Source organism: Leeuwenhoekiella sp. LLG6367-2.1 (assembly GCF_045055775.1).
In the GTDB taxonomy this organism is placed as follows: domain Bacteria; phylum Bacteroidota; class Bacteroidia; order Flavobacteriales; family Flavobacteriaceae; genus Leeuwenhoekiella; species Leeuwenhoekiella aequorea.
The window spans coordinates 1-57,671 of sequence record NZ_CP159331.1 but is presented as its reverse complement, the minus strand read 5'-3'; the positions used below and the strand labels follow the sequence as shown (position 1 = coordinate 57,671).

58 protein-coding genes and 1 pseudogene (1 of these 59 running past the window's edge) are annotated in these 57,671 nt (G+C 33.1%); 7 read left to right on the top strand and 52 right to left on the bottom strand.

Annotated elements, in window-relative coordinates:
* Nucleotides 1–102 carry the end of a molecular chaperone DnaK gene (dnaK, locus tag ABVM53_RS00295; protein WP_128758552.1) on the top strand. The gene continues 1,809 nt to the left of window position 1, outside the view, so the window shows 102 of its 1,911 coding nt (coding positions 1,810–1,911); its start codon lies off the left edge, out of view; the stop codon is at nt 100–102.
* A gap of 165 nt (nt 103–267) precedes the next feature.
* Here dnaK and ABVM53_RS00290 read toward each other — a convergent pair whose 3' ends face one another.
* The 27 genes from ABVM53_RS00290 to ABVM53_RS00160 form a co-directional block, all read right to left on the bottom strand.
* Nucleotides 268–1,140, bottom strand: a complete 873-nt coding sequence (locus ABVM53_RS00290; RefSeq protein ID WP_405328117.1) for an XAC2610-related protein — start codon at nt 1,138–1,140, stop codon at nt 268–270.
* A 60-nt stretch (nt 1,141–1,200) separates the two neighbouring features.
* Nucleotides 1,201–1,935 carry an SDR family oxidoreductase gene (locus tag ABVM53_RS00285; RefSeq protein ID WP_405328114.1) on the bottom strand — a complete coding sequence of 245 codons (735 nt, stop codon included), beginning with the start codon at nt 1,933–1,935 and terminating at the stop codon, nt 1,201–1,203.
* A 74-nt stretch (nt 1,936–2,009) separates the two neighbouring features.
* The gene (locus ABVM53_RS00280; protein ID WP_405328111.1) at nt 2,010–2,684 is read right to left on the bottom strand and encodes a DUF2243 domain-containing protein; all 675 of its coding nucleotides are present in this window, start codon (nt 2,682–2,684) and stop codon (nt 2,010–2,012) included.
* Between the two features lie 194 nt (nt 2,685–2,878).
* The gene (locus ABVM53_RS00275; protein WP_405328109.1) at nt 2,879–3,358 is read right to left on the bottom strand and encodes a hypothetical protein; all 480 of its coding nucleotides are present in this window, start codon (nt 3,356–3,358) and stop codon (nt 2,879–2,881) included.
* A gap of 157 nt (nt 3,359–3,515) precedes the next feature.
* Nucleotides 3,516–3,944 (bottom strand): hypothetical protein, encoded by a 429-nt coding sequence (locus tag ABVM53_RS00270; RefSeq protein ID WP_405328107.1) that lies wholly within the window; start codon nt 3,942–3,944, stop codon nt 3,516–3,518.
* Between the two features lie 120 nt (nt 3,945–4,064).
* A complete protein-coding gene (locus tag ABVM53_RS00265; RefSeq protein ID WP_405328104.1) occupies nt 4,065–4,997 on the bottom strand; it encodes a hypothetical protein in 933 nt (310 codons plus the stop codon).
* A 118-nt stretch (nt 4,998–5,115) separates the two neighbouring features.
* Nucleotides 5,116–5,847: a phospholipase D family protein gene (locus tag ABVM53_RS00260; protein WP_405328101.1), complete on the bottom strand. Its 732-nt coding sequence runs from the start codon at nt 5,845–5,847 to the stop codon at nt 5,116–5,118.
* Nucleotides 5,848–6,014: 167 nt separating this feature from the next.
* Nucleotides 6,015–6,311: a hypothetical protein gene (locus ABVM53_RS00255; RefSeq protein ID WP_013994000.1), complete on the bottom strand. Its 297-nt coding sequence runs from the start codon at nt 6,309–6,311 to the stop codon at nt 6,015–6,017.
* A complete protein-coding gene (locus ABVM53_RS00250; RefSeq protein ID WP_405328097.1) occupies nt 6,292–8,304 on the bottom strand; it encodes a histidinol-phosphatase in 2,013 nt (670 codons plus the stop codon). The genes ABVM53_RS00255 and ABVM53_RS00250 overlap by 20 nt, the downstream gene beginning before the upstream one ends.
* A gap of 599 nt (nt 8,305–8,903) precedes the next feature.
* Complete coding sequence (locus ABVM53_RS00245) at nt 8,904–9,506, bottom strand: short chain dehydrogenase (protein ID WP_405328095.1); 603 nt, start codon at nt 9,504–9,506, stop codon at nt 8,904–8,906.
* Nucleotides 9,507–9,831: 325 nt separating this feature from the next.
* Nucleotides 9,832–10,134, bottom strand: coding sequence for an ArsR/SmtB family transcription factor (locus ABVM53_RS00240; protein WP_405328092.1), 303 nt, complete (start codon nt 10,132–10,134; stop codon nt 9,832–9,834).
* A gap of 301 nt (nt 10,135–10,435) precedes the next feature.
* A complete protein-coding gene (locus ABVM53_RS00235) occupies nt 10,436–11,008 on the bottom strand; it encodes a hypothetical protein (protein ID WP_405328089.1) in 573 nt (190 codons plus the stop codon).
* A gap of 153 nt (nt 11,009–11,161) precedes the next feature.
* Nucleotides 11,162–11,746, bottom strand: coding sequence for a hypothetical protein (locus ABVM53_RS00230; protein ID WP_405328087.1), 585 nt, complete (start codon nt 11,744–11,746; stop codon nt 11,162–11,164).
* Nucleotides 11,747–11,765: 19 nt separating this feature from the next.
* Nucleotides 11,766–13,295, bottom strand: coding sequence for an ADP-ribosylglycohydrolase family protein (locus ABVM53_RS00225; protein ID WP_405328084.1), 1,530 nt, complete (start codon nt 13,293–13,295; stop codon nt 11,766–11,768).
* Nucleotides 13,292–13,975, bottom strand: a complete 684-nt coding sequence (locus ABVM53_RS00220) for a DarT ssDNA thymidine ADP-ribosyltransferase family protein (RefSeq protein WP_405328081.1) — start codon at nt 13,973–13,975, stop codon at nt 13,292–13,294. The genes ABVM53_RS00225 and ABVM53_RS00220 overlap by 4 nt, the downstream gene beginning before the upstream one ends.
* Before the next feature lie 9 nt (nt 13,976–13,984).
* Nucleotides 13,985–15,496 carry a 3'-5' exonuclease gene (locus ABVM53_RS00215; protein ID WP_405328079.1) on the bottom strand — a complete coding sequence of 504 codons (1,512 nt, stop codon included), beginning with the start codon at nt 15,494–15,496 and terminating at the stop codon, nt 13,985–13,987.
* A gap of 365 nt (nt 15,497–15,861) precedes the next feature.
* A complete protein-coding gene (locus tag ABVM53_RS00210; RefSeq protein ID WP_405328076.1) occupies nt 15,862–16,815 on the bottom strand; it encodes a hypothetical protein in 954 nt (317 codons plus the stop codon).
* Nucleotides 16,816–17,086: 271 nt separating this feature from the next.
* The gene (locus tag ABVM53_RS00205) at nt 17,087–17,512 is read right to left on the bottom strand and encodes a hypothetical protein (RefSeq protein ID WP_405328073.1); all 426 of its coding nucleotides are present in this window, start codon (nt 17,510–17,512) and stop codon (nt 17,087–17,089) included.
* 32 nt (nt 17,513–17,544) lie between these two features.
* On the bottom strand, nt 17,545–18,021 hold the full coding sequence (locus tag ABVM53_RS00200) for a cupin domain-containing protein (protein ID WP_405328071.1): 477 nt from the start codon (nt 18,019–18,021) through the stop codon (nt 17,545–17,547).
* A 144-nt stretch (nt 18,022–18,165) separates the two neighbouring features.
* A complete protein-coding gene (locus tag ABVM53_RS00195; protein ID WP_405328068.1) occupies nt 18,166–18,843 on the bottom strand; it encodes an SCO family protein in 678 nt (225 codons plus the stop codon).
* Complete coding sequence (locus tag ABVM53_RS00190; RefSeq protein ID WP_405328065.1) at nt 18,830–19,453, bottom strand: toxin-antitoxin system YwqK family antitoxin; 624 nt, start codon at nt 19,451–19,453, stop codon at nt 18,830–18,832. Before ABVM53_RS00190 ends, ABVM53_RS00195 begins: the two co-directional genes overlap by 14 nt.
* Nucleotides 19,454–19,461: 8 nt before the next feature.
* A complete protein-coding gene (locus ABVM53_RS00185; protein WP_405328062.1) occupies nt 19,462–20,232 on the bottom strand; it encodes a YHYH protein in 771 nt (256 codons plus the stop codon).
* A gap of 411 nt (nt 20,233–20,643) precedes the next feature.
* A complete protein-coding gene (locus ABVM53_RS00180; RefSeq protein ID WP_405328060.1) occupies nt 20,644–21,309 on the bottom strand; it encodes a hypothetical protein in 666 nt (221 codons plus the stop codon).
* 124 nt (nt 21,310–21,433) lie between these two features.
* Entirely contained in the window at nt 21,434–22,198 is a 765-nt protein-coding gene (gene map, locus ABVM53_RS00175) for a type I methionyl aminopeptidase (protein WP_405328057.1), read from the bottom strand.
* 268 nt (nt 22,199–22,466) lie between these two features.
* Nucleotides 22,467–23,447, bottom strand: a complete 981-nt coding sequence (locus ABVM53_RS00170) for an alpha/beta hydrolase (RefSeq protein ID WP_405328055.1) — start codon at nt 23,445–23,447, stop codon at nt 22,467–22,469.
* A 322-nt stretch (nt 23,448–23,769) separates the two neighbouring features.
* The gene (locus ABVM53_RS00165) at nt 23,770–24,399 is read right to left on the bottom strand and encodes a hypothetical protein (RefSeq protein ID WP_405328053.1); all 630 of its coding nucleotides are present in this window, start codon (nt 24,397–24,399) and stop codon (nt 23,770–23,772) included.
* 141 nt (nt 24,400–24,540) lie between these two features.
* Nucleotides 24,541–26,679: a hypothetical protein gene (locus tag ABVM53_RS00160; RefSeq protein ID WP_405328050.1), complete on the bottom strand. Its 2,139-nt coding sequence runs from the start codon at nt 26,677–26,679 to the stop codon at nt 24,541–24,543.
* A gap of 328 nt (nt 26,680–27,007) precedes the next feature.
* On the opposite strand from ABVM53_RS00160, the pseudogene ABVM53_RS00155 reads away from it, so the two are divergent.
* Nucleotides 27,008–27,274, top strand: a pseudogene (locus ABVM53_RS00155) (hypothetical protein); the annotation flags it as partial.
* 122 nt (nt 27,275–27,396) lie between these two features.
* On the opposite strand, the gene ABVM53_RS00150 reads toward ABVM53_RS00155, so the two are convergent.
* From ABVM53_RS00150 to ABVM53_RS00090, 13 genes are all read right to left on the bottom strand, one after another.
* The gene (locus ABVM53_RS00150; RefSeq protein WP_405328047.1) at nt 27,397–28,068 is read right to left on the bottom strand and encodes a hypothetical protein; all 672 of its coding nucleotides are present in this window, start codon (nt 28,066–28,068) and stop codon (nt 27,397–27,399) included.
* 52 nt (nt 28,069–28,120) lie between these two features.
* Nucleotides 28,121–28,984, bottom strand: coding sequence for an IS3 family transposase (locus ABVM53_RS00145; RefSeq protein ID WP_405328044.1), 864 nt, complete (start codon nt 28,982–28,984; stop codon nt 28,121–28,123).
* Nucleotides 28,981–29,361, bottom strand: coding sequence for a transposase (locus ABVM53_RS00140; RefSeq protein WP_371455994.1), 381 nt, complete (start codon nt 29,359–29,361; stop codon nt 28,981–28,983). Before ABVM53_RS00140 ends, ABVM53_RS00145 begins: the two co-directional genes overlap by 4 nt.
* Before the next feature lie 210 nt (nt 29,362–29,571).
* The gene (locus ABVM53_RS00135) at nt 29,572–30,078 is read right to left on the bottom strand and encodes a hypothetical protein (RefSeq protein ID WP_405328040.1); all 507 of its coding nucleotides are present in this window, start codon (nt 30,076–30,078) and stop codon (nt 29,572–29,574) included.
* Nucleotides 30,079–30,234: 156 nt separating this feature from the next.
* Entirely contained in the window at nt 30,235–31,119 is an 885-nt protein-coding gene (locus ABVM53_RS00130; protein ID WP_405328037.1) for a hypothetical protein, read from the bottom strand.
* 305 nt (nt 31,120–31,424) lie between these two features.
* Nucleotides 31,425–31,883, bottom strand: a complete 459-nt coding sequence (locus ABVM53_RS00125; protein WP_405328034.1) for a hypothetical protein — start codon at nt 31,881–31,883, stop codon at nt 31,425–31,427.
* A 157-nt stretch (nt 31,884–32,040) separates the two neighbouring features.
* A complete protein-coding gene (locus ABVM53_RS00120) occupies nt 32,041–32,778 on the bottom strand; it encodes a hypothetical protein (RefSeq protein ID WP_405328031.1) in 738 nt (245 codons plus the stop codon).
* 152 nt (nt 32,779–32,930) lie between these two features.
* The gene (locus ABVM53_RS00115; protein ID WP_405328028.1) at nt 32,931–33,551 is read right to left on the bottom strand and encodes a hypothetical protein; all 621 of its coding nucleotides are present in this window, start codon (nt 33,549–33,551) and stop codon (nt 32,931–32,933) included.
* 146 nt (nt 33,552–33,697) lie between these two features.
* Nucleotides 33,698–34,732, bottom strand: a complete 1,035-nt coding sequence (locus ABVM53_RS00110; protein ID WP_405328025.1) for a S41 family peptidase — start codon at nt 34,730–34,732, stop codon at nt 33,698–33,700.
* A gap of 389 nt (nt 34,733–35,121) precedes the next feature.
* Nucleotides 35,122–36,945 (bottom strand): ABC transporter ATP-binding protein, encoded by a 1,824-nt coding sequence (locus ABVM53_RS00105; protein WP_405328023.1) that lies wholly within the window; start codon nt 36,943–36,945, stop codon nt 35,122–35,124.
* A 108-nt stretch (nt 36,946–37,053) separates the two neighbouring features.
* On the bottom strand, nt 37,054–38,772 hold the full coding sequence (locus ABVM53_RS00100) for a phospho-sugar mutase (RefSeq protein WP_405328020.1): 1,719 nt from the start codon (nt 38,770–38,772) through the stop codon (nt 37,054–37,056).
* A 59-nt stretch (nt 38,773–38,831) separates the two neighbouring features.
* The gene (locus tag ABVM53_RS00095) at nt 38,832–39,779 is read right to left on the bottom strand and encodes a glycosyltransferase family 2 protein (RefSeq protein WP_405328017.1); all 948 of its coding nucleotides are present in this window, start codon (nt 39,777–39,779) and stop codon (nt 38,832–38,834) included.
* A 6-nt stretch (nt 39,780–39,785) separates the two neighbouring features.
* Nucleotides 39,786–40,316 carry a DUF4199 domain-containing protein gene (locus ABVM53_RS00090; protein ID WP_371456795.1) on the bottom strand — a complete coding sequence of 177 codons (531 nt, stop codon included), beginning with the start codon at nt 40,314–40,316 and terminating at the stop codon, nt 39,786–39,788.
* A gap of 209 nt (nt 40,317–40,525) precedes the next feature.
* On the opposite strand from ABVM53_RS00090, the gene ABVM53_RS00085 reads away from it, so the two are divergent.
* A complete protein-coding gene (locus ABVM53_RS00085) occupies nt 40,526–40,777 on the top strand; it encodes a type B 50S ribosomal protein L31 (protein ID WP_028375723.1) in 252 nt (83 codons plus the stop codon).
* Nucleotides 40,778–40,859: 82 nt separating this feature from the next.
* Here ABVM53_RS00085 and ABVM53_RS00080 read toward each other — a convergent pair whose 3' ends face one another.
* The 9 genes from ABVM53_RS00080 to ABVM53_RS00040 form a co-directional block, all read right to left on the bottom strand.
* Nucleotides 40,860–41,084: a DUF6095 family protein gene (locus ABVM53_RS00080; RefSeq protein ID WP_405328013.1), complete on the bottom strand. Its 225-nt coding sequence runs from the start codon at nt 41,082–41,084 to the stop codon at nt 40,860–40,862.
* Nucleotide 41,085: 1 nt separating this feature from the next.
* Entirely contained in the window at nt 41,086–41,898 is an 813-nt protein-coding gene (gene murQ, locus ABVM53_RS00075) for an N-acetylmuramic acid 6-phosphate etherase (protein ID WP_405328010.1), read from the bottom strand.
* A 51-nt stretch (nt 41,899–41,949) separates the two neighbouring features.
* Nucleotides 41,950–42,759, bottom strand: coding sequence for a DUF4249 family protein (locus tag ABVM53_RS00070; protein ID WP_405328008.1), 810 nt, complete (start codon nt 42,757–42,759; stop codon nt 41,950–41,952).
* A complete protein-coding gene (locus ABVM53_RS00065) occupies nt 42,759–45,125 on the bottom strand; it encodes a TonB-dependent receptor (RefSeq protein WP_405328006.1) in 2,367 nt (788 codons plus the stop codon). The genes ABVM53_RS00070 and ABVM53_RS00065 overlap by 1 nt, the downstream gene beginning before the upstream one ends.
* Nucleotides 45,126–45,262: 137 nt before the next feature.
* Nucleotides 45,263–47,488 carry an NADP-dependent isocitrate dehydrogenase gene (locus tag ABVM53_RS00060; protein ID WP_405328003.1) on the bottom strand — a complete coding sequence of 742 codons (2,226 nt, stop codon included), beginning with the start codon at nt 47,486–47,488 and terminating at the stop codon, nt 45,263–45,265.
* Nucleotides 47,489–48,106: 618 nt separating this feature from the next.
* A complete protein-coding gene (rplS, locus tag ABVM53_RS00055) occupies nt 48,107–48,457 on the bottom strand; it encodes a 50S ribosomal protein L19 (protein ID WP_128756750.1) in 351 nt (116 codons plus the stop codon).
* Between the two features lie 132 nt (nt 48,458–48,589).
* Nucleotides 48,590–49,267, bottom strand: coding sequence for a tRNA (guanosine(37)-N1)-methyltransferase TrmD (gene trmD, locus ABVM53_RS00050; protein WP_405327996.1), 678 nt, complete (start codon nt 49,265–49,267; stop codon nt 48,590–48,592).
* A gap of 51 nt (nt 49,268–49,318) precedes the next feature.
* Nucleotides 49,319–49,930, bottom strand: a complete 612-nt coding sequence (locus ABVM53_RS00045) for a hypothetical protein (protein WP_405327993.1) — start codon at nt 49,928–49,930, stop codon at nt 49,319–49,321.
* A gap of 235 nt (nt 49,931–50,165) precedes the next feature.
* A complete protein-coding gene (locus ABVM53_RS00040) occupies nt 50,166–51,563 on the bottom strand; it encodes a trypsin-like peptidase domain-containing protein (protein WP_128756753.1) in 1,398 nt (465 codons plus the stop codon).
* Nucleotides 51,564–51,695: 132 nt separating this feature from the next.
* Here ABVM53_RS00040 and dapF point away from each other — a divergent pair, with 132 nt between their 5' ends.
* The 4 genes from dapF (at nt 51,696) to ABVM53_RS00020 (ending at nt 54,930) form a co-directional block, all read left to right on the top strand.
* The gene (gene dapF, locus ABVM53_RS00035; protein ID WP_405327990.1) at nt 51,696–52,472 is read left to right on the top strand and encodes a diaminopimelate epimerase; all 777 of its coding nucleotides are present in this window, start codon (nt 51,696–51,698) and stop codon (nt 52,470–52,472) included.
* Nucleotides 52,460–52,990 carry a GNAT family N-acetyltransferase gene (locus ABVM53_RS00030; RefSeq protein ID WP_405327987.1) on the top strand — a complete coding sequence of 177 codons (531 nt, stop codon included), beginning with the start codon at nt 52,460–52,462 and terminating at the stop codon, nt 52,988–52,990. Before dapF ends, ABVM53_RS00030 begins: the two co-directional genes overlap by 13 nt.
* Nucleotides 52,991–52,992: 2 nt before the next feature.
* Nucleotides 52,993–54,036, top strand: a complete 1,044-nt coding sequence (mltG, locus tag ABVM53_RS00025; protein ID WP_405327984.1) for an endolytic transglycosylase MltG — start codon at nt 52,993–52,995, stop codon at nt 54,034–54,036.
* A gap of 231 nt (nt 54,037–54,267) precedes the next feature.
* Nucleotides 54,268–54,930 carry a peptidoglycan-binding protein LysM gene (locus ABVM53_RS00020; protein ID WP_128756757.1) on the top strand — a complete coding sequence of 221 codons (663 nt, stop codon included), beginning with the start codon at nt 54,268–54,270 and terminating at the stop codon, nt 54,928–54,930.
* A 48-nt stretch (nt 54,931–54,978) separates the two neighbouring features.
* Here the strand turns inward: ABVM53_RS00020 and ABVM53_RS00015 are convergent, their stop codons facing one another.
* The 3 genes from ABVM53_RS00015 to dnaA form a co-directional block, all read right to left on the bottom strand.
* On the bottom strand, nt 54,979–55,698 hold the full coding sequence (locus tag ABVM53_RS00015; protein ID WP_371456785.1) for an SAM-dependent methyltransferase: 720 nt from the start codon (nt 55,696–55,698) through the stop codon (nt 54,979–54,981).
* A 9-nt stretch (nt 55,699–55,707) separates the two neighbouring features.
* Nucleotides 55,708–56,169 (bottom strand): low molecular weight protein-tyrosine-phosphatase, encoded by a 462-nt coding sequence (locus tag ABVM53_RS00010; RefSeq protein WP_405327980.1) that lies wholly within the window; start codon nt 56,167–56,169, stop codon nt 55,708–55,710.
* Nucleotides 56,170–56,240: 71 nt separating this feature from the next.
* Nucleotides 56,241–57,671 carry a chromosomal replication initiator protein DnaA gene (gene dnaA / locus ABVM53_RS00005; RefSeq protein WP_128756760.1) on the bottom strand — a complete coding sequence of 477 codons (1,431 nt, stop codon included), beginning with the start codon at nt 57,669–57,671 and terminating at the stop codon, nt 56,241–56,243.

Below are 57,671 nucleotides of genomic sequence, written 5' to 3'. Positions count from 1 at the left end.
GGTGCACAACCAGGTCCTGATGCAGGTCAACCAGCTGGAGACAGCGCTGATGGTTCTTCTGCAAGTGATGTAGAAGATGTAGATTTTGAAGAGGTTAAGTAATTTGTAACCTTAAAATTAAATACCTCCAGAGTTTCTCTGGTTATTAATACTCAAAAACCCGATGCATTTGCATCGGGTTTTTTTATGGCTAAAATTTACAATTGAAGTTGTTGAGTTAACTTGTTTGCAGGATGAATTATATACCGAGATTAATGAGGGTAGAACTTACTCACAATCTACCTCGATGTATTCTTCTGTAGTTTCATCATATTGAAGACAATTAGTATCTAGAAGCACCATAACGTTATCTACCACTTTGTAAGTCGAATTAATTATGCTTGTGCCTGCGCAGCATTGATTATGCTCATAGATCCGTTTTAATTCAGGGTCAAATTCTAAGGACGTACCACTAAAGTTGCTGATGCTGTACGTTTCTGAGTTGGGATTTCTAAGAATGAAAATTCTGGAAGTATTCGCTCCGGCATAACTGGCTTCAAATACTGAAAAATCTTGCAACCCGTCAAAATTATAATCTCCAACTTGCAAGTTATCTATTCCGAGTAATTGACAATCCAGACTAAGGGTTTGAATTAATTTATCGGTGCGCTTTTGAAAAACTTTTACTGCTATAATGCGCGCGTAGAATTGGTTTTTCTCTTTCTGCGTAACTAATTTAAAATAATGGTCTGCTGTAGTTATGGGCTGAATTAATTCTCTCGAAGACCATTGAATATCTGCTCCAGGATCTATACTAAAATCTTTTTTCAGAAAAATTTTATAATGTTTAGAATGATCTGCATTGATCCAATCACCAATGAGGTTCTTTCTAGAAGTTTTGTAATTTCTGAAAGTCAATGTAGCTGCTGTAGTACCTAAACTATCGTTTTCAAAAAGTTTTAAATCACCCTTATCTAAATATCCATCGATGTTAATGGGGGTATCATAGTTATCATACGCGTAAAAGGCACGCGAATCTCCATCGGAATATTGATGTAGAACGAGCTTGATAGGTGACTTACCTATTTTCCCCGAATAGGAAATTTGACAATCGACTTGTGAAGCAAAAAGGAGGGAAGCAACTAAGAAAATTGTTTTCATAAAACCCGTTTTTCAAATATGATAAACCTCCTCTAAATTTTCAGAAGAGAAATTTGGCATTTATATCATAGCGCCATTTGCGTAAATAACCTGTCCTGAAATCCATTTAGAATCCTCATTTGCAAGGAAAAGAACAACTTTAGCAATATCTAAAGGTTCGGCAATTCTATTAAAAACACTTTTTGAACTAAGCTGATCAATAGTTTCCTGTGACTTTCCTTTATTAAATAGTTCTGTAGCTGTAGGTCCTGGAGCAATTGCATTTACAGAAATACCTCTTCCAATTTCATTAGAAAATACGCGTGTCATCTGCTCAATAGCCGCTTTGGTACTCGAGTATAAGGCATATTTAGGAAGCATTAATTTTGTGGTGCTCGATGAAAAATTAATAATTATTCCATTATCAGCGAGCTTCGTGTGAGCTTCCTGAAGTGTATTAAAAACGCCGCGTACATTAATTTCAAAAACTTTTGAAAAATCATCTTGTGTATGGTCTTTCAGAAATTTATTATCCATAATCCCGGCATTATTTATCAAAACGTCTAGTTTACCGAATTCTGCTAGGGTCTTATCAAATAGCATGGTCACCTGATCTCTCCGGCTCACATCGGCTTTTACAGCTATGGCGCTGCCTCCATGATTTGTGATATGCGCAACAGTTTTATTTGCTTCCTCTTCACTACTTGAATAATTCACGACAACTTTAGCACCATTTTCACTGAGTAAAATTGCTACTTCGCGACCTATTCCGCGTGATGCTCCTGTGATAAGAATAACTTTATTTTCTAGCGACATACTATCATTTTTAGATGAATGATAAAGCTACCGAAAATAACCAGGAGCTCACTAAACAAAATAAGACAGATTTGTTATTCTTCTAGTCGTGTGGTGTAATAAGAACGATTGTAAATAAACACAAAACCGATTGTTATGCAGAGAACACCGCTAGCTAGAAATCCATAATTCCATAGATCTTGCTGCATTGAAAACTCATTTACATTATGAAATTTAAGGAGGTGGTGATGAATAAGGCCTTCTACCAAGTTGAAGATTCCCCAGCCGGCAAACAATCCGCCCCAGACCAATTTGGGAGATGGGTTGATATTCTTTCTTTTTAGCAATCTTACTAAAGAGGCAATACCAACTACAACTGCTAAAAGCGTTACCACGTGAAAAATTCCGTCCCAAAACATGTTAACCGATTTGCCTACAATAGTATCTATAGGTAGTTTATTTGAAACCATACCGTGCCATTGCAAAATCTGATGCAGGAAAATGCCATCTATAAAACCACCAATCCCAATGCCGAGGATTATTGAAGTAGTGGTTAATGGAACCGGATTTAAAAATAATTTATCTGGATTAAGGCTGGAACGTTTTTTATAGTGTTTAAAGGAAAAGTAGGAAAACACCATTACAATAATTCCCAGTATAAGGAAGCCGCTAATAATTTTAAATAGATTGGGAAGAAACTCTGTGTTATAAAGTGCATCCTGTACGGCTTTGTTACAGTTTATACAACTTAATGTAGTTGTTGAATCCATAGTGCTAACATCAAAATTAAACCTGGTGATATATATCATACTCTGTTTTGCATTACGCAATCACATAACGTTATTGTATATAAGTTGTGCTTTAGTTGGTTAACTAATTTACCAAATAATACAAAAGGCAAATCCTAAAGGTTTACCAAAAGTGGATGTCAATTAACAATTAACCCTGGTTGGGTCTTGTATTTTTATTCCTTTTGTTTACGATGTAATCCAGTTTTCACACCACTTACAGCAAGGAGAATTATTAAAATAAGTTGGGTGCTTATTAAGCTGTACTCAACGGTATGCCACAGATTTCCGGTATTTTCGTCAATTGCGCCAGCTGAAGGTGAATATGAGGTAGTAGAGATCGAACTTATTGAATTAACCCAGGAAATAAGAAATGTGAAGATTATAATTAGCACTATATCTGAAATCATAAAGATGCTGTTTACAGTTGCATTTTTAAAATTATTAAGCAGCATCCGGATTAGGTAAACAACGAAGAAAATAAATGTTACCAGTGCACAAATAAGGTAAATATTAGCAATTACATAATAGGTGTCGTAACTATTAATAGTAGTAACGGCTTCATTTTGTAAACCATCAACTCCAAAAATTGAATATATCAAAATTAGTACACTGCCTAATGTTCCTAGTATCCAGTATATTTCTCTCTTATACATTTTTATAATTTCTTTTCAGTTTTATACTCGGTGGTCTGCGGTATAAATAGCGTTTGGCTTCAAAATTATTATATTTCTGGAGTATGTAAATAATATTTTTTTGACTTCCTTTAAGCGTATCGTATTCTTCAAGAATTTCTGATAATTAGATACAGTCTTATTCTTTACATATTTTCCCCGTCATTTGATGCGTTTCTCCATTGACACTTAATGTGGATTTAAAATAAAAACATTTTCCTACTATTTTTACCAATTCATTTAAAATCCCAATATTGTCATTCAAAAACTTCTGATATTCGGTTAACTCCATTTTTGAATCGTCAAACTTGAGTCGATATGTACAGTCATCTATCCATTCAATAATCTCGTAAGCAATTTTATTAAAATCTGCTCCAAGAATATTTTCTGGGTCTTCAACTATTTCAGTTTGGTGATTTCCATTTCGAATTATTTTATAGGGCAGTAAAGTTTCCTTATCTGCTGGAACATAGAAATTTCCATTTTTAAAATCTGAACACGCTAATTCCTGAGCATTAATTTTAATTCCAATAACTAGAAATAGTGCGATTAGGATTGTTTTTTTCATTCAATATATTGTTTGTCGATACTCTGGATTACATCACGAATAATAATGTGAGTTGCGAGAGTTAGCATTAAATTCATACAGTAGGCGAGAACTAGCAATTACTTATATGGTTTTGAAATATTATTTATTTTCAGATTCTATTTTTATATGATTCAATACTCGTTCATGTATTCTGTGAATTATAAAGTTAGACCAAGTTTTCCAGTAAATTTCTGGTGTAATATCTACTTTGTACCAAGTCGTTCCTTCTAGTTCCGTTTTGTTTTCGCCAATTTTGGTCAGTTTAAATTGTCCTTTATATGACTTGAAATAACCATTTAAATGTGGTGGATGAATATCCCAAAATGGATTAAATTCATTCATTGGAATTGGTTGTTCGTTTACGTCAAATTGTAATAAATTCGGTTCGTTCCAAGTAGTGATTGGCTCTACAAAACTACCAGTTGTAAAATTACAATACCTTATTGCTCCAATTCCAGTTCCTTTGATTGTTGCGTCAGTAGGATATGAAATCCCAGTTTTAAATATCCATTCATTAGGTGCATCTATTTTGTCAAAAGTCACAACGTTTTTCCAAACATTCTCAATATTTGAGTTAACAATAACTTTCGTTTTAACAGGAATTAAATTTTCAGGCTCATTTACATAGTCGAAACTCATTGAACTCAAACAAATGATTAAAAGTCCAATTGTTGTATTTGTCGGATTTATCCACTTTCCAGAGTTTGCTTTAAATCCTAAATAAGAGCCAAGCCAAACTGATAAAGCGATTAATGGTAAAGACATTGCAATACAAATCATTCCTTCAATTGCAAAAATTAAAAGTCCAATTAAAACAATTCCCAGTGTTAGAAAACTTAATTTATAACTATCTCTTTTATTTATTTCCGATAACTTTCCTTTAATAAAAGGTGGAAGAAATCCAATTAAGAATGGAATAATAAGAAATACTGTCCAACCATATTCTTTAAAAACTCCAATTGCTATATATCCTAAAATCGCAGATATAACTAATGTGATTGAAATTGAAAATATTTTTGGGTTTTTCTTCATTTAGAATTTGGTTACATTGATTTCAACGGTCACGGCTATGATTAGTTGCGCGAGTTAGCATTTAACTCTAGTGGTAGATTAGAACTAGCAATTACTCAAAGCCATTTGCATAGTTTTTTTATTCGGTTATATGTTTCGCAATATCTTCTGGCCAAATAACAAATTGCCCATATTGTCCGTTTTTCTCAATTCCACCAGTTTCTTTACCGCGTTTTGTTGTTATCCAATTATCCTCTTTTTTATACATTAGTTCATTGTCTGTAAACAACTTATTAACTTTTCGACTACTTAATCCAGTTAAATTAGATAACTCCTTGGTTGTTAATAACTTAGATTTGGAGTGATCTTTACTTTCCTGAACTTTCTTTATTGTGCTTTCAGTTTTCTTTTCTATTTCCTTATCGACTTTTTTGACAGATACTCTTATTTCCTCGCTAATGGTCAACAATCTTTGAACTTCATCATATATGTCATTATATAATTCAGCGTCTTTTTCTTTTGTAACGTGAATTCCCATTTCGTCATTATTCTGCTGCGAGAATGAATATAAATTCATTGAAGTTACAATTGCTTCGTTCTCATTTAGATAACATTTTGCGTGAAGAGAATTACAAAGACTTGTTCTTATTCCAATTTGACTTTCTAACCAATTACTTTCCTCAACCTGTAATTTATTCTCTCTGTATATAATTCGTATATCTCTTTTTTGAATATTTAGATTTTCCAAATTATCTTTTACTCTTTTATGAAATTGAAGATATGGACTAATCAAAATAAGTCTGTCTTTTGTTGTTTTTATTAGTTCTTCTAAATGATATGAAACACCTGTCGTGTTCAAAAATTTTGCCATTATTATTTCGTTTTCTCGTTTTTGTTAAATTGTTTACAAGGATTTCAGCTAGGTGTAATTATGGTGAATAATACAAAATTTAAAGTTCGTACCAACCGAAAATCCAGGATTTTCAGAAGTAGGCGAGAACTAGCCATTAATTTTATACGGTGTTGGCGGTAGTTTTTTTATTGATATTTTTCCAAAGCTTCTTTATAAATTGCTTCTGTTTCGTCTTTAAAACGGTCTTTATTATTTAAGAACGTATTAAGCTTTTCATAAATACCTTTGTAGATTATTTGATGTGCTTTATTCGCCAAATTATTTTCATCATAAACGTCCATTTCAAAATCTTCTTCAATTGCGAAATCTAGAAGTTTCATTAAATCTTCTTTTTCTATTTTGTCAATTTCAGTCCAATTTTCCGGTTCCGCTTTATCTTTTAGGAAAAAGGCTTGGTTATTATTAATCTTTAAGAATTTCATAATTCGTTATATTTCTTTGGTTATAAGCATCTTCTCCTGCTTCTAAACAGTTTAGAAGTACATCTAAGTTTTTAATTGTTTCTCCACCAACACTTTTTAATATTTTGCTAGTTGGATGACCAAAAAACACTTTGTAATCAACATTTCCTGCATTAACAGTTTTTTGCGTAAATACAAGGTGATTAGGATTTATTGATGCTCCGATAGTACTATTGTGAGTAACAACAATTACTGTAATTTCCTTTGATATTTCTTTAATTAATTCGTTTACCTCGCTTTTAAGAAAAATATTATCAAAAGAAGATTCTGGCTCGTCAATCAATAACAAATCGTGCTTTAATGCATCACTTATTTCGTGAAGTAAATTAAATTCAGAACGTTCTCCACCTGAAACTTCATAGCCGTGTTTATTTAATGTTCTGTAATCGATATCTACAAAATATTTATAGAATTCAGTTTCTTCGATTCCTACGTTTTGAAGAGAAATTAAAAATTTATATGGATTCTCGTAATTATTGAACGCATCACTAAAACGTAAATTGGTTTTACTTTTCTTTTTTAATTGTCCAGCTCCTGTATATTTTTTCGTTTTTGCTAAAACTTTAAAACCTCGTATTTCTTTACTATCAATAATTTTTTCAGATTGGACATTTTTAACCAACTTAATAAACTTTTCAACTTTAATTTTCTCTGATTGAATTTTTGAAAAATCAACTTCCTCAATAGATGTTGTTGTTGAGCGAAATTTCAAACTATCTTTTATAGATTCTATTAAATTATTTGTCCAATCTTTTTTTAGATTTTGCTCATAAAGTTCATTGTACTTTTGAATTAGTTCAATAGCTAAATTCTTTAAACTAATATCTGTTGCGTGCTTATTTACTATATCTTTATACTCGTTGGTTTCAAGTAAAGTTTCTGTAGCAGATATTAACTTTTTAAGATTTTCTAAACTATCAAGTGTGAATTTCGTTTCATTATACAATTTACATTTTGAAAATGTATCTAAATTATTAGCTTCAGAAGCATATTTTTTTAGAGAAATTAAATATTTGTCGAGCGAAATTTCATTAGATTTTAAATCTATTTCATTTACGTCTAAAACAACATCTTTAAATTCTTTGAGATAATTTTCCGTAACTAAACTGTGTCTTGTTGTAACTAATTTTTTGAAATTCTCTTTGTCATTTTGTAGTAAAGAAAATTGTCTTAAATATTTTACGTTATCAAAATTTTCGCAAATCTTGTCGAGTGTATATGTTTTACCAGAAGAACGACCTCCAACGATTACATTTAAACTTGTTGACAACATAATTCCATCATCAGTCGCTTGAAAAAAGTCATTTCCATCTTCTTCTGAAAGAAAGACTTTAGTTTTATCATATAAACAACCTTTTATAGCATTTAATGTTGTCTCTTCAACATCAACATAAGTTTGTCTTGTTGGATATGAAGACATATTTTCAACAAACCTACAATCACTAAAAATTAGAGGTGTAAGTTTATCAGCCTCTTTTATACAAGTTTTAAATTTTCTTAAACTAGTTACTTCTCCTGCAATGATGTTATCTCCTAATTTTTTTAAGGTGATTGGTTTAATATTTGGCTTTTTATCGTAGTGAGGAATTAAAAGGTAATCATTGAGATTAGGAAAAATATCAATTAATTGCTCATAATTTATAGAATCATCTTTGGTAGGAATAAGGTCTTTTACTTTTTGGCATTTTATAGCAAAATCATCAAGAATATCATTTTCAGATATTAATAATAAATGACCTCCTTCTAAATCAATTTCGATTCCAGGAAAAACTTTAATTTCAAGTTTTTTACATATTTCTTGAAATTGGATTTTGTCAAACAAATTATGATTAGTAATAGCTATACAATCAATTTTAAGAAGATTTACATACTCCTGAAGTGATTCTATGTCAAATTCAAAATGTCTGTCGCTTACAGATTGAACGGTGTGAATATGGAAATCAATTTTTTTCAATTATGTATGTTTTTTTAAATTACTGCCTAACAACCAAATATAAGTACAAGCACTTATTTTCATTATCTATTCATTTCTAAGGGCTTGCAACTAGTTACAATTCGTTGAAAGCTGATTTTAAGATAAATGTAATGTATTAAGGGTTATCAAAATTACAGGAATCTGTAATTGAGAAATTTAAAAGTGGGGGAGAGTTACTTAAAAATTATGGACCTCACGGTTTGCTGTATGAGAAGCGCTTTTTTCGAAAAAAATCAATTTTAAATGTGACACGAAGATGTTTTAATTCAAACGCCATTACTCTCATTAAGAATTTCTAATATTAACTTAATATTCATTTTGAATTATCGTATTAGAGTTGATACGAACAGTCGTTAATCTATTTAGAATCTCGTACGTATTTTAAATGAAATCTGCTTCAATATGGAATGCATAGTCAAATCTATTTTTCACGAAGATTTTGGTTGTATTTCTACTAAAGGTAGTGTACAAAAAATAAAGCGGTCCTAAAGGTTGGCTTTTCAGATTGCGCTAAAGGCAAATTTTCAATAAGCCTTAACCTTTTTAGAACCACTCATTAGAACATTGTGCGCAACTTTTTAGTTGTAAATTCTAATTATTTCGCCGTTTCCTTTCCCGTTTACACTTCTAACATATCCATTAATTACTTTATCCATTGGTATTGGGTTATGTCCTGGAAAATAGTCTTTATACTTTTCAAAAGCATCTTCCACCATTCCGGAAGAAACAGCATTTACGCGAATTCCGTTTTCAATTTCAAGCGCAACAGCTTGTACAAAACTATGTATTGCGCCATTTACCATAGACGCACTTGTTGTTTTTACAACTGGGTCGTCTGCCAAAATTCCTGTAGATAGCGTAATTGAGCCATTAGCATTTAAATAATTCTGTCCAATGCGTACAAGGTTCACCTGTCCCATTAATTTACTTTTTAATCCTAGATAATAGTCATCTTCGGTAAGCTCATTAAAATCTGCCCATTTGGCTTCTCCGGCGATACAGATGATAGCATCTACTTTGCCAATTTTCTCAAACATAGATTTTATAGAACTACTGTCTGCAATGTCGACAAGTACATCTCCATTGCTTCGGCCGGCGATTAAAATTTCGTAGTTTTCTTTAAAGTGTCGAACAATAGTTTTTCCTATTGTCCCATTTCCTCCAATTATTAAAATTTTCATGATCTTGAATTTTAAGATAAGCATTGAGCTTTGTTACATTTCTCTTTTTTATTTCGCGACTTGTATATGGTTAAAGTGGCGATGACACTCCAAAGTAAATTAGTTACAAATTGCGGAATTGCATTGTAGTAATAGCAGTTAATAGCTATTAAAAGGCCTCCAAGCAAGTTTAAATATTTACCATAATCTAAATATTTTCTATTTTGAATAAGGGTTAGGGCATAGGCAAGGATTATGAACCCCGAACCAGACCATCCTAAAATGTCGATTAGTGTCCTCATAGTTTGTTATATAGCGAATTATCGATATGTAATTCTAATTTTTTTTACATTAGAAAATCGGTAAACTGTTTAATTGTTTCTTCGTTTCTTTTTAAATAAGACCATTTTCCATGCCTTGTTGATATTAAAAGTCCGCATTTCTCCATATTAGTCAAATATGTTGAAATAGTTGATTGAGATAAACCGGCTTTTTCTTGAATATAAGTCACGCAAACGCCATCATTAAAATGTTTTAAGGTCTCGTGAGGTGGAAAGTTTTTTTCTGGTTCTTTCAGCCATTCCAATATCTGAAACCTGATCTGGTTAGATAGACATTTACCAATTTCTGTTGCTGTTTTTAAATTCATATTACAAACATATCTATAAATTGCGATATATAAAAATGAAAAACGTGCTTATTTTCATCAGGATGCTTTTGTGTTTGTTAGAAATAGGATTGTGTATGGATCTTAGTTTAAAGGGAATTGTCGCAATTATAATTTTTACCGATTATCCAAATAGGCCTTAAGCTTTAGTATTAGCAATAGCATGAGCTATTTTTGTATATGTTGTTGCCCACAGTATTTTATTTTGATCGTTGGTCAAGTATCACATATGTTTCCGCTATAGACTAGAAACTAGTACCAATTAACTACGGATTTAGCAGCTTTATTCTATTTCAAATTCTTTAATTATTGAATTTATCGGAATTGCTTTTACCTTTTTACCCTGCAATAAAAAAATCACATCCTTTGTTTTTCCAATTAGTATTCCATTGATAGTTTCATTGTCGGAATACTTTAGGTTTATAGGTGATTTTCTTTTTGTTTGTTTACTTGTGAATTTCCCATAAACATCAGCAGAAAGATTTATATATAAAATGAAAAGAATAAAAAATAAAGAGTACCTGTATGAGTTGAACCAGCTTTTTTTATCCCAACCAAAGTTCATACTCGAGTAATTCTTCGGAAATTTTCTTTTATAGAGACTATCAAGTTTAAAAAAGAGAAAAACTAATAGTATTGTTATGGTAGAAAATAATACTATTTTAAAATCAGAAAAAGGAGCTACTAAAAAATCAAAAACATCTGCATAATCAAAAATATTAATTCCGAATTCTGAGTACTTTTGATACGTAAAAAGCATTCCAATACCCACAATCAAAATATAGAAAATTGTAATTACAGTTTGAATTTCTTTAAAAATGAGTTCGTAAGTATCTTTAATTAATCCTTCTTTCATATTTAGGTCGTATTGCAACTAATTTGGGTATAAGATTAGTTACGTATTAAACACGGAATTTAGCAAATACAAACCGAATAGAGAATTTGCGAGGATTTTTGTAGGTAGGCGAGAACTAGTAATGGATTTTGTATGGTGTTAGGTTCGGTTATTTTACTCTACGTAAAGTTCAGTCGCTTTTCCTAATTCTCTTCCGTTGACTATAAACTTAATTTCCTTTTTAGATTTCGGAACCTGAACAATTAAAAAAGGTGATAATTCCTTATCATCATTTTCTGTATTTGAATTCACAAGATTATATTCGATAACAAGATATTTTTTATTCTCCATAATTTCGATGAGTTCAATTTTGTCAAATCCTTTTTTGTTTTTGTCAGATTGGAAAATCTCAACCAACATTTTCTTTTTATAAAGGGTTTTATCGTCAAGGTTATATTTTTTTCTAAAATCTGCTGGTAAATAGTCTTTATTAAAATACTTATTAAAACAGACAATTTGTAAGTCAGGAATTGGCGAGTCAGTTCCTTCTACGATAGTTTTATATTCAGTTTTTATCAGATTTTCATCTTGAGAATAAACTTTTACAAATGAGATAAATCCGATTATAATACTTATTAATATTATTTTATTTTTCATTTCGATTGGTTTTCCAATGTATTCAATCAGTTCAAATGTGAGCGTTGGCAAGACATACTCTTTTGCTTTTTTTTGGGTAGTGTTTGCTGGTGCGAATTGCAAATGTCTATGGCTTTTAGCGTTAGACTCTTTTTTCTATTAACTTTATTATTTCCTTAAATTCCTTTTTATCCGTTACGTTTAGAGATTCCATAAACTTTTCAATTCGTTCTTTTGATTTGTAATCTAAATTAAGTCCATTCCATAGGTTTACTTCTTTTTCCAAACTCGCCGTAAATAATTCAGATTTATTTTCTTTTACAATACTCAATAATTTTGCAAATCGACAAAATTGTCCATTGTCAAATTGAACATCTAAAATCAGATTGTATTTTCCTTTTGTTAAAGTCTTTTGTCTGTCAATTGCTTCAATTCTTCCATCTCCTAAAGTTTCAAGAAAGACTCTGTCGTTAATTTCAAAACTGTCATTTTCAATCTCTGAAATAGATTTAGTTTTTTTTGTGATTGTTATCTTATTAAAATCTGCTCGACTTTCGGAAATTTCAAGTAAGTGAATTGAAATTGCATCAATATAATCCAGGTCTTGAACATTTTTCCATTTTGATGGAATAATAGATTGCCCGTGTAAAGCACCAATTAAGCCACCTGCAAATGCAGCAATACTGTCTGTGTCAGTTCCAATTGAATTTACAGCTTGCTCAATTCCTTTTAATGGTTCTTTCGAGTACTTACAAGCTAAAAAAATACCTGCAATTACAGTAGATGTTCCTGAACCTTTCGTCTCGTTTTTATAACAGCCAAGTTTAGATAACGTATCAAAATCAGATGAATTATTAGTAATCAATTTATACGTTGTTCTTAAATATTCTTGTGTTTCATCAAGTATTGATTTGAATAAAATTCTAAAAGGTTCTTTAGAGTTTTTATTCCATTCAGCTTCCCAACTTCTTAATTTTGGATTATCTAAAAAGTCAATAGAGAATTTTTGATGAATATCTTTTCCTAATTCGGTAAGATAGTTTTTGTAGTTAAAATTATCAGGATTAAACCTCAAAATAGTATCAACGGAATAACCATAAAGCATTGCTCCTAAAATTGCTCTTGGATGTCCGTGAGTTATTATGCTATTTCCAAAGATTTCTTCTTTGATTTTTTCTTGCTCTCCGAAATTTGCCAATGCAATTGGCAATATTCTCATTGCTGCACCATTTGCACCACTTTCTCTATAGTCGATTGTAGCTTTACCTACTTTAAATGTGAAAAAGTTGTTATTCCATTTAGCTGATTTTCTTTCTATTTTTCGAGCTGCATTTTTAATAGTTCTTCCTGCTCCTCTTGAATAAAGTAACCAATCTGGCAATTCTTTTTTTGCAAAATACTGTTGGTCGACAAAACCATCTTTGTTGATTGAACGAGCGACTGAAAGTAAGAGTTGAGTATCATCTGAATAGGAACCTGAATTAAGTTTATCTACATAACCGTAAAATCTACCACCAACATTTTTTTCCCAATCGTGAAATGAATTGATGTAATCAGTTCCAAATTTTTTCTTCAAAGTGGTTTGACTTTTTTCAAATTCAGTCATCCAGCCTAAAGCGTCTCCAATAGCTGCCAGTTTTAAGCTACCTTTATATTTTGATTCTGCTTTCATATTGAACGATTTGGTGAAAATATTTCTTTATTAACTATAAATTTACTTGTATCAAAAGATGACATTGCAGCTTTAGCTTCTGCCATTTTTTCTTCTGATTCAAAACAAACAGCTAAAATACTATCTGATGAAATTTTATCTTTTACTAATATTTCTGCTTGGACATCAGTTGGATATTTTGAGTGAGCTGAATTTCTGGAAATAGTGCGAATACCATTGTAAGTATTTATGTTTAATTGTTCTGTGAAAAGCATTTTGAATTTATCCAAATCTCCAGAAATACCGTATTGTCTTTTAGCTCCATTTGAAGCTGCATTTGTGATTGCGAAAAGAGTTTCACTATCATAAATATGTTTGGGGTTTATTTTAATTACACACCAATTTATAGTAAAGTCTTCTTTAGTTTTTTGTCTAAATTTTGAAAATAAAAAGGTATTTGGACCTGATAGAGAAAGGTTAATATAATTTTTATCATCATATCTTACGTCATCTGTAAATTGAACATAATCTAAAATATCAAATTGCTCAATGTCTAAATTTTCCAATTTAGCTCTACTCATTAATTTATTATTTTCTAAAATACTGAATAAATTTATGGTTGGCGTAAAATGAATTAAACACTCGATTTCTCTATGTTTTATTTCTTTCTGAAATTCTATATGGTTTGGTTTTAAACTCATAGTTTATTTTTAAAAAGGTAAGTCATCATCATAAGTTTTTTTAGAAAAACTTTTTGGACTTATATTTTCTAATAAACTAGAGTTTATTTCTTTCAAATATCTTGACGGATTTAACTTGTCACTTGAAAATAGATATAGTTTTTTTCTTGCTCTTGTCATACAAGTATAAAGTAATCTTCGCTCTGTTGAAATATGAAATTCATCATCGGTTTCAATAAAACCTGGTGGATAAGGTATAATATCATCATTTAAGTCTAGGATAATTACATTGTTAAATTCAAGTCCTTTTACTGATGACATTGTACATATTTTAATGCTATCACTTCCATAATTTACTGCAAGATTGGATTTTACTAATTCTGTAGAAAAACCATTTGTATCTAAAAATGCTTTTATTTTCTTTACTCCACTTGTTGACCTATGTAAAACAACCGTACTTTTAAGATTACTATTGTTTTTTAGTATTGTTAGTTGGTCGTCAAGATGATTTAATTGATCGTAAAAGTCTGAATAATAAGCGATTTTCGGTTTTTCTCCACCTGTTAATGCAGTTTCTACTGTTGTAAATTCCGATTGGTCTTTTTCGTTTGAAAGCAGAGAAAGTGCAGCTTTAGCAATATGAACAGTATTTCTGTAATTCTTCTTAAATTCAATTGTTCTACCACCTCTTACATTAATACCAACTTCGCTCCAAACGAAACCACTCTTGAAAATACGTTGTGCTGCATCAGCAATTATTGATAAACTGTTTGTTTCTGTATCTACTAAACTTGAAATAGTTAGAATTTGTGCTTTATTTAAATCTTGTGCTTCATCAATTATTATGTGAGTGTATGGTGGAATAAAACTATTATCATTTTGTATTTTGTTTAATGCAAGAATTGCATAATCATCAAAATCTACTTGACCTCTTTTTTTTAATTCCTGATTATATTTTTCGTAAACTACCCAAATAACTTCTTTATCTACTTTTGTGACACGGTCAGAAGTTCCTCTTCCTGTTCTCGCAGCTTCAAGATATTCTGATTTGTAATTGAACAATTTACCTTTCATCCAAGATATTTCTTCTTGAAAAAACTCTGCACTTTTATCTAAAATGTTGGATGTACTCGAAGACAGTCCGCTGATTATGTCTTCTATATATTCAATTTGAGTCCATTGCATTATGGTTTGGTTGTATTTAATTCCTGCGAAACGAAAGGCCCAACTGTGAAAATTTATTATTTGGACATTTAGTCCATCTGCTGTTTTAGGTTTGAGTTCATCGCTATCTTTTTGATAACCTCCATTTATATATGGTTTGATAGCTGTTATATAAGCTGCAAGTGTTTTATTATATGTAAATATTACGATTTTTGTTTCTTTAAAAAGATTCGCTTGTGTCTCAAGTAAATGTTTTGCTCTATAAAGTGCAACTGTAGTTTTTCCACTTCCAGCAACTCCTTTTATTTGAATTGGGTTTGTTGGTGGTAAGAATAATACTTTTTTTTGTTCTCCTTTCAGAGTAATTTTTTTCAACATTTCATTTTGATTTAGAGCGTTAGAAAAAAGGTGTCATTCTTCTTTTTTCAAACAATTTAATAATTTACCTCATTAGCAGTTTACTTCTTTGCAGTTTCCTATATTGTTATACGTGCGTTGGTAAGAAATAGCTATTTTTTAAGTCTTGGCTCTTCGTGGCGGAAAAAATAAATTTGCTGTTTTTACGGTTGGCTTTTACAGTTCAAATGTTCAATTTTAGCATGATTTTTGGATTATGCACAACGGTCATTTACGGGTTAATATGCGTTAATTTTCGACTTGTCATAGACGTTAGCAATTTCGAGTGGATTCCGATGTAGTTGAATCCGCCGTAATTGCGGTTATATATTGTTACAAAACGTTTTTTATTTTCCACGTAATTCCATTAAATCAGCTGGTTTATATTTTTCGCAATAAACTTCAAGTCCGAATTTCATAATTAAAGCGATTATTGTTGCCGAAATCATTTTTATCCCAATTCCTAGACTAGCTAAACAAGCGATTACTGCACTTCTGATGTAATTTTTGCTTAAAACCATTCCCATTCCGTTTTTAAACCAAACTTGATAAATTTCACTTTTTGGGTCACAAAGAGAATTATACAACACTCTTTTGACTGATTGAAATACAGTTTTACCAACTTCTTTATCTTTAATTTTTTCTTCTGGGCTTGGTAAAGCTAATCTTTCAGCAGAAGGAAGTTGTTTAGTTGAAAACTCGTGTACCTGAAACAGTAAATATTTAGTGTGTTGGGGAACGTTTTTGCCTAACGAAAGATAGATTTCAGATTCAGTTTTTCTTGTAACAAGTTTAACTATTTCTTTTTCTAATTCTTCCTCGGTGAAGTGCTCTTCTTCTTTGTTTTTTAATGAATACAATGCGGTTTCTTCATTAAATCGGTCTATAATTTCCTTTCTAAATTGACTTCTAGTGCGTTCGGATTTTATGACTGAATCATTGTGAAGAACTTCTTTTATTAATGGTTTAGCTTTCTCTATTTCTTCTTTTCGCAGGTAACAAATAGCCAGAAGCGCAGTAGCTTCCAAATATAGTCTTGTTCTATCCGAAACCAGTTTTCTGTTTTCTTCCAAGCCTCTAATCGCAAAGTCTAGCTCATCAAGTTCCAAAGCCAATTCATAAAGTCTATTTTTTGATTGCAGAAGTCTTGTTAAGTGTCCAGTTTTACGAAGAACAGTTTGTAAGTCCACGACCAACCTCTTTGCTGTTTCAAAATCTCTATCCCCAATAGCAATTTTTAATTTCGGTTCTAAAATCCGTAATCTTTCTTTTTGCTTATCTGTAAGTTTCGGTGGTCTCAATGTTTCTCTTAAATGTTTTGTAACCAAATATAAGTACAAGCACTTATATTTCCGTTAACTATTCATTGTTAAATGCTTGCAACTATTAATAATTCGTTGAAAGCTGATTGTAAGATAAATGTAAGGTATTAAGTACTACCAAATTTACAGAGATCTGTAATTGATGAAATTTTGAAGTGGTGGGATTTACTTAAAAGTACAGACCTCACGGTTTACTGTATGAGAAGAGCCTATTCCGAAGAAATCAAATTAAATGCGCAATGAAGATATTTTAATTTAAATCATAACGCTGCAGTTCGTTTTTTAGTTCTGCTAGTGAAATGGGATCTACAATTTGGGTGTTAACTATAAATTCTTGTTTTGAGGTAATAAGCTTTAAATCGCCGGCAAATTCTTTAATCGATTTAAGTTGGGTAAGATGAATATGTTTTGGAAATAACGTGTGCTTAGTCAATACTCCATTTCTAAGTGTGAGGTATTGCTTTTTATATTCAAAATAATATATACCAAGTAGAGTAGTGCCTCCAAAAATTTGTCCACTTCCTATAACAGATAGTGAATTATCCGCTCCGGTGACTAATAGTTCTACCACAAAGAGTAACAAACCCGTACCAAAAAAGAATAACCCCAATCTTAAATTGTTAGTCAATCGTTCTTTAGCGTATCTAATTGTTATCATTTCGCTTTCGTATTCCATTAGAAATTTAAAAGGCTTGTGTAGAGCTATGTTTAGTGATTTGTTAGTTTTTCTGCTACGCTATCATAATATTCCTGCGTAACTACTTCGGTCCAGGTGGTAGGCTGTTCTTCACCATATAGCGCCAGATAGGTCACATCACTTGTTTTTGTTGAAGAGTGCCAATGCTCTGTATCTTTCTCGCATTTAATTATATCCCCTTTTTTTAAAATCACGGGCTGGGTTCCTCGCTCTTGATAATAAGCTTCGCCATCTACGATTATTAAAACTTGTGCCGAGCCGTGTTTGTGCCAGTCTAAGGTAGAATTTGCTTTAAATGTAGCTTTTGTAATCGCATAGCCCAGTTCCTGATCATCGTGTATAATACTATTTAACCAGGCTTCACCTATGTAATGCGTATTTGGTGCTTTTGTTCCCGGCGTTAAATAGGAGGAGACCTTATAATCTGATTTCTGAGAAAAAACTGACGTAGAAATTAAAATTAGCAGGAGTAGTATTAGATTCTTCATAGTAAAAGTCGTCGTATAGAATAGCATTAAGTACAGTTAAAAATTAGGCATCCATAACTTCTTGTGAGGTGCGGTCAAATTCAAAACATAAATTAGTAATTCTAAACCAATTCTCGAATGTTTTTTATGAAGTATCTAAAATAGCTAGTTTTCTTTTTTCAGCGTTTTGATGTCTGTAATTAATTGGGCAATGGAGGCTCTGTTTAAGCCGTTATAAATGCCTCTGATATGTTTATTTTTATCAATAAGTAGAAAGTTTTCGGTATGTAAAAAATCGTCTATGCTTTTAGGTTCACCCAAATCATTTTCTACAAAGTACTGATCTCTGCCTAATGAATAGATTTCATTTTTATCGCCTGTAACCAGGTGCCATTTATTATCAATAACACTATTGGTTTCTGCATACTCTTTTAAAACTTCAACGGTATCTGTACTGGGCATTACCGAATGAGAGAGCAAGAGAACATCTTCATCATTTTTAAATTCCTCCTGAATTTTAAACATGTTATCTGTCATTTGTGGACAAATCCCAGGACAAATTGTAAAGAAAAAATCTGTAACGTAAATTTTCCCTTCAAAGGTCTGCTGGGTTACTGGTTCTCCCAATTGATTGACAAAATTAAAATCAGGTATTTTATGGAATGCTTTTTCATCTGCGCTATTGGGTGTTATCCATCGTGGGGTGAAAGACTCATCATCGTAGTACGGCAAATATGCAACCCGGCTAGTTTCAGCGACCTCGGTTTTTTCCTGTTTTGTTTCGCTCTTACAACTGAGCACTAAAAGAAGTAGGATACCTATTAAAAAATTATATTTTTTCATCTTTAATGATTTGTTCGTTTTCTAACCTGTAACACGAGTTGGCACGACGCATCCCAAAAATGCGACCATTTTTTGCTTCGTAGTTCACGTATAGCGTTCCGTTTTGCAACCAGGCTTGTTGCAAGCCTTCTTCATTTCCGTTAAGCAGTTGGCGCTTTTTAGCAAGCTGCCCGGTGGGATACCATTCTTTTTCTACGCCCTGTTTTTCCCCTTGCTCATAATAGGATTGCGAAGCCAGAACTCCGTTTTCCCACCAGGTAGTGTACGTACTGTCTAATTTGTTTTGCCTGTAGTAAGATTCAATACGCAGAACTCCATTTGCCGACCATTTTCTGGCAATTCCCGTTCTTTTTCCATTCTGAAATCGCAACTTTTCGCCCAGCGTGTCATTAGAATGAAATTTTAAAGAATATCCTGAATAAGGGATATTATTATAATACCACTTTCCTTCATTCTGATTGAGTACCAGATCTTCTTTTAAAACTTCGGTCGTATCTATAACAAGAGCTAGTTCTGAAGCTGATTTGTTTAAAGAGTTGCTTTTAGTGTCTATAGTTTTGGTACAACTACAACCCAGTAATAATGGTATTAGGTAAACTAAAACTTTCATAGCGATTATTAATATCCTTGATACGGTCCTGCAAATGCAATGTAAGATCCCGTGTTTGAGTAGAGTTCGTTAATTATGTGATAATGGTATTCTTCTTCGCCCGCAGTGTATTGCGTGGATGTGATGTGACCTCCCGAAGCATCCAGATCTGTAGGGTAGCTCCCGGTTGAATTACATTTTCTCCCGTAAAGAAAAACGCCGTCCAGCAGAATACCCACTAATGCATCATCATCATCTGTAAAAGCTTTTGGCTCTAGGTGGTAGTGATAAACACCCGGCCCAATATGCGCACCAGTCCAGTCTAAACTCCCTGCTGCCTGATCTAAAGCACCGCCACCTTCCTGATCGTTAAATATAGAGGAGCCGCTCACTGCGATCCCAATAGTGTTAAGCTGTGTAGCTACCGAATTACCGGTGAGATTAGGAGTAGCATCTACCGAAATCGTCACGTCGTTGTTGTTGCTAGACATAATAGACGGAGTTCTATCAACATCTGCCTCTTCTTTGTAAAGTGTGTGCCCTTCGCCCCAGTAAACGGTCTCGTGATTAGGCAGACCGGTGGTTTCAATAACCACTTTAGATCCATCGAGATAAATAGTAGTTGCCTCGGGGTTAAATGCTGAAAATGCAGCGTGTAGTTCAGTTACTGTTTCTTCCTCTTGTTCAGCGGTTACGACACCATCTTCGCTTTTTGAACAGCAAATAAATACGGTAGAGATTATAGCAACACAAACTGCAATAGAGATATTTATTTGATTTTTTGTGATCGATTTTTTCATTTTAACCTGATTTATAAGTTATTATGAAACTAAAGTAACTGTTTTTAGGGTACTAGATAAAACCGATCAGCGAATGCGTTCAACTTTTCAGCGAACTCTTGTTTTAAGCCGTAAATATGATTTACTGCGTAAGAGAAATCGGTGGAATTTTTAGATTTCGGCTAAAATAATATGGTATCCTGTGGAATTAAAAGTAGCGGGAATATCACCCAAGCTGGATCAAAAAAATGGGATAAGAATAAAGCTGTAGCGCTAATGAAACTATTGAATTACTGAGTTGTTTTAGAATTATTCTTTCGCTTAGTCCTCGAGTAAAATAATGCGAGCTCGCGAGAATAATTTGTTAGTTGGCTGTTTAAAGTGAGCACGATGGTTGAATTTGAACCTTCTTTTATAGTTTCAGCAAATATTTTATTCTAGAAATTCCATTTGAATAAGAAAATAATGAGGTATAGCAAATTTTTTCCCGAAGTTCTCTGGATTAATTTCAGAATAAGCAACTTGACAATATTGACCTGCACCGCTTTCTGTGATGTATGGAGTTATGATAGCCAGTAAGTAGAAAGGCTTTTTAATATCTTCTATTAAATAATCCTTTCCTCCAATAAAATCTTTTGTTGCATAGCGGGTTTTATTTTTTTCTTCTAAAGCGAAATAGGATTTTTTACTGCCAAAATTTACACCTCTTATCCAGGTTTTTAAATTTTCATCATCTAATTTAGTCAGTAATTTGAATGACATAGTGGTAGAATCAGTTTTGAAAAATTCACTATCTCTTTCATCGAAAAGAGTTTCTTTTTTCACCAGATCACCTTCCTTAAATTCTTTTAAGGTAATTACAAAAGCTTTGTTTTTAACTGTAGGTCCAGAGATCTTAAATAATGATTGAGATATATTCTCAAAGTCAAAAAAAGTTCTTAAGTCCTCATTTTGAACCCCCATTTTTAATTCAATCTTTATTTGATCATTTTCAGGAATATCTTTTTCTCGAGAAGAATTTAAATCTACATTTTGTAAAGTTTGAGCATTTATGAAAGATGTAAATAGGACAAATAGACTAAAAAGTTTTCTCATCATTTAATTTGTTTTACTAAAGCTAACAGTTTTGTAAGATTAATTACGTTGTTTAAGCGCTTAAACTTGCTAATGCCCACTGAAAAGTTAATTAAAGAATATATTTAGTTGTAGGGAAGAGTAGGAATTAATTATAAATTTCATTCGATTTGGTTAAAATCACCGGGTATGTATCGGTTACCAATATTGTTTGTTCGTGTTGAGCTACATATCCACCTTTATTACCTACCAGCGTCCAGCCGTCGTTCAATTCTACTGCAGCAGTTGAGTTTGTCGAAATAAATGTTTCAATTGCAACTGTGGTATTTTTTTTAAAACGTTCTCTGTTACTTTTTACTCTATAGTTTAAAATATTTTCAGGCTCTTCGTGTAAACTTCTGCCCACACCATGACCAGCCAAGTTTTTAATAACTTTAAACCCAGACTTTTTAGCTTCAGTTTCTATTAGATATCCAATTTCAGAAATTTTCACTCCGCCTTTAATACTCTTTATTGCCTTCTGTAAAATAGTTTTAGAAGCATCTACAAGAGGTTGGTGATTATGAATATCTTTTCCGAGAACAAAAGAACCCCCATTGTCAGACCAAAATCCGTTTAATTCTGCGGAAACATCAATATTGATCAAATCTCCTTCTTTCAATATTTTTTCTTCAGAGGGTATTCCGTGTGCTGCCTCATTATTTATACTTATACAAGAATAACCCGGAAATCCATAAGTTTCATAAGGTGCTGATTTAGCACCATAACTTTTTAATAGTTCGCCACCATATTCATCTAAAGTCTTCGTTGACATTCCCACTTTAGCATATTCTCTCATTAATTTTAGTGTAGTTCCAACAACTTCACTAATTTCTTTCATTCCGAGTAAATCTGATTCTTTTGTTATTGACATTACAGCGTTTTTACGTGGCTATAGATTTTTTAATACGTTTAAAATTTAATACTATTTTTTAAGATTGAGGTGCAGAATACTATATTTCCAATCTTAATAATTTAGCAAAAGCAGGTTCTGCTTTTCAGTGGAAATATTTTGTCTAAAATTTCAAACAGAAAATTATTCGATTTTGAATTCTGTAGTTGTTGATAGAATCCATTTTTATTGTCGAATACCATTTATAATCTTTAGCGATTCACTGCAATTGGTAACCGTTTCCAAATCTTTAATTGGATAGGTATTTCTCAATTTTCTCTAAAACTTCGTTATCCTTCACAATGTTTAGGTGATTTACACCTTGCAAGATTTGTATATCGACGTATCGAGAAGCCGGACTAAAAACTTCCTTGAATTTATTGGGATAGAAACTTTCATCCTCAGAACCCACTAAAACTAAGCTGCTTGTTTGTAGGTGGTTAATGTCCTCTTTATAGTTTTTAGGCGCAAAATTGACTGCCATACGGTAGGAATAGGATTTATTCTGTAGGCTGTCTTCATAAGCTTTAGGTCTGTTAAAAAAGAGAACCGGTTTTTTATTATAATTTTCAATACCTATAGTATTAAGCATCGATAAACCAACCCATCTTTTGATTCCAACTGTTACCCAACCGCCACTTTTCGGTTTTACAGTAGGAGCGTCGTGTCCTAGATATGGAGCTATCATTATTGCTTTATCAACTTTGGTTAGATTTGCATTAGCGGTATATCTTAAAACTAAACCGCCACCGGAAGAATGTCCTGCTAATACTATTTTCTTAGCCTTCAAACTTTCTTTTGCGTAGTTGATAATATCTTCGATATCTTCTTCTAATTGACCAATGTAATTAATGTCTGGTTGATCTTTGAGATTACGTCCATGACCTCTCAAATCTGGTGTAATTACAGTGGCAAAGTTATCGTTAGAAATAGTTCCTGCTAGTGGTTCCAGGTATCGACTTTCTGATCCACTTCCGTGAATTAAAATTAAAACAGTTTTAGACTCACTAGGATAAATTTGACTAAATAATTCATTGCCATCGCGCATTGAAATCCAGTGCTCTTGTTTTTTAAAGCTTTTTACTGAAAGCGTATCTATCGAACTGTAATCATAATTTTTGGTAGATTCTTTTTTAGGTATTGGCCAATTGATTAGTACAAATGCAGTCAAGAAGAATAAGCATATGTTAACTACCAGAAAGAGTATTACTCGCTTTAGAATTTTATTCATCGTTTGATATTTATTTATGGCCAAAAGTATTCTAGACCATAAATAATTTTTAACAAAACTCACTGAGTTGTCTAATTGGATTGCTCAATTGTATTGGCTGCCCGAAATGTTGTGAATGGAGTAGTGGTTGTGTAACAAATTAAAAAAAAAATACTCACAAAATCCTAAAAGGATTTTGTGAGTAGGCGAGGGAAGTCAAAGTAATTCCACTCCTATTTCTCGAACTAAAATGCATTTAAATGACCTAATCCAGTTGAGGCCAAAATTTCTCGTTTAATAAATTATCTTCTGGTTAATTTATTCATTAATAATTGCGGGGAATTTATTTATTCATACGTTGAGTTGCTTCCCAAACATAGTCTTTTGCAAATTCGCCGAAATAACTAATATAGTTTCCGTCTTTTGAGATTACTACAAAACTGCTACAAGGATAATGATATTCAAAAAATAATCTTTCGACAATTCCTTCTGGGTCTTTGTACCAAGTCAAACCTCCATCTTGTTTTTCTAAACCATCATTATTTTTATATATATAAATGGGTTTAGTTTGAGCAATTTGATTTATTCCATCTTCTAATTGTGCGAACCAAACTTTCCTTGATTCTTTGGTAGCTGAACCACTTGAATGACAAGGGTCTTTTCCTGGATAGTAAATTATAACTATTGGTTTGGTTGAATCTATTTCTTGGTTTGTTTCTTTCTCAAGCAGTGATTCCAATAAAACTCTATTTGTTATTTTCCCACTTTTTTCTCTTAAAGTCAGTTTTTTATGATTAGCAGAATCTCCAGGAGTATCTAATAATTTATTTGTAGAACGAATACGGTTGAACTTTGATTTACTTATTTCGACATTGTTTTCGTCGAAGTATTTGGTGTTATCATTTCCAACTTTTGAGGAGGAACAAGAACTAATTAAAGCACCAAATAGTAAGATTAGTAGGATTTTTTTCATATATGTTTTTTATGGTAGTGTGTATGGTTAATCACGTGGTTCAGCACCTAATTTAGCAAATATGTTCAAGATAAAAGAGTCGCGATGTTTTGAAATGTAAGTACTTACCGATAATAAATAGTATGAATGGTTGACAAAAATTTAATTACAATTTCCATCTACTAGATCTTGTATAGACGGATTTCTAAGATTATTTTCAACAATGTAGTTTCCTTTATATGAGTTTTTAGTGAAATAAGATGCTAAGGAACAAAAATTTGATAATTCTGAATTTCCGTATATTTCTATATTCTTATCAATCATAGATATAGATTCCAATCCGTTTAAACTTTCTAAGAAATCATTTCCTCTTATTTCTAAAGTCCCATTGATTTGAGCTAATTTATTTAACCCAGTTAAATTTTTTATTTTTCTATTGTAATTTATACTTATCCCTTGATCTGAAAAGCCATTTCCAATTGACTTAACATTAGTCAATCCCTCTAAATTAAGCATATTATCGCAGCGTTGAATTTTTAATATTTTCCCAATTTTTTCTAAGCTTTCTAACCCTTCTAAAGTAGTAATGTTTGATTCTTCAAAGGTTATTTCTTCAACAAATTGTAACTTATTAAATCCTTTTAAATTGGTTAATCCTCCACCATATGCGATAAATATATAGTCTAATTGAGTTAAATTATTGAATACTGGTAATTGCGTTAAGTTATTACTTCCTTCTAAAACAAATCCATTTAGTGTGACTATTCCTGAGATAGCATTAATATCATTAAGTGATTCGTTCTGAATTAGATGCATCGTTTTTTTAATGTATTTCAAATTCTGAAGACCATCAAAGCTTGTGAGAGAATTATTTGATGTTACATTTAATGAACCATTAACTTCTGTTAAACGTTGCAAACCATTCATACTTATAAGATTTTGATTTTCATTTATTGTCAATCCAGAATAAAAGCTGCCACTTCCTATAGATTTTACATTTTCAAAACCTTTAAAATCTATAAGATTATCGCAGGAAATGAGTTCAAATTTATTATCGATATACTCCAAATTTTCAAGACCTTCTAAACTCAAAATGTCAGATTGAAAAAAAAGTAAATTTCTAACAGATTTTAGATTTTTAAAACCTTCTAAACTTGTTAAGCCTCCACCGTATCTAATTTCAATAGAACTCATTACTGTTATGCTTTTGAAAACGGGTAATTGAGTCAAAGCATTGCACCCGTCAATTTTTAAAGCATTAAAAGTGTTTAATGTTTTTAAAGCATCAATATGAAGTAGAGTTTCGTTATTGTTTAAATATAAATAATCCAAGTCTACCATATTCTCCAATCCGTTCAGATTGGTCAAGGAAGGATTTTCGCCTATGTATGTAGATCCTCTTATAATTAAAAGATTGTTTAAACCTTGTAGATTAAAAATTTTGGGATTCGAATTAATTGCTAGATTATTATAAATCAATAATAGGCTTTCTAATCCTATCAAATTCTTGAGGTTGTCATTTAACCCAATTCCTAGAGTTCCTATTTTATATAAAGAATCAAAACCCTCCAAGTTTTTAATTTTAGGATTGCGTATTACCTCTAGAATGGGAAGTTCTCCCAAGTTAGTTATACCTACAAAATTTTCCAATGATGTATTGTTATCTATAACTAAATGTCTCCCAACAAATTTTAGATTTTGAAGTCCATCAAAATTCTTTAATATCGATGTACCTTTTATATTTAATTCATAGTTCACAAATACCAAATCTTTCAGTGGATTAAGGTCGGTTACAGTGCCTTCAATCGTCAAACTACCTTTGATTGTCTGATAATTATTAGCGCCAAATATATTTACCTGCTCCTGTGTAGATAAGGTGACGTCACCTTCAAACACTTTTTCATTTAAGGCAGTAAATTGTATCTCGTTTCCATAACCTGTACCTTCACTATTTATGGCATACGCTTTAACATAATACGTCGCACCTTGTTCAAGTTCAATTAATTCAATTGAAAATTCATTACCTTCATTTATTGGCAGTTCAAGCCTATTTATATTATTTTCTATTGTAGGATTAGGTGAATGCCCTATTAAAAGACCTTGCTCAGTGAGTTCAGAATTACCAATATTTAATACTTTACCACTTAAAATTACTGAATATACCGTCAAATTTCGAGCTTGATTAGTAAGTAATTTAGGAAGTATCAATTCTTCTTCTATAATAATTTCTTCAGATTCATCCTTGTCGCACGAATAGAAAATAAATAGTATAGGTATAATCAAAAGTATTAGTTTTTTCATATTTGACATGATCAATATCTTAACGCGAGAAGTTTTATTAATTTATACTTCTTCAATTTAGTTTTTTCTTTTAAAAAAGCCTTCATTTAAGATTTGATAATCTGGAAGATTCTATTTTAAGGCTTTTAATAGTCTTCTGCATTCCAATACTTTTCTGAGCCCGTTATGTAGTGCTGTTTGATTTTTTATAAGCTGCTTTTCTGAGATCGTTTTGAAGTCTGGTCCTTTGGGTAAATAGGGTCTTATTAATCCCATTAATTCAGCAAAGGAGGTATAAGCAGGATTACAGTATTGCAACCCGCGATCAGAGTAATGAATAAACTAGAGAAGATACAGTAATAAGGAGCACAGAAATCTTTTATTTTTATGTGCCTTTAATACCTGTAAGCAAAACAAGGGCTGCAAGGAAATCTATGAAACAATTGCAGCAAGTTATCTCCGACCATTGAGGTAGTAAAGAGAGGAAAACTTGAGTAAGAAATTAGCATTAATCGCAGTAGCCAATAAGTTATTAAAACAAGCCTTTATCATTGCTAAATCAGGATTACCCTACAAAGAAAATCTTGTTTACATTCTTTCTAAAAGGATAGTATAAAAAAGTATAAATAAAACAGTTAAGGTCTGTAGTTACAGATTTTAGCAAAGGATACGTAGGTCTACTAATTTAATCAAGAAAAGAGTTGTTTTTCACCTCAGTTCTTTGTTGTGGTGTCGTTTTTATTTAATTTTAAGAAAAGTATTTTTCCCTATTTTGTATTTATTTAATTTATCTGCTTTTATCATATATCCAACAGTTGATGCTATAAACCTGCCATTGTCAAAGTCTAATTCCTTTTTAAGTTTTGACTGTTGAAAGTCTCCTTTAATTTTAATTGTATTATAAATTCTTGATGAAAGTTTTACTCTTTCGAATGCTTCTTCGACGTCAGATTTGTAAAATTTTAACTCATCAAAAAAGTCAATTATATCCGCTATATTTTTTAATTGTCCTTTTATTCCATTTACAGAAAAATATATAAGTCCTTTGCAAATAGCTGGAATGCTTTTTATATCAAAACTATTGTAGTGTTTGTAATTGTAGCAAATTAAGGGCTCTATAAGTCCAATACTAATTTGACAATTTAATAGTAATTCGCTTATATTATTTTCCTTATCAGCTTTTTGGATTTTTTCTAAAGTTTCAAAATAAAGGTCATTTAGATATTCTATTGTATTTCCTTTATATGTCGACCGTAATTTTTTTAAAATTTCAGGAGGATTGTTATGGTCAGAAGGATAATAAATGGTTTGTTCCTCATATATTCTAATCCTTTCTTTATAGTCGTGATTTTGTCTTGCCTTTTCTAAAGCTTCTGTTCTTATTTTGTAAAGTTTCTTACAATCTTCCATTTTTGTCTTGTAATGAAATAGGTTGACCAGTTGCCGGTTTACTATTTTGTTTTTATTGGGTTACTAATATCGGTATTTTTCTGTATTGTCTGTAATTATGGTTTTGATTACTGTGAGCAAAGTCTGGAGTTTTAAACTCCAGGCTGTAGTGCATTCGTTTTGAATTGTAGATTTTGACTGCTCTTTTCACCATTTTCTGAACTAATTTCAGACTCACAATTGTTTTACCCAATCCAAATTCCTGTTTTAATATTCCGTTTATTCGTTCGGCTACGGCATTCTCATAGGGGTCGTATTGCTGGGTCATACTGATGTTGATCCCGTTTCTCTCCGCGAAGTTAGTGTAGGTAGGGTTACAGTACTGCAGACCGCGGTCGGAGTGATGAATGAGCTTTTGGTCGGGGTATTTTCTTTGTTTTAAAGCTATTTTGAGCGCATCAATGCAGAGGCTTGTTTTCATATGATCATCGATTTTGTAACCCATAATTTTTTTAGAATAAGCGTCTGTTACCAGCGCCAGATATGCATTACCACTATCTGTTTTAATGTAGGTGATATCGCTTACCCACAGCTGTTCTGCAGCTGTAGGGATGAAGTTTTTAATCAGGTTGGGATATTTATAAAAATGATGCTTAGAGTTTGTTGTAATGTGTGCTCTTTTAGTTCTGGGTATGAGCAGGCGATGTCTTCTAAGAAGTAGATAGAAACGATCTCTTCCCATTTTAATGTTCTTTTCAATAAGTGCCGGCTTGATTGATTTATACAGCTTTAAACTGCCCGTTTTTGGCATTTCCTTTCTGACCTGTTCAACAAGGTTAAGTATGGCTTGTTCTTGCTGGTTAGACTTTTGATGTGTTGCCAGACGCTTGTAAAAAGCTTGTTTAGATATCCCGAAGCATTGGTAGACCCATTTCATTTTAAAAGGTCTCTTTTGCGTTTTTCTATTTCTTTGGCCAATGCTTCGGGCAAATGCTTTTTTGCCAGATCGAGTCCTGATAGGTTCTCCAGGTTAGCGATGTAATCCCTTTGAAACTCTTTGATAAACTCGAGTTCTTCGATCTTATCTTTTAGCTTTTTGATCTCATCTTGTTTACTCATACCTCGTTTCTTTTGTTCTAAGGTACTGTATTTTTTTAGCCAATAATCAATAGAAGATCTTGAAACGTTATAGGATTTGGCAGCGTAGTTAACAGAGATCTGACCGTTCTGGATTTGGTCAATGATCATTAGTTTGAGTTCAAAACTTACTTTTTGGTACTCTTTTTTTGAGCAGGGAGGTTTGTTGTCTTTCATCTTGATCCTGAATTAAATGATTGATTTTTGGTCAACCTATTTCAGGAAATGACGGTTTGTCAAATTGCGTAGAACGTGTTTGTGTATGATTTCGTTGCGTGTTTCAGCACTAAATTTAGCAAATACAAATCAAATAGAAAATCCGTGAGGATTTTCGTAAGTAGGCGAGTATTAGCAATGAATTATACACGGTGTTGGCAAATCGTTATTTTAATTCACCTTCTGTCTTTCACAACCATTAATTCTTTCTTCTTTGGTCAATGTCCAAACGTTAATTGCTTTCTTTTCAAGTTTGTTTTCAGAATCAGGTTCCACCAATTCAATTTCCATAATACATTCAGTCGCAATTTTGTAATCAGAATTTTCTATTAAATATCCATTTACATAAACTCCGTTATCTTTTTCTATTCCGAAAAATTCATTCAATTCAGATTGTGTTCTAAAAGCAGTTTCTTTCTTTAAACTGACAAAAATAATTCCGTTTTCAGTCAGATTGAAGAATTTATGTTCTTTCCGATTTGCTTTGCCTTTAATGACACTTATTTTATCAATCAATTCTTTTGTTGTTCCGATAGCACTTTCATTCCCGATAATGTCTTTTTCAATAATGATTGTCGGACAATTATTTTTCACAGTTGGTAATTTCACGTAAGTATCTTGAGAATAGATATTCGTAAAACAGAAAGTGAAAATTAAAGTAAAAATTATTCTTTTCATTTGAGTTTCGTTAATGTGTGGTAACGTCTCCGGCTATGAGTAGTTGCGTTGGTTAGCACTTAACTTAACAAGTACACACCAAACTGAAATTCCTCACGAATTTTCAGAAATAGGCGAGAACAAGCAATTACTTATAGCCATTGTTAGCACTAGTTTTTACATTCTTCTTGCAATACTTCTCAAAAGTTCAACACCTGTTTCTGTGAATTTCATTTCTCCATCTAAAAATCCCATTTTTTGCAAAGGAAAGGTCAATGATTCGGGATGTTCTGATGGATCATATTTTACTCTTCTTACAAGAAATTCAATAGGCGCATCAAGCAACATATTTATATCTACATCTTTTGAAATAAATCGCATTAAACGTTCTCGCATCATATTATCAATGCTGTGTATAAAGTCATTTTCTCTAGATCTTTCAGCGTTGCGTAGTCTTCTGTTTAGGAAACGCAATTCAGAACTCAATTTTTGAATTTGTTCTTCTCTTTGATTTATTCGCTCTGTAAATTCTTCTCTTTCAGTATCTCCTAGTTGCGCCTTATTCATTAATTCATTCAGCAATTCATTTTTCTGCTTCATTTCCGATTCTAGCTGCTCTTTTTCCGTTTCAAGTTCTTTCTTGGCTTCTTCAATTTCTTCATTGTTATTATTGTTAGGAGATCCGTCAAATTTATCCCTAAGTCCTGTATAACCTTCATCAAGATGTTTTAGCCTCTCTCCAAATCCTGCTTCAATTCTTCCTAATATTTCGGAGATTTCCTTAGTAAACTTATAAGTATTGTCATAGAATTTATTACTTGTATCAGTGGCCTTGAAATAAAATGCTACTGAAAGTCCAATTGAAAAAATAGCTAGTGTCAGAGAAAGTAGATCTGAAAATTCAAATTTCGAGAAATCAAAGTTTAATTCTGAAACGGCTACTTTATATGCTATTAACGCTAAAAGAATAAGTCCACCAATAATTTTAAACCAACTTTCGCGGTCCTTTATTTTGCTTCTAATATCTTCTGGTAGAGTTTCTTTTTTAGTAGTCTTTTCCATTTTGTTTCAAATTAGTGCTAACGGTCTCGTATAACCGTCAGTTACGGGTAAATATGTGTTAATTTTCGGTTTAGAACTGACGTTAGCAATTCCGAGTGGATTCGGACGTAGTCGAATCCGCCGTAATTGCGGTTATACATTGTTGTGGTGCGTATTTATTCAGTTGTTTTATATCGTAATTCTCCATTTTCATAATCAGGTATAACATCAATTTTTGGCCAAAAAGCAATTTTCAATTCGTTTTCAGATTTAATATAGTCATAAGACTCTGTAATTGCTTTTAAGTATTTTTCAATTCCGTCGACTCATTTATCTTCATAATACTCAAATATGAATAACACTTTTTCTGGACTGTCCGCAAAACCTTCTTTAACGCCCATATTCTCAAAATTCTGTTTCATCAGAGTACTTAATTCAGATATTTCGACTTTCCGTTCATTTTTTATAAAACTGTCCATTTGAATGAAAAAAGTGTTTCGAAATCTTGGATGAAACATTGGGATTTCGCAGTATTCAATCGGATAGATATTCCGTATTTTGTTTTCCGTTTCAAGGACAATTTTAGGAATACTGTCAAAACAGACAATTTCTTTAAGTCGGTCAAGTAAATTTTCATAATTGTCGAATTCCGATATTCGAATAGAAACACTTATACTGTCGGCATCTATTTGTTTAAATCCATATTCTTTAATTTCTTTTTTCTTATTCCCACAACTTGCCAAAAGCAGAATAATTATCAAAAATTTGGCGAAGTTTAATTTCATTTCAGAGTTTTGTTTATATGCACCACAACGTCTCCGGCTATGAGTAGTTGCGTGGTTTAGCACTTAACTTTGCAAGTACACACCAAGTTGGAAATTCCGCAGGAATTTCCAAAGTAGGCGAGAACAAGCAATTACTTATAGCCATTGTTGTGCGTAGTTATTTTTTCGAAACGGATTGTCCAAAGAAGTACCCTAAAATCAATAGAAATGCACTTTCTACAATTTTTGAAGTATCAAGCTTTAGAAACATTGCAACCAATATACATATGCTCATTATGAATAATATCAATCCACCAATAATTGAAGCTATTGATTCTTTTGCTAAAATCTTGAGCCAGATTTGTGATTTCTTATCTAATAAATCTAGTTTGCCTTTAGATATTTCTAACTCTTCTTTCATTGAGTTAATTCGCTCCGCTTCTTTATCAATCTCTTTTTCCTGTTCATCAAATTTTCCTGATTGGTCATTTAACTCTTGAATTTCTTGAGATATTTTATCTTTAAGATTACTATCTCCAATATTTTTGATTAATTCAGTAACCGATTGTATTTTATTCTCTCTCGAAGATTTTCTGATTATTTCTAAAATCTCTCTTTTCTTTGCAATTAGATTGTTTGCAATATCATAACCATAACCTACAGCTTGACCTCTATTATTTTCTGGTACATAATAATCCTCGTCTAGAAAATAATTTAAGTCTCCAAGTTTTCTAAGACGTTTATCATCGCTTAAAATTTTGTTGATAAATTCAATTTTGTTTTGAAGTTGTTCAATATTTAGTGTTTCAATTTCTTGCGTAGACAAGCCTAACGAATCAATCGTTTTTTTAAATTTAGTATCAGCTATTTTTTTATAATACTCTTGAGCTTCTTTACCTGTATTAAATTTCTTCATTTTTTTTCTAATTACGCACAACGGTCTCGTATAACCGTCAGTTACGGGTTTTAAGTTACTATTTTTCGGTTTAGAACAGACTTTAGCAATTCCGAGTGGATTCGGACGTAGTCGAATCCGCCGTAATTGCGGTTATACATTGTTGTGCATAGTTATTTTTTCCATATTCCAAATTCGGTACGGATTACATTCAAAATCTCACACATATAAATCAGTTCGTCAATTTCTGGGTAATGTTTTAAATATCCATCGGGATTAGAAAATTCAAATTCGTTGGCTCGATTCCAACCTTTAGCTTGAATTTTAAATCCTTCTCCGTCTAAAATCGCAATCTGTTTGTTCGTTAATTCATATTCTTCAATTTCTTTTCCTCGATATTGTTTTTTTACTTTTTCCACGTTTCCACGAGTTACTAATTTCCATTGAATTTCGCCCAAACTGGGTAATTCCAAAATATGGCTCCGTAAAAAGTTTTGAAAAACAAATTCCATATCATTTTTTGATTTTAATGTTCGTTTGTCAGTCCGTAACTCCGCTTGTCCGTCAACCTTTGCGTAATGCTCGTAAAATTCCGCTGTCCATTTCTGCGATTTATTTTTGAACATTCTAAAAAGAGAAGAATAATTGGTTATTCCACCACCTTGATAAATTCGGACTTCTGTTTCGTAAGTAAGCGAATCAGATAGTTTTAAATCAGAATTAATTTCAGTTACATCTTGTGCTGAAACTCCAATTGAAAATAGAAACATTATTAAAATCTGGATGTTTTTCATAATTATGCACAACGGTCTCGTATATCGACAAGTGGCGCGGAATTATGTATGCGGATTTGTCGGCTTAACGGTTTTGTTTATTATGAAAACTAATTTAGTACTTTTCTGATAAACCCGCCATTTGCGATATACGTTGTTGGGCGAAGTTATTCTCCTCTTGATATAAATTCTATTGCTTCTTGAATATTTCTATCTAGAAGTAAATTTTCAAAATTGTCTTGTTTTGAAACTTTGACATCTGGAATGATTTGCTCATAAAAATTCCCATTTCTATCGCAATCATACCCCACGGTTAAAGCCATATATGCCCCAAATGGTAAATTAGCAAGCGTATTCGTTGTTGTTTTACCATTCGTTTTTTCTCCTATGAAATTCACATTTTTTCTTCCTTTAAAAGCTAATGCCGTTACTTCACCTGAACTACCTGTAGCTAAATTGGTTATGATTGCAACCTTAGCTTCATCAAGCAACATTCCTTTTGGCTTTATGTAAGAGCTTTTCTTAGAATTATTTATATATTTTCCATTTGATAATTTTACGTTCGTAACTTTCTTTTTATTAATATCAAGTACACCCCAAACATCATTATCACCTAGAAAATCATATAATGCTAAAAGCATAGGTGTAATATTCCCACCCGTATTAAATCGTAAATCTATAATCCAACCTTTTATATTTTTTGAACTCTTGATATTATAAATTTCATCATACATCGGTTGTGATAGTTTATGAATGTTTTTCGAGCTAACATCCTCAAACATTATTCCTGGCATCAGAATATATCCATATTCATTATCTAATACTTTGACTTCAAAATTTGGTTTAGTCGAGTATTTTTTTACCCATTGTTCACTAAAATCTTTTTGAGTTGGTGTTTCAAAATTGCCAGAATATGTGTTTTGATTGTAATAAACTTTACAATGGTCTGCATTTAGAAGATTAAATAAAGTTGTGACTTCCTCTAATGAACTATTGAAATCTATATATTCTTTTAAATTTTTCCGAACTTTTGGTTCTATTTCTTTCCAATTTACATTGTCTTTATATAAATATTCGTTTTCCATAATAGAAAACAGCTCATCATAAAAGACTTTGATGCTATCTTGAGAAGTATTTAATTTTTGTGCGTTACAATTGAATGCACAGACTACAATGAATATAAATCTTAAACATTTTTTCATAGATTTCAATATAATTAGGTCAGCAGAATTTTTGTGAATAATTGCGCCCAACAATTGGATATGTGTACATGTACACATATATCCATTTTATATATTTTGTATTAAATGATTGTAACTAGTTGTAAATATTTACAATTACATTCTATAATTAAATGTAGTTAATTATTAGATATTTAGATTACAGAAAACTATAAATACAACGAAATTTCAAAAAGAGTTCGTCTTATAATTGCACCAATATTGAACAATACGGTTTCACCTATGAAAACAAATTTTAATGTCTTGTATAAAAATGCAGTGAATAAAATAGTAATCATAAAAAAAATGCCTCGAAGATTTAATCTTCGAGGCATTTTTTTTAAATCTAGTACTATTAAGAATTAAACATTTTATTCAAAAGACTGCATATCTACCAGTTTTTTATACGTTCCGTTTAAAGCTAATAATTCTTGATGTTTTCCTTGTTCTACGATCTTTCCTTTATTCATTACGATAATTTCATCAGCATTCTGTATAGTAGAAAGGCGGTGCGCAATTACGATAGATGTACGATTCATCATCATATTTTCAAGTGCTTTTTGCACCAGTCGTTCACTTTCAGTATCCAGAGCAGAGGTTGCTTCATCCAGTATCATAATAGGAGGGTTTTTAAGAACCGCTCTGGCAATAGAAAGACGCTGCTTTTGACCACCACTTAATTTGTTTCCGCTATCCCCAATGTTGGTATCTAGTCTAAGTGGCAATTCAGAAACAAACTCCCAGGCATTAGCAATTTTAAGCGCACCTATCACTTCTTCATCGCTAGCATCTGGCTTTCCTAATAAAATGTTATTTCGTACCGTATCGTTGAAAAGAATAGAGTCCTGGGTTACCAATCCCATTTGAGCGCGTACCGAATTTTTTGTAAGGTCTTTTAAATCTATCCCGTCTAGCTTTATCGCTCCCTCATTTACATCATAAAAACGAGTGACCAGATTGGCTATTGTACTTTTTCCGCTACCACTTTGCCCTACTAAGGCCACTGTTTTGCCTTTAGGTATTACTGCACTAAAATTTGAAAGTACCGGCTCATCTTCATAGCTAAATGTTATGTTTTCAATGTGTACCGAGTCTGAAAAATCTGCTGCAACTTGTGCATTTGGTTTGTCTTTAATAATTGTTTCCGTATTAAGTACAGATAAAATACGTTCTGCCGCAGCATCTCCTTTTTTAACGCTATACGACGCCTTACTTATTTGCTTTGCCGGTGTAAGTATCTGATAAGATAATCCTAAAAAGGCTATAAATTGTGATGCTTCGAGCGTATTTTCTATAAGTACCATTTGCCCTCCAAACCATAGAATAATCACAATTACAAAAATCCCTAAAAATTCACTTGTTGGTGATGCGAGATTTTGACGATTAACAAGACTATTTAATATCGAATTTAAGCGGCCGGTGCTAGATCTAAATTTGGCTCTAAATTGATTCTCTCCATTAAAACCTTTTATAATTTTTAAGCTGGACAGGGTTTCTTCAACTATCGATAAAAATGTGCTGTTTTCTTCTTGTGCATTATTCGATTTCCGCTTAAGCGATTTTCCTATGCGTGAAATAATTATACCTGAAATAGGTAAAAACACAAACACAAATAAGGTAAGTTTCGGACTTATTATAACCATTGCTATAATTGTAAAAATGATAGTCAAAGGTTCACGTACTACCATTTCTAAAATAGAAAGAAAAGAATGTTCTACCTCATTTACATCTGCGGTAATTCTCGAAATAGTATCTCCCTTTCTTTTTTCTGAAAAGTAGGAGATAGGAAGCTCCAGTAACTTATCATAAATCGCATCACGTACATCACGCATCACGCCATTGCGTAAAAAGGTAATAAAGAAAGTTGCCAGGTAGCCAAAAATATTTTTAAGAAAAAATAGGATAACCACAATTGCACATATAAAAACAAGTGCCGAAAGTTCGTTATCTGCAACACGCTCACTTACGTTATAGTAAAAGTAATTCACCGCATAATCCTTTGCAGAGCCCCAGCCTTCCCAAACCGGAAGGATAGTAACGCGCTTGCTTTTATCAAAAAGAATTTCGATAACCGGGATTAGTGCTAAAAAAGATAAGGTGCTAAAAATAGCGTAAAGTATATTACAAATGATATTAAGAAACGCAAAGCGCTTGTAGGGAATCGCAAATTGTAATATTTGTTTGAAGTAATTCATAGAGCTCTGGAGCTTGTGAAATTTAATATCTATTCTTAATTATAAATCCACCAGTGATTTAAAATACTGGTGGATTTAAATGATTAGCTAAAATGATTTGATAACTTGTTACAGACCTAATTCTTTACGAATTCCTGCTATTTTATCATCAAGCTTTTTTTCTGTTTGTTCTAAATCTTCCAGACTGTCTGCCGTATCATTTACACTAATGTAAAATTTAATCTTAGGCTCTGTACCACTTGGTCTGGCTGCTATACGCGAACCTTTATCTGTGTGGTAAACCAGAACGTTAGATTTAGGTATTTCAATATCTGTAGAGCTTCCAGTATTTACTTTTAATGATTTTGAACTTGCATAATCATCTATCTGCACAATACGTTCTCCAATTATTGTTGTCAACGGGTTTTCACGCAGATTTACCATTGTTTTTTTAATCTCTTCTGCTCCAGATATTCCTTTCTTAACTAGAGAGGTAAGATCTTCTTTGTAAAACCCGTGCTTTACATATAAATCTTGTAATTTTTTATAAAATGACGAACCTTCACTTTTTGCTTTAGTCAAAATCTCACAAGCAAGTAGGGTAGCGGTCACCGCATCCTTATCGCGTACAAAATCGCCTACCATATAGCCAAAACTCTCTTCACCACCACCTATAAAATGTTGATTAGGGTGATCTTTAATCATTTTAGCAATCCATTTAAAACCGGTAAGACCCAGTTTACATTCTACATCATAGGATTTTGCTAAAACTTCCATCATAGGTGTAGAAACAATCGTAGAGCCTATAAATTCGGTGCCGTTTGTCTTGTTATGCTCAAAGTAGTTATCGAGTAAAAAGTCGGTCATAACAACCATAGTCTGGTTTCCGTTAAGTAAAACCAATTTGCCAGAATTATCACGAACAGCAATACCCAGACGATCGCAATCAGGATCTGTACCTATTACGATATCTGCATTTTTCTCTTCAGCAAGATCCATTGCCATTTTAAGGGCTTCTGGCTCTTCTGGGTTCGGGGATTTAACCGTAGGGAAATTACCATTAGGCTCGCGCTGTTCTTCTACAACGTGTACATTTTTATAACCGGCTTGCTCTAGAACATCAGGAATTATAGTTACCGAAGTACCATGTAGCGGCGTAAAAACAATTGTTACATCATCACGGTGGTTATTAAGTTCAGAAAAGCTTCCGTTTTCTAATGAAGCTTCAATAAAAGCTTGATCAACTTCTTTATCTATATAGGTGATATGCTCCTTTTTTGCTGAAAAGTTAACTGCACTGTAATCGAGTTCTTCGATAAGCGCAACAATTTCAGAATCTTGTGGTGGTACCAGCTGTCCTCCGTCTTGCCAGTACACTTTGTAACCATTATATTCTGGCGGATTGTGACTTGCAGTAAGTACAATACCACAATGGCAATCTAAGTGCTTAACCGCAAAGCTTAATTCTGGTGTAGGTCTTAAATCACTAAATAGAAATACTTTTATATCATTTGCAGAAAAAACATCTGCAACAACCTGGGCAAGCTCTTTACTATTGTTACGGCAATCATAAGCAATTGCAACTTTTGGAGTCTCATTAGGAAAAGACTTTTTAAGATAATCAGATAAGCCTTGTGTATTTTTTCCTAATGTATATTTATTGATTCGGTTTGTACCTACGCCCATAATACCGCGCATTCCTCCCGTACCAAATTCTAGATTTTTATAAAAACTCTCATTTAAGTCTTCGCTGTTATTTGCTATTAACTTTTTTACTTCCTCTTGAGTGGTTGCGTCAAAGGTTGGAGATAACCATGCCTCCGCTTTCGCAGTAATTTCAGGATTCATAGTGCGCAATTAATTAGTTTAAATTCAAAAATAGTCATTTCGATTAACGTACACTTTACTTAAAATCCCTTTTTATCTTTTATAAGATATCTGGGTCTTTCATTTTTTGTACGCTGTAAAAGTTCGCCAAGAAAACCGGCGATAAAGAGTTGCATACCTATAATCATACTTGTAAGTGCAACATAAAACTGGGGGCGCTGTGTTAATAAACGAGCTGTAGTATTTATAAATAATTTATCGATACCTAAATAGGCTAGAAGGCCAAAACCTATTAAAAACATAATGGCTCCAAGTGTACCAAATAAATGCATAGGTCGTTTTGCAAAATGGGTTACAAACCAGATCGTTAATAAGTCTAGAAACCCTTTTATAAACCGGTCTGCGCCAAATTTTGTTTGGCCATATTTGCGAGCTTGGTGCTGTACTGTCTTTTCGGTAATATTTGTAAAGCCTGCATTTTTTGCGAGTAAAGGAATATAACGATGCATATCGCCATATACATCTATATTTTTTACGACTTCGTTGCGGTATGCTTTTAAGCCACAATTAAAATCATGCAATTGGAGTCCGCTGGTTTTACGGGCAGCAGCATTAAACAATTTTGACGGAAGATTTTTTGCTAATACAGAATCGTATCTCTTTTTTTTCCATCCTGAAACAATATCGTATCCCTCTTCACTTACCAGCCTGTAAAGTTCTGGTATCTCGTCTGGACTGTCTTGAAGATCGGCGTCCATAGTAATAACCACGTCACCTTCTACGGCAAGAAAGCCGGCATTTAATGCCTGGCTTTTGCCATAGTTTCTGTTAAAGCGTAATCCTTTAATATTGGGATTGCTTTCTGAAAGTTCTTCAATGAGTTGCCAAGAACCATCTGTACTACCATCATCTATAAATAGAAGCTCATACGTTAATTGCTCTGAAGTAATAACTTTTAAAAGCCAGTTATAAAGCTCTTGTATAGATTCTTTTTCGTTAAGAAGAGGTATAACTACCGATAGTTGCATACTGTATTAATCTTGATACGGATTCTCTGTTTTAAGTACGAGACCGCTTATAAGTGATATAATGAAACCAAAAAAGATACCGCCCACAATTTGAAATGAAGATTGTACCCAAGGACGCGCAAAATTACTTGCCATAGCAAGACCTTGATCTATTTGTGCATCTGTCATATTTGGAGATTGCTCGATCATCGCTTCGCGTTGCTTTTCTACAATTTGATCTACTAATCCTGGCTCAATAAAAGTTAAGAAGATAAAATTATAAACAGCAGCTATAAGTGCACCGGTAATTGCAATACCTACACCCACTTTTAAAGCTTCTTTAAAACTCATATAACCGCCATTCCCATTCTTATAGACTTTTTGACCGTATACGATCATACCTATCATAATAGCAAAACCTATTACAGCCGTAATCCAGTTTTGATCGAGTAGACTATTAGTAATATAAAGAATAACAGCTTGTATTATAGATAATACACCTAGTAAGGTTCCATAAGTTAAAGCGACTTTACCTGTAGTTTGTTTTTGATCGTTCATCTTGGTTAAGATTTAAGTTTGTAAAAGTAAGTATTAGGTATATATAGACCTATATTTTTAATAACTCATAAGTAGTTATTAGTTACTTAATGTTACAATTAGAATCTTTTTTAAAGAAAAGATAAATATTATTGAAAATAGGCTTGTTAGATTATAAATTATTTCTAAATTTGCACCTCAAAATTCAGCAGATTTTAAAGCATTTTACGATGAAAAAAGAGATACATCCAGAAAATTTTAGAGTAGTAGCATTTAAAGACATGTCTAACGATGATGTGTTTTTAACTAAATCTACTGCCAATACAAAAGAAACAATTGAAGTAGAAGGTGAAGTTTACCCATTGGTAAAACTGGAGATTTCAAGATCATCACACCCATTTTACACCGGTAAATCTAAATTAGTAGATACTGCTGGTCGTATTGACAAGTTTAAGAACAAATACAAGAAATTTGCTAAATAAGCAATTTCATAGAGTATATAGAAAAAGCCTTTGCAATTTTGTAAAGGCTTTTTTATTTGTCTATTAATTAGAAATTTGGCTTTTACTTTTTACCGAACATCGAATTCATAATACGGTTGATGCCTTTAAAACCAAAGTAAATCGCTAGTACCGCGGCAACACCACCTAATACAAGTACGGGGATATAAAGTGGATGTTCTTGATTTTTAAAAGCTTGGTATATAAGACCTGGGCCTAAGAACATAAATAACAGCGACATCGCCATTGTTTGTACTCCCTTTGCTAATGCATCTTTATCTGTTCCCATTTTATTTGATATAATTGGTTACGGCACCTCGTACAGAGCCATATTCTTTTAAAAGTTTTGCAGCTTCCTCATTAGAGACTTGTAGTTCTGCCTGAATCATGCGAATGCCCCGTTCTACAAGTTTATCATTGCTCAATTGCATATCGACCATTTTATTTCCTTTCACCTTTCCCAGCTGAATCATAGTTGCTGTAGAAATCATATTCAACACGAGTTTTTGAGCTGTTCCTGCTTTCATTCTACTGCTTCCGGTTACAAATTCTGGTCCTACGACCACTTCAACCGGTAGTTGTGCTTCTAAGGAAATTGGACAATTAGCGTTACAAGTTATGCTTCCGGTAGATATACCATTTTCATTACATTTTTTTAATGCGTGTAATACATAGGGTGTCGTACCAGATGCAGCTATACCTATTACAATATCATTTTTAGAAATCGCATACTGTTGTAAATCTGACCAGCCTTGAACGGTGCTATCTTCAGCAAATTCGACTGCCTTACGTATTGCAGTTTCACCTCCGGCAATTAACCCGATGACTAATTCGTGAGGTACTCCAAAAGTAGGTGGACACTCAGATGCATCAACAACGCCAAGGCGACCACTTGTACCTGCACCCATATAAAAAAGTCTTCCGCCTAACTTTAATTGTTCGACTACTTTTTTAACTAATCGTTCAATCTGTGGTAAAGCCTTTTCTACTGCGTAGGGTACAGTTTTATCTTCGTTGTTAATAGCCGATAGTAATTCAGAGACAGATTTAGTTTCTAAATCAGAATGGTTTGAATCTTGTTCAGTTACTTTGGTAAAGCTCATGGGGACTAATATATATTGCTATCAATTCTACAGAATCAACAGGATTCAAAGTTATTCAATTATTAATTGGTTTGTATAAACTTCACCAATTGCAAAGTACCCAAGTGGATAATTAGCTTCATTGGTTTCATTTGTGACATTTCCTCGCACTTCGGTGGGAGGGGCGGCAAAAGGATTACCAGAGCCGGTACCAGATTGATTTATGACAATACTCATATAATCAAAAAATGGTTTTGTTATACCTATAAGTTCTATATTAAGCGTGTCTTGCGGCTCTAAATCTTCATAAAAATAGGAAAAGGAAAAACGCTGATCTTTATAAAAAGTATCTTCACTGGTAAGGTATTCACCTTGATCCAGATCAAAAAGATAATAATTATCCTGATTGGGTGTATCGGTATATGTGACAATCACTTCTGTTTCATCGCCAGAAAATAAACTTCCATCTCCTTGCTCAAGAGATTCTATAGGTACGGCTGTAATGTACTTAGCGGTAGCTGTGTAAATCTCATCATTATAATACACACGAAGAGTCATTAAATCTTGATCAATTTGATCTCGCGGAATCATCGCACTATAAAAACCATTGCCATTGGATGTAAGTGTATACATTTCTGATGCGCTATCAAGAGTGACTAATGCATCGTCAATAGTAGGAATAGTAGATTCAAAAAAACCTGTTGTTAAACTAAGCCTTAGTGAGGCTTCTACAAATGTCGTATTTGCCTTGGGAATACGCATTAGGGCATCTACAACAAGTCGTTCTTCAGTTTGTGGCAAATCAACATCTATGGTTTCCTGGCAGCTAATAATAAGCAGCAGGAAAGCACTAGCCAATAAGAATTTTGATATGGTTTGCATTAAAATTTAAAATTATAAGTTACTGAAGGTAATATCCCGAATATCGAAGTCTTTACAGCTTCATTAACTCCGGTATCTTCATTTTGTCTAAAATTTATCGATGCAGCATTCATACGGTTGTACACATTATAAATACTGAAAACCCATTCTCCTTTAACCCGACGCTCACTATTTTTTGATGGTGTAAGTGTAGCTGAAATATCTAACCGATTATAGGCGGGTAGGCGCTCCTGATTACGCATTCCGTAATTAGAAGTGATTAGATCTTGAAACTGAGACTGACTCACCGGATAATTTGTAGGTTGGCCCGTTTGATAAATGAAATTGGCATTAAAATTCCATTTTTTACTTGCTTTATAATTTATATAAGCGCTTATATCGTGTGTTTTATCATAAGCTGAAGCATACCAATCCCCGTTATTTATACCTAATTCTCCAGGCATTTGTCCAGGTGTTTGTTGCTCACTTCTAGATAAAGTATATGCTAACCATCCTGTGAAGTCACCAGAATTTTTACGTGCTAAAAACTCAAGTCCATACGCACGGGCTTTACCTACCAGTACTTCACCTTCAATTGCATCATTTGCTATAAGTTGCGCGCCGTTGCGATAGTCAAGTCGGTTTTGCACATCTTTATAAAAAGCTTCAGTCTCCAGAGAATAATCTCCGCCTGCGAGTTCTTTAAAATAACCTACAGCATATTGATCTAGTAATTGCGGTTTTAAATAAGGACCGCTCGGAGCATAAACATCTAGTGGAGTAGGGGCGTTAGTATTAGAAATAAGATGTAAGTATTGTGCCATCCTATTATAACTAGCCTTTATTGAGCTTGTGTTGTTTAAAACATAAGATAGCGATGCTCTGGGTTCTAGATTTGTAAATGTTGCCAATGTACCAGTGTTGCGATCTACTTCAGACGGCACTGCTGGTTGGTAAATTTTTAAATTTTCGTCATAAGTCAACGGATTATCATTGAGATATCTATTAAACTCGTCTTGACCCAATCTAGTAAAGTGGCTTACTCGCAAGCCGTATCTTAATGTTAGTTTTTCAGAAATATCGTGTTCTGCCTCTAGATATGCCGAAAATTCATTGGCAAATTTATGAATGAGTTGAGAGGCTACAATTCCAGAATCATCACGATTAGGTTCAATTGTAGCGGGATTAAAGCGGTAATAAATATTATTGAGGCCGTAACTCAATTTCAGTTTGTTACTTATATAATGCTGAAGGTCGTATTTGAGATTAAAATTGCGTATTCCGGAGTCATATTGAAAACCGACAAAATCCAATTCTAATCCATAGTAGTAATCAGAATATATAAGAGATAGATTAGAAAATAATTTATCTGAAAATATATGGTTCCATCTCAAATTTATAGTCGCATTTCCATATATGTTCACAAAGCTTTCACTTACGCTAAACAAATCTCTTCCAAAATAACCGGATAAGTAAAAATTATTAGTATCATCTAATTTGTAATTAAATTTTGCATTCAAATCATAGAAATAAGCTTTGTTATCCAGATCAAACAACGGTAAAAACAAATGCGCATAAGACGCTCTACCGCCTATTAAGAACGCCGATTTATCTTTCTGAATAGGTCCTTCTACTAAAAGTCTGCTTGCTACGGCGCCTATACCACCATTGGCGTGAAACTCTTTACTGTTTCCTTCTTTTTGATAAATATCTAATACCGAAGATACCCGTCCACCATACTTTGCAGGAATACCACCTTTGTATAATTTCAGATCTTTGATGGCATCTGGATTGAATACAGAGAAGAAACCAAATAAATGGGATGAGTTAAAAATAATAGCCTCATCCAGCAAAATTAAATTTTGATCTGCTGCACCGCCTCGCACATTAAAGCCACTAGCGCCTTCCCCAGCACTGGTTACACCGGGCAATAATAAAATTGATTTGATTACATCTGCTTCCCCAAAAGCAACCGGAATTTGTTTTATAGTCGAAGCAGTAAGTGCATTAACGCTCATTTGAGGTTTTCTGATGCTTAGTTTTTCGATGTTCTCTTGGATAATAACTTCGTCTAAAGCTTCGGTTGATTCTTCTAAGCTAAAATTCAGTTTTGTATTTTGAGTAAGGTTTAGTTTTTGAGTAATGGGATCAAAGCCCAAAAAGCTTATTTGAATATCATACGTACCTTCCGGAAGTGTAATAGAGTAGAAGCCATACTCATTAGTAACTGCTCCGGTATTTAATTGAGGAATGAGGATATTAACACCTATAAGGGTTTCATTTGATGATGCTGCAGAAACAATACCACTAAAAGTGTATTTGTTTTGACTTAATCCGGCGTGTGCTATTCCAATGATGAAGAATAGAATGAGATAGTTCTTAATCAATTTTTTATTTCAAAATTAGTTGACTTTACTCTTTAAATCACAAATTGACTCGTAAGATTTCTATGGGTAGTATTTCAAACAAAAAAAATGGGTTTTGAAAGAATTTCAAAACCCATTTTACTGATATAAAAATTCAATTATGAATTTATAATAGCATTAAATGTTGCACTAGGACGCATTGCTTCTGAAGCTTTATTATCATCTGGAAAATAATAGCCGCCAAGGTCAACCGTTTTTCCTTGAGCTTCTAATAATTCAGATAAGATTTTATCTTCATTTGTTTCCAGCTCACTTGCAATCTCTGCAAAATGTACCTGAAGTTCCTTATCCTTGTCTTGAGCTGCTAGAGCCTGAGCCCAGTATAAAGCTAAATAAAAATGACTTCCACGGTTGTCTAACTCGTTTACATTACGTGAAGGAGATCTGTTGTTGTCTAAAAATTTAATAGTTGCTTCATCAAGAGACTCTGCAAGAACAAGTGCTTTTTGATTTCCGTTAGCTTCCGCTTCATGTTCAAGCGAAACTGCTAAGGCAAGAAACTCACCTAACGAATCCCAACGTAAATGACCTTCTTCTACAAATTGCTGAACGTGTTTAGGAGCAGATCCACCGGCACCGGTTTCAAAAAGACCTCCACCATTCATAAGAGGAACAATTGAAAGCATTTTTGCACTCGTTCCTACTTCTAGAATAGGAAATAAATCTGTATTGTAATCACGCAATACATTTCCGGTTACCGAAATTGTATCCTCGCCAGCTTTCATTCTTTTAAGCGTAAAATGTGTTGCTTTCTCAGGAGACATAATTTGAATGTCTAAACCTTCAGTATCGTGATCTTGTAAGTAAAGCTTAACCTTTGAAATTAATTCTGAATCGTGAGCGCGATTTTCATCTAACCAAAATAGGGTAGGAGTACCGGTAGCTCTTGCACGGTTTACAGCTAATTTAACCCAATCTTGAATAGGAGCATCTTTTGTCTGGCACATTCTCCAGATATCACCTGCTTCAACGTTATGTGATAACAGGACATTACCTGATGCATCAATTACATCAACTTTACCATCAAGTGGAATTTCAAAAGTCTTGTCGTGAGATCCATACTCTTCAGCCTTTTGAGCCATTAGACCTATATTAGGTACAGTTCCCATTGTTTTAGGATCAAAGGCACCGTGCTCCTTACAGAAATCTATAGTTTCCTGGTATATGCCAGCATAACTGCTATCTGGTATTACAGCTTTAGTATCTTGAGAATTCCCTGCAGAATTCCACATTTGACCGCTGTTTCTTATCATTGCGGGCATAGAAGCATCAATGATAATATCACTAGGAACGTGAAGGTTGGTAATGCCTTTATCTGAATTAACCATAGCAAGATCTGCGCGGTTTTCTAGCGTATCAGCAATTGCTTGCTCAATCTCCTGACTTTTAGCTTCAGGTAATTTTTTAATATCGCTTAGTAAAGCTGCTAGTCCGTTTTTAGCATCTGCACCTACTGACTTTAATTCTTCTCCGTATTTTTCAAAAACCTCTTTAAAGTAAACGCGTAATGCATGACCAAAAATGATAGGGTCTGAAACCTTCATCATTGTTGCTTTTAAGTGAACAGACAGCAAAATGTTTTTTGCTTTAGCATCTTCAATTTGTTCGCTTAAGAAAGATAGTAATGATTTTTTACTCATCACCGTAGCGTCTATAACCTCTCCAGATTTAAGCGCTAAATTGCTTTTTAGATTTGTTGTGGTTCCGCTGGCGTCAGTATGAACGATTGTAACTTCGGTTGCATCAGAAAGAGTAAGTGATTTCTCGTTAGATTTAAAATCTCCTGAAGACATTGTTGCAACATGAGATTTGCTATTACTACTCCAGGCACCCATACTATGTGGGTTTTTCTTTGCGTATTCTTTAACCGGTTTAGGTGCACGTCTATCTGAATTTCCTTCACGCAATACTGGATTCACTGCACTACCTAATACTTTAGCAAAACGTTGTTTTAGCTCTTTTTGTTCTTCTGTAGTAGTTTCCTCCGGGTAATTAGGAACTGCAAATCCTTTTGCCTGCAATTCTTTAATAACCTCAGTAAGTTGAGGAATAGAAGCACTTATGTTAGGTAACTTAATAATATTTGCATCTGCACTTTTAGCAAGATCTCCAAGAACAGCAAGCGCATCTTCAACTTTTTGATCCTCGTTAAGATAATCTGGAAATGCAGCCAGTAATCGTGCTGCTAATGAAATGTCTTTAACTTCTAATTCGATATTTGCAGCTTTGGCAAATTTTCTGATTATCGGTAAAAGAGAATGAGTAGCTAAAGCCGGTGCTTCGTCTGTTTTTGTGTATGCTATTGTAGACGTTTTGGTTGACATAGAAAGTTTTATTTTTAAATCTTGGTTTTAGGATCACTTCATTTTCCAAGGAGATAATCCAGTATAAATTATATAAAATCTAAAATTGATTTTACTATTTTTTTCAGTTTGCAAATATAGAATTTTAAAGCACATTTTAACACCTAAATTGTTGTTAATGCTATTGATGTAAGGTGTGTAATAGCGCATAACTACGCGATAGCAATAAAAAAGCTCTATTAAGATTTAATAATCTTAATAGAGCTTCAAATGGCTTGATTTTTTACCGGTGAACCCTTTAAGTTCTTTAGTAAGAATATTAGTACTTACACCGTAAATCAATACATAGGGATTAGTCATTTAACCCCGATCCTCTACATTTATGAAATTTTAAAATTCTGAACACGTGTTGTGCTTCATAACTGTACAGGCAACAAATAATACTTTTCAGAATAAATAAAAGTATTACTAAACTTTTGATATACTAATTTACTAAATTATTTGAAAACGATATAGTTTTTTCAACTATTTAGTTTTAAACATCTTATAAATAAAGCTTATTAACTTTTGTTAATAAGCTTAAACATAAAAAATGCCTCTATTTCTAGAGGCATCTTAAATACTATACGTAATAAAGAATTATTTTCTAACTTCTTTAATTCTAGCTTTCTTACCAGTAAGACCTCTAAAGTAATAGATACGAGATCTACGTACTTTACCTTGTTTGTTAACTTCAATTTTTTGAAGAGCAGGTAGGTTTATTGGGAATATACGTTCTACACCTACAGTACCAGACATTTTTCTGATTGTAAATGTACGTGTTGCACCTGTACCGCGTACCTGTATAACAACACCTCTAAAGAACTGAGTACGTTTCTTTTCACCTTCACGAATTTCGTAATAAACAGTGATAGTGTCTCCAGCACCAAATTCTGGGAATTCTTTTTTCTCTACAAATTCGTTTTGTACAAAACTGATTAAATCTTCCATTTTTGAGATTTTTTAAATTTTATAAAAGCAACATTCACGTATATCGCCAGAGGTTATTCTTAACAGGCTGCAAATTTAGGATTATTTTTAAATCTAACAATCCATTAATTTTATTTTTTTTACAAATAGTACTTAATCTTTTAAAAGATCGGGTCTGCGCTTAAGTGTGTGTTTGTAAGCTTGTTCTTCTCGCCAACTTTCTATTTTTGGCGTATTCCCAGAAGTTAAAATTTCGGGGACTTTCCATCCTTTGTATTCAGCAGGTCGTGTGTAAACCGGTGGCGCAAGTAAATTGTCTTGAAAAGAATCTGTTAATGCCGATGTTTCATTACCCAAAACACCGGGTATAAGCCGTATTACAGCATCACATAAAATTAATGCTCCTAATTCGCCACCACTAAGTACATAATCTCCTATAGAAATTTCACGGGTTATAAAATGATCTCTTACACGCTGATCTACACCTTTGTAATGACCACATAATATGATTACATTATTAAGTAAAGACACTTGATTTGCGATACTTTGATTTAAAGTCTCGCCATCTGGAGTCATATATATGATCTCATCATAGTCGCGCTCTTCTTTAAGTGCAGATATACACTTATCGATAGGCTCTACCATCATAACCATACCGGCTCCACCACCAAATTGATAATCATCAATTTGCTTGTAGGAACTATCTGTATAATCTCTCAAATTGTGAAAATGTACTTCGACAAGCCCTTTAGATATTGACCGTTGCATAATAGAGGCTTCAAACGGACTCTTTAGAAGATCAGGGACAACAGTGATAATATCTATGCGCATTTTAGGAAAATAACTTAATGAATAAACACAATTTGTGAATCACCAAAAGTACTATTTTTTAGGGCTTTTGAGTGCTTTATTGCGTTCGTCCTGAAGCATACGACCCATTTTTTGCTCTTTTTCTAAAGCTTTTTTACGGTATTCATCGTATTCGATTTCAGTTTCATTTAATTTTTTCTGCGCTTCCTGCGTATGTGCATTACTACCTTTATACTTGTAGATAAATAAAACCAGTCCTAATGCTAATACCCCAACAATAGCCCACATCATAGTCATATAGCCTACTTTACTCATTGGTATCCCAAAAAAGTTAATTGAGTCTTTCTCATCTATAGTCGAAGAAAGGGTATTCTTAGTTTCAGCTAACGAATCATTTAATTCTTTGACAGATGATTGTTTAGAATCTATTTCTTGCTGAAGGGTGCTTATTGTTTGTTTTAAACTTGATATACTATCAACAGTATTTTGCTGAAGTTTTAAATATAAGTTCTTCTTGATATTTTTGTACTCTTCCCAGCTGTTTGAGTTCTCAAATAAATCTGTAAACTGCTGGTTAATTGTATTGATTTTAGGCTCTTCACTAGGTACATTATCTACTTCCTGAGCACTCAATCCTGTGAGTGTAAATAATGCAATTATGAGGCTAATTTTAAATGTATTCATTTCTGGTTTGACGTTTTTCTGTTTCTGGGAAAACGAGATGCTTTCCGTATTAGTATAATTAGTACGCAAAAATAATCAATTCCCTTTCTAATGATCTATTTGTCATAATTAAATCATTATAATTTCAACTCCTAAAATTTAGCATTTATTCCTGCTTAGTTTTTCAGACTTCATGTAAAGTATAGTGCAAAAAAAAGCCCTTCTAATTGAAGGGCTTTTTTAATTCAGGAAAATTTTATTGAAAAATAATCTGCTTTTTTTCTCCGCCTTTGCTTGCAAAGCTTATGCTTATAGGCTCGTTAGAGGCTTTAGACGAAACAATTCGTTTAACATCATCTACAGATTTTACTTTTTGATCATCAATGGCAGTTATAACGATGCCACTAAGGTCATATCTTTTTAATTGATCATTTGTCGCTTGTGCTATTACAACTCCATTCTGGGCTCCATAATCTTTTAGAAGTTCTTTTGAAATCTCACGAACTTCAAGACCTGGCTTTTCAATAATATAAGAGGAGTATTTAAGTAACTTAACAGAAGTGGTTTTTTTATCATCTCCTCGTATATAAGTTACTTCAACCACATCGTTTGGCCGTTTTGATCCCAAATAACCAGACAGATCAGCAAATTTTCTTATAGCTACATTATCAATATTGACAATTACATCCCCTTTTTTTAGTCCGGCTTTTTCAGCTCCTCCTTCAGGTTCAACAGAATCGATATAAAAACCTTCAACGGCATCAATATCATATTCCTTTGCATAGTTAGAATTCATGCTACCTCCAGAAACTCCAAGAATACCACGTTGTACATCGCCGTATTCCATAATATCCTCAACAATCTTACGCGCATTATTAGAAGGTACAGCGAATGCATAGCCTACATAACTTCCAGTCTGCGAAGTAATCGCGGTGTTAATACCTATTAATTCTCCATTGATATTTACGAGGGCGCCACCGCTATTTCCCGGATTAATCGCCGCATCTGTCTGAATAAACGATTGGTTATTTCCATCAAGTTCATTAAAATCACGAGCTTTTGCTGAAATAATCCCAGCTGTAACGGTACTGGTAAGATTAAACGGATTTCCTACCGCTAGAGCCCATTCACCAATACGTACATTATCTGAATTTCCAAAAGGCAGATAGGGTAATTCACCATCTGAGTCGATTTTAATAAGTGCGATATCTGCTTTTGGATCAGTACCTACTACTTCAGCTTTATAAGTACGGTTATCATTTAAAGAAACTTCAAGTTCTGTGGCACCATCAATAACATGATTATTAGTAACGATATATCCATCTGCAGAAATAATTACACCGCTGCCGGCACCAACTAATCCTTTTCTAATTTCCCCACCTCCATAAAATAGATCCTGTAAACTACGAGGTTGTCTCGATACCTGCACATTCTTGACGTGTACCACTGCGTGCACGGTACGATCTGCCGCTTCGGTAAAATCGGCATTTGTACTAGTAATAGGAGTACCATTAAAACTAACGGGACTAAATTTTGATTCTGAAGCTAAAGTTGTGATCTCACTTCCAGTCTCTTCCTCTAGGAATTTATACGCTCCAAGAGTAATACCACCACCTAAGATGGCAACAAACAATAGGCTTGCAAATTTTTTCATAAATAGTTTTCTTTTTATATAACAAATTAAATACGACCGTCAATAATGGGTGTTGCAGTATTTAACTAGTCTTTAACAAGCATTAGAATTCTTGCTTTATGTATTTTTGCCTGCTTATTCAAAATACTTAAAATGGCATTATCATTTTATAAATACCAAGGAACTGGCAACGATTTTGTAATTATTGACAATCGGCAGCATGTGTTTTCCAAAAATAATACCAAACTTATTAAAGCCATGTGTGACCGTAAATTTGGCATAGGAGCAGATGGTTTAATGCTTCTTGAGAATCACGATACGCTAGATTTTACAATGGTTTATTTTAACGCAGATGGCAATCCAAGTACCATGTGTGGTAATGGCGGTCGCTGCCTGGTGGCATTTGCAAAAGAATTAGGCGTAATATCAGAAACAACAACTTTTGAAGCGGTAGATGGTATTCATGAGGCTGTAATCAAAGATGATTTAGTACATCTCAAAATGCAGGATGTTGAGAATATAAAAAATAACGATTCGTATTTATTTCTAGATACAGGATCGCCACATCATGTTACTTGGGTTCATGATATAGAATCATACGATGTAAAGAAAGAAGGTGCAGCGATACGATATAGTGATTTATATGGTAAATCTGGAAGTAATATCAATTTTGTAGAGAAAACATCTTCAGGTTACAAAATGCGTACTTATGAACGTGGTGTAGAAGATGAGACTTTGAGTTGTGGTACGGGAGCCACGGCAGTTGCTCTTGCAATACATAAGCTTGGAAAAACAAATGAATCTAAAATTGCACTGCAAGTAGCTGGTGGAGACCTTGAAGTACAATTTGAAGCGATCGAAGAAGGGTATAAAAATATATTTCTTATAGGTCCCGCTAAACAAGTTTTTACAGGAGTATGGCCCATATAACGCTAACCGGTGATCTGGTCTATCTTAGAGCTCTTGAACCTGAAGATTTAGATCTCGTTTTTAAGATTGAGAATGATGAAAATCTTTGGGAGCTTACATCTACGATCACTCCATTTTCACGATTTTTACTTAAGCAATATCTTAAAAATTCGCATCGCGATATTTTTGAAGTCAAGCAATTACGCTTGGTTATTTGCAAAATAGATACGTGTGAACCTATAGGGATGATCGATCTATTTGATTTTGAGCCCAAGCACAGTAGGGCAGGTCTGGGTATTCTCATTTTTGATAATAAAGAACGCAGAAAGGGTTATGGGGCAGAGGCTCTAGAATTAATTATTAAATATAGTTTTACCGTCTTAGAGCTTCATCAATTATATGCTAATATCTTAGAGTCAAATTCAGGAAGTATTAATTTGTTTGAAAATCAAGGATTCATACCCATAGGTCTTAAAAAAGATTGGGTACGCATAGCAGGCAAGTTTCAAAATGAGTATTTATACCAACTAATAAAATAAAAATGTATATAAAACGAATTATCGCCGCTACGGCAATTATTGGATTGATAATAGCAGGTTTTTTCGCCTATACGATCTACGGAAAGTTTTTGACGCCTAATACTGCTTTCAATAATGAAGAAGCTCATGTTTATATACCTACAAATGCATCTTATCAAGATGTTCAAGAGGAGTTAGAGCCTCTTTTGAAGGATAAGACTTCCTTTGATGAAGTGGCTCAGCGTAAAGGATATATAGGAAATATAAAGGCGGGACATTTTATTATTAAAAAAGGAAGTAATAATAATGATATTGTGAATGCCATACGCAGCGGTAATATTCCTATTAAGATCTCATTTAATAATCAAGAACGATTAGAGGATCTTGCGGGTAGAATTGCACAACAACTAGAGGCAGACAGTACATCTTTAATGAAAGCATTTAAAGACACGCAATTTCTCGAAACTAATGGGTTTACTGAAGAAACTGCTTTAAGTATGTATTTGCCAAACACCTATGAATTTTATTGGAATACAGATGCAGTAGGTTATCGGGATAAAATGCTTACGGAGTATAAAAGATTTTGGACTGAAGATCGATTGGCAAAAGCCGAAAAACAAAATTTAACGCCTGCAGAGGTGTATACTCTGGCATCTATAGTGCAAAAGGAGACCGCAAAAAATGATGAGCGTCCGCGTGTAGCAGGTGTTTATCTAAATAGATTGCACAATAACTGGACTTTAGATGCAGATCCCACTGTAATCTATGCCGTGAAAAAAGAATCTAATGATTTTGATCGTGTAATTAAGCGTGTTTTATACAAAGATTTAGAGACAGATTCTCCATACAATACCTATAAATATGCGGGTTTACCTCCCGGACCTATTTTTATGCCAGACCTTTCTGCGATTAATGCAGTATTAAATCCTGAAAGTCATGAATACTATTTCTTTGTTGCTAACGTTTCTAAACCCGGATATCATTTGTTTGCAAAAACAATAGGTCAGCATAATGCAAATAGAAAGCAATATATAGACTGGATTAATAATCAGGGAATTAACAGATAACTGATATATGTTAAAATTTTGATTTATATGCAATGGAAGCTGCAAAATTTGTTAAAAACGGTAGCTAAATGAGTAAATGAAGATTAAAAGTAACGAATAATAACGAAAACTTTAATTTTATAAAAAGCTTAACCATTTCATTATCAGCAACTTAATTAAAAGTTGTATATTTGCCGAGTAATATAGACAGGTATATAAGTAGCGTTTGACTACCAGTCTGAAAAATTATTTATGACAAGAAACATAGTAAAATTAGCAGCGCTCCCTTCTGTATTTGGTCTTGTAGCACTAAGTATGTCTATAAAAGATACAGAAATGCCTCTTGACAACTCTACTGATGGTTTAGAACTTTTTTATACAGTTCCTCAGGCAGACGAGTTAGATTCTTCTACTATTTTTGATGAAACAAAAAATTCAAGTTTAGCGACCACCGGCAAATCATTTACCGGTTTTAAAGAAGCCTTAGGGTTTAAAGAGTCACAAAATGATTACAAACGTATAAACCAGTTTGGATATTTAGGTAAGTATCAATTTGGTAGAAGCACGTTACTTTTATTAGGTATTTCAGATACTGACGCATTTTTAGAAAACCCAGTTTTGCAGGAAAAAGCATTTGTAGCAAATGCTTCGCGTAACAAATGGGTTTTACGCAAAGACATTAAGCGTTTTAGCGGTAAAAAAATGAACGGTATTACGATTACAGAATCAGGGATTTTAGCAGCCGCTCATCTGGCAGGACCTGGAAGCGTAAAAAACTATTTACGTTCTGGAGGTGCAGATGGATTTAAGGATGCATTTGGTACTTCGGTACACAGTTACCTTAAGAAATTTGGCGGTTATGATATCTCTTTTATCGAAGCAAATAAAAATGCTAAGGTAGATTTAGAAAGTTAAATAGAAACTAAATTTAAAAAAAAAACGACCTCAAAGAGGTCGTTTTTTTTATGCGTGAATTATAAATAATGCGGGTCTTTTGTGTAGATCAGGTTGCTTAGTTTTCCACATAGATATCGGTTTAGTGACTATAAACTCTGTGGGTAGGGTTATATCACAAGCTATACAAAGTCTGGTCGATGCATTTAATGAATTACAGAGCTCTTCAATAAGTTTGTTATTTCGATAAGGTGTTTCAATAAACAATTGAGACTGATTATAATCTCTTGATATGTTTTCTAATCTCTTCAATTCTTGACGTTTTTCTTTCTGGTCAATGGGTAAATAGCCATTAAAAGCAAAATTTTGTCCGTTCATACCACTACTCATCATTGCCATTAGAATGGAAGAAGGACCTACAAGAGGAACAACCTGAATCCCTTTTTCATGAGCCAGACGCACAATGTCTGCGCCAGGATCTGCAATACCCGGCACCCCGGCCTCAGACATTAAACCTATAGATATACCCTTAAGGCAGGCATCTAGAAAAGTGGGTATTTCTGTAATATCTGTATGTTTATTTAGAGCGTGCAATCTAAGACTTGGTTGCGATTTGTCATTGCAAAGCTGTTTGATAAATCTACGTGCGGTTTTTTCATTTTCAACAATAAACTCATCAAGTTCATAAACAATTTTCTGCACCATACCAGGCATTACTTCTAATGGAGCCGTTTCACCTAAAGTGGTAGGGATCAAATAAAGTTTTCCAAATGTTGAATTTATATGCATAAGTCGTAGTTATATCTTAGTCATTCGTTCTGCGATTTTTGAAGTTGCCTCATCGAGCATTTCAAAAACAGAATCAAAGCCTCTCAAACTGTCGTTATAAGGATCAGGAACATCTACTTTTTCGCCAGGAAATAACTCGTCTAGAATGAGTTTCACTTTAGCTTTATCAGCTTCTGAGCGTGCTAGATTCTGTACATCCTCGTGATTGTAAATATCCATAACGAATATGTGATCATACGCATCAAAATGTGCAGTTTTGAATTGCATACCACGTTGATCTGTAATATCAATTCCATTTTTTTGAGCAACAGCTATACTTCTTGAGTCTGGCAAACTACCAATATGCCAAGAACCGGTACCGGCAGAATTTACTTGAAATTTTGTGGGATCCAGTTTAGATTTTAATAATCCTTCAGCCAAGGGAGATCTGCAGATATTTCCTAAGCAGACCATAAGAATATGTGTTTTCATTTCAAGAATTTTTAAAATAAGAAGTTAATCTTGATGAAAAGAATTGTAAAAAAAAGGTCTGAACAAGAGACTTACATCGTAAGTTTCTTGTTCAAATCTTCTACATATTTTCTAAACTGTTTATCTGTTGCAGATAAATTATCTACAGTCTTACAAGCGTGTAATACCGTTGCGTGATCTCTTTTTCCTATTTGAGATCCTATACTTGCTAAAGAAGCCTTAGTAAGTTTTTTTGCAAAAAACATAGCTAGCTGACGGGCTTGAACAATATGTCTTTTTCTAGTTTTAGATTGTAATGTATCTACATCCATTTGAAAATAGTCGCTTACTACTTTCTGGATATATTCAATAGAAACCTCGCGCTTAGTATGCTTCACATAGTTGTCAACAATACGTTTTGCAAGCTCTAGATTAATTTCTTTTCGGTTGAACGAAGAATGAGCAATTAAGGATATGATAGCTCCTTCTAGTTCTCTAATATTAGTTTTGATATTATTTGCTAAAAACTCCACAATATCTTCTGGCATTTCGACACCATCTTGATACAGTTTATTTTTAATAATAGAAACGCGTGTTTCAAATCCCGGTTGCTGCAATTCTGCAGAAAGACCCCATTTAAAACGAGATAATAAACGCTGTTCTATATCCTGCATATCTACAGGAGCTTTATCACTTGTAAGAACGACTTGCTTTCCGTTTTGATGTAAGTGATTGAAGATGTGAAAAAATACATCTTGTGTTCCTGCTTTTCCAGATAATAATTGAATATCATCAACAATTAATACATCTATGACCTGATAGAAATGTATAAAATCGTTACGGTTATTCTTCTTTACAGACTCAATGTATTGCTGCGTAAATTTTTCTGCGGAAATATAAAGAACTGTTTTTTCTGGATATCTATCTTTAATTTGAACACCTATAGCGTGTGCTAAGTGTGTTTTACCTAATCCAACACCACCAAATATTAATAAGGGATTAAAAGACGTGCCTCCAGGCTTGTTGGCAACAGCCATACCTGCAGAACGAGCTAATCTGTTAGAATCTCCCTCCAGAAAATTATCAAAATTATAATTTGGGTTTAATTGAGATTCAATCTGTAAGTTGCGAATTCCAGGTATTATAAACGGATTCTTAAGCTCTGGATTTTTGTTTTTAAAAGGAGCATCAACCTCCTGAGACTTCATCGTAGAAGGTCTGTTTGTACTTGGAATTTTTTCTGTAAAAGGCTGTCTGTTTCCGTAGGTGTTTTCCATACGTATTACATAAACCAGCTTTGCACTTTCCCCAAGCTCTTTTGTAAGCGAAACTTTTAAAAGTTTAACGTAATGCTCTTCTAGCCACTCGTAAAAAAATTTACTAGGAACCTGTATACTTAAAGCATTATCTGTAAGTTTAACCGCCTTAATGGGTTCGAACCAGGTTTTGTAAGCCTGCGGGGTTATATTGTCTTGAATAAATAAGAGACAATTATCCCAAACTGTTTGCGCAGTCATACTCAT

Coding starts and splice junctions, on each gene's coding strand:
- ABVM53_RS00290 (WP_405328117.1), bottom strand. CDS start 1,140: ATGAAAACAATTTTCTTAGTTGCTTCCCTCCTTTTTGCTTCACAAGTC.
- ABVM53_RS00285 (WP_405328114.1), bottom strand. CDS start 1,935: ATGTCGCTAGAAAATAAAGTTATTCTTATCACAGGAGCATCACGCGGA.
- ABVM53_RS00280 (WP_405328111.1), bottom strand. CDS start 2,684: ATGGATTCAACAACTACATTAAGTTGTATAAACTGTAACAAAGCCGTA.
- ABVM53_RS00275 (WP_405328109.1), bottom strand. CDS start 3,358: ATGTATAAGAGAGAAATATACTGGATACTAGGAACATTAGGCAGTGTA.
- ABVM53_RS00270 (WP_405328107.1), bottom strand. CDS start 3,944: ATGAAAAAAACAATCCTAATCGCACTATTTCTAGTTATTGGAATTAAA.
- ABVM53_RS00265 (WP_405328104.1), bottom strand. CDS start 4,997: ATGAAGAAAAACCCAAAAATATTTTCAATTTCAATCACATTAGTTATA.
- ABVM53_RS00260 (WP_405328101.1), bottom strand. CDS start 5,847: ATGGCAAAATTTTTGAACACGACAGGTGTTTCATATCATTTAGAAGAA.
- ABVM53_RS00255 (WP_013994000.1), bottom strand. CDS start 6,311: ATGAAATTCTTAAAGATTAATAATAACCAAGCCTTTTTCCTAAAAGAT.
- ABVM53_RS00245 (WP_405328095.1), bottom strand. CDS start 9,506: ATGAAAATTTTAATAATTGGAGGAAATGGGACAATAGGAAAAACTATT.
- ABVM53_RS00240 (WP_405328092.1), bottom strand. CDS start 10,134: ATGAATTTAAAAACAGCAACAGAAATTGGTAAATGTCTATCTAACCAG.
- ABVM53_RS00235 (WP_405328089.1), bottom strand. CDS start 11,008: ATGAAAGAAGGATTAATTAAAGATACTTACGAACTCATTTTTAAAGAA.
- ABVM53_RS00225 (WP_405328084.1), bottom strand. CDS start 13,295: ATGAAAGCAGAATCAAAATATAAAGGTAGCTTAAAACTGGCAGCTATT.
- ABVM53_RS00220 (WP_405328081.1), bottom strand. CDS start 13,975: ATGAGTTTAAAACCAAACCATATAGAATTTCAGAAAGAAATAAAACAT.
- ABVM53_RS00215 (WP_405328079.1), bottom strand. CDS start 15,496: ATGTTGAAAAAAATTACTCTGAAAGGAGAACAAAAAAAAGTATTATTC.
- ABVM53_RS00205 (WP_405328073.1), bottom strand. CDS start 17,512: ATGGAATACGAAAGCGAAATGATAACAATTAGATACGCTAAAGAACGA.
- ABVM53_RS00200 (WP_405328071.1), bottom strand. CDS start 18,021: ATGAAGAATCTAATACTACTCCTGCTAATTTTAATTTCTACGTCAGTT.
- ABVM53_RS00195 (WP_405328068.1), bottom strand. CDS start 18,843: ATGAAAAAATATAATTTTTTAATAGGTATCCTACTTCTTTTAGTGCTC.
- ABVM53_RS00190 (WP_405328065.1), bottom strand. CDS start 19,453: ATGAAAGTTTTAGTTTACCTAATACCATTATTACTGGGTTGTAGTTGT.
- ABVM53_RS00185 (WP_405328062.1), bottom strand. CDS start 20,232: ATGAAAAAATCGATCACAAAAAATCAAATAAATATCTCTATTGCAGTT.
- ABVM53_RS00180 (WP_405328060.1), bottom strand. CDS start 21,309: ATGATGAGAAAACTTTTTAGTCTATTTGTCCTATTTACATCTTTCATA.
- map (WP_405328057.1), bottom strand. CDS start 22,198: ATGTCAATAACAAAAGAATCAGATTTACTCGGAATGAAAGAAATTAGT.
- ABVM53_RS00170 (WP_405328055.1), bottom strand. CDS start 23,447: ATGAATAAAATTCTAAAGCGAGTAATACTCTTTCTGGTAGTTAACATA.
- ABVM53_RS00165 (WP_405328053.1), bottom strand. CDS start 24,399: ATGAAAAAAATCCTACTAATCTTACTATTTGGTGCTTTAATTAGTTCT.
- ABVM53_RS00160 (WP_405328050.1), bottom strand. CDS start 26,679: ATGAAAAAACTAATACTTTTGATTATACCTATACTATTTATTTTCTAT.
- ABVM53_RS00150 (WP_405328047.1), bottom strand. CDS start 28,068: ATGGAAGATTGTAAGAAACTTTACAAAATAAGAACAGAAGCTTTAGAA.
- ABVM53_RS00145 (WP_405328044.1), bottom strand. CDS start 28,984: ATGAAATGGGTCTACCAATGCTTCGGGATATCTAAACAAGCTTTTTAC.
- ABVM53_RS00140 (WP_371455994.1), bottom strand. CDS start 29,361: ATGAAAGACAACAAACCTCCCTGCTCAAAAAAAGAGTACCAAAAAGTA.
- ABVM53_RS00135 (WP_405328040.1), bottom strand. CDS start 30,078: ATGAAAAGAATAATTTTTACTTTAATTTTCACTTTCTGTTTTACGAAT.
- ABVM53_RS00130 (WP_405328037.1), bottom strand. CDS start 31,119: ATGGAAAAGACTACTAAAAAAGAAACTCTACCAGAAGATATTAGAAGC.
- ABVM53_RS00125 (WP_405328034.1), bottom strand. CDS start 31,883: ATGAAATTAAACTTCGCCAAATTTTTGATAATTATTCTGCTTTTGGCA.
- ABVM53_RS00120 (WP_405328031.1), bottom strand. CDS start 32,778: ATGAAGAAATTTAATACAGGTAAAGAAGCTCAAGAGTATTATAAAAAA.
- ABVM53_RS00115 (WP_405328028.1), bottom strand. CDS start 33,551: ATGAAAAACATCCAGATTTTAATAATGTTTCTATTTTCAATTGGAGTT.
- ABVM53_RS00110 (WP_405328025.1), bottom strand. CDS start 34,732: ATGAAAAAATGTTTAAGATTTATATTCATTGTAGTCTGTGCATTCAAT.
- ABVM53_RS00105 (WP_405328023.1), bottom strand. CDS start 36,945: ATGAATTACTTCAAACAAATATTACAATTTGCGATTCCCTACAAGCGC.
- ABVM53_RS00100 (WP_405328020.1), bottom strand. CDS start 38,772: ATGAATCCTGAAATTACTGCGAAAGCGGAGGCATGGTTATCTCCAACC.
- ABVM53_RS00095 (WP_405328017.1), bottom strand. CDS start 39,779: ATGCAACTATCGGTAGTTATACCTCTTCTTAACGAAAAAGAATCTATA.
- ABVM53_RS00090 (WP_371456795.1), bottom strand. CDS start 40,316: ATGAACGATCAAAAACAAACTACAGGTAAAGTCGCTTTAACTTATGGA.
- ABVM53_RS00085 (WP_028375723.1), top strand. CDS start 40,526: ATGAAAAAAGAGATACATCCAGAAAATTTTAGAGTAGTAGCATTTAAA.
- ABVM53_RS00080 (WP_405328013.1), bottom strand. CDS start 41,084: ATGGGAACAGATAAAGATGCATTAGCAAAGGGAGTACAAACAATGGCG.
- murQ (WP_405328010.1), bottom strand. CDS start 41,898: ATGAGCTTTACCAAAGTAACTGAACAAGATTCAAACCATTCTGATTTA.
- ABVM53_RS00070 (WP_405328008.1), bottom strand. CDS start 42,759: ATGCAAACCATATCAAAATTCTTATTGGCTAGTGCTTTCCTGCTGCTT.
- ABVM53_RS00060 (WP_405328003.1), bottom strand. CDS start 47,488: ATGTCAACCAAAACGTCTACAATAGCATACACAAAAACAGACGAAGCA.
- rplS (WP_128756750.1), bottom strand. CDS start 48,457: ATGGAAGATTTAATCAGTTTTGTACAAAACGAATTTGTAGAGAAAAAA.
- trmD (WP_405327996.1), bottom strand. CDS start 49,267: ATGCGCATAGATATTATCACTGTTGTCCCTGATCTTCTAAAGAGTCCG.
- ABVM53_RS00045 (WP_405327993.1), bottom strand. CDS start 49,930: ATGAATACATTTAAAATTAGCCTCATAATTGCATTATTTACACTCACA.
- ABVM53_RS00040 (WP_128756753.1), bottom strand. CDS start 51,563: ATGAAAAAATTTGCAAGCCTATTGTTTGTTGCCATCTTAGGTGGTGGT.
- dapF (WP_405327990.1), top strand. CDS start 51,696: ATGGCATTATCATTTTATAAATACCAAGGAACTGGCAACGATTTTGTA.
- ABVM53_RS00030 (WP_405327987.1), top strand. CDS start 52,460: ATGGCCCATATAACGCTAACCGGTGATCTGGTCTATCTTAGAGCTCTT.
- mltG (WP_405327984.1), top strand. CDS start 52,993: ATGTATATAAAACGAATTATCGCCGCTACGGCAATTATTGGATTGATA.
- ABVM53_RS00020 (WP_128756757.1), top strand. CDS start 54,268: ATGACAAGAAACATAGTAAAATTAGCAGCGCTCCCTTCTGTATTTGGT.
- ABVM53_RS00015 (WP_371456785.1), bottom strand. CDS start 55,698: ATGCATATAAATTCAACATTTGGAAAACTTTATTTGATCCCTACCACT.
- ABVM53_RS00010 (WP_405327980.1), bottom strand. CDS start 56,169: ATGAAAACACATATTCTTATGGTCTGCTTAGGAAATATCTGCAGATCT.
- dnaA (WP_128756760.1), bottom strand. CDS start 57,671: ATGAGTATGACTGCGCAAACAGTTTGGGATAATTGTCTCTTATTTATT.